Origin of the sequence: Desertihabitans brevis (assembly GCF_003327535.1) — a bacterium.
Classification (GTDB): Bacteria; Actinomycetota; Actinomycetes; order Propionibacteriales; family Propionibacteriaceae; genus Desertihabitans; species Desertihabitans brevis.
On record NZ_QOUI01000010.1, the window covers coordinates 1 to 55,936 of the forward strand.

At 74.1% G+C, this 55,936-nt stretch carries 58 protein-coding genes (1 of these 58 cut by a window edge); 25 read left to right on the top strand and 33 right to left on the bottom strand.

From position 1 onward, the window contains the following. Positions 1 to 86: 86 nt before the first annotated feature. The 5 genes from DT076_RS14810 to ctaE all read right to left on the bottom strand — a co-directional run bounded on the left by DT076_RS14810 (position 87) and on the right by ctaE (position 4,987). Complete coding sequence (locus DT076_RS14810) at positions 87 to 410, bottom strand: tetratricopeptide repeat protein (protein WP_114127485.1); 324 nt, start codon at positions 408 to 410, stop codon at positions 87 to 89. Between the two features lie 182 nt (positions 411 to 592). After that, a complete protein-coding gene (qcrB, locus tag DT076_RS14815) occupies positions 593 to 2,305 on the bottom strand; it encodes a cytochrome bc1 complex cytochrome b subunit (protein WP_114127486.1) in 1,713 nt (570 codons plus the stop codon). Further along, entirely contained in the window at positions 2,305 to 3,384 is a 1,080-nt protein-coding gene (gene qcrA / locus DT076_RS14820) for a cytochrome bc1 complex Rieske iron-sulfur subunit (RefSeq protein WP_114127634.1), read from the bottom strand. The genes qcrB and qcrA overlap by 1 nt, the downstream gene beginning before the upstream one ends. A gap of 20 nt (positions 3,385 to 3,404) precedes the next feature. Further along, positions 3,405 to 4,202, bottom strand: a complete 798-nt coding sequence (gene qcrC, locus DT076_RS14825) for a cytochrome bc1 complex diheme cytochrome c subunit (RefSeq protein ID WP_114127487.1) — start codon at positions 4,200 to 4,202, stop codon at positions 3,405 to 3,407. Between the two features lie 68 nt (positions 4,203 to 4,270). Further along, a complete protein-coding gene (gene ctaE, locus DT076_RS14830) occupies positions 4,271 to 4,987 on the bottom strand; it encodes an aa3-type cytochrome oxidase subunit III (RefSeq protein WP_456073042.1) in 717 nt (238 codons plus the stop codon). Positions 4,988 to 5,176: 189 nt separating this feature from the next. Between ctaE and DT076_RS14835 the strand changes: the two genes are divergently transcribed. Both DT076_RS14835 and trpD read left to right on the top strand, forming a co-directional pair. Next, complete coding sequence (locus tag DT076_RS14835; RefSeq protein ID WP_114127489.1) at positions 5,177 to 5,635, top strand: hypothetical protein; 459 nt, start codon at positions 5,177 to 5,179, stop codon at positions 5,633 to 5,635. Continuing rightward, complete coding sequence (gene trpD, locus DT076_RS14840; RefSeq protein ID WP_114127490.1) at positions 5,632 to 6,696, top strand: anthranilate phosphoribosyltransferase; 1,065 nt, start codon at positions 5,632 to 5,634, stop codon at positions 6,694 to 6,696. Before DT076_RS14835 ends, trpD begins: the two co-directional genes overlap by 4 nt. Before the next feature lies 1 nt (position 6,697). On the opposite strand, the gene DT076_RS14845 is transcribed toward trpD, so the two are convergent. The 3 genes from DT076_RS14845 to DT076_RS14855 form a co-directional block, all read right to left on the bottom strand. Continuing rightward, the gene (locus tag DT076_RS14845; RefSeq protein WP_114127491.1) at positions 6,698 to 7,375 is read right to left on the bottom strand and encodes a hypothetical protein; all 678 of its coding nucleotides are present in this window, start codon (positions 7,373 to 7,375) and stop codon (positions 6,698 to 6,700) included. A gap of 82 nt (positions 7,376 to 7,457) precedes the next feature. Further along, positions 7,458 to 7,916 carry a hypothetical protein gene (locus tag DT076_RS14850; protein ID WP_114127492.1) on the bottom strand — a complete coding sequence of 153 codons (459 nt, stop codon included), beginning with the start codon at positions 7,914 to 7,916 and terminating at the stop codon, positions 7,458 to 7,460. Between the two features lie 144 nt (positions 7,917 to 8,060). After that, positions 8,061 to 8,981, bottom strand: coding sequence for a sunset domain-containing protein (locus DT076_RS14855; RefSeq protein WP_147264157.1), 921 nt, complete (start codon positions 8,979 to 8,981; stop codon positions 8,061 to 8,063). 199 nt (positions 8,982 to 9,180) lie between these two features. Here DT076_RS14855 and DT076_RS14860 point away from each other — a divergent pair, with 199 nt between their 5' ends. Both DT076_RS14860 and DT076_RS14865 read left to right on the top strand, forming a co-directional pair. Then, positions 9,181 to 9,693, top strand: coding sequence for a peptidylprolyl isomerase (locus DT076_RS14860; RefSeq protein WP_114127494.1), 513 nt, complete (start codon positions 9,181 to 9,183; stop codon positions 9,691 to 9,693). Positions 9,694 to 9,817: 124 nt separating this feature from the next. Beyond that, positions 9,818 to 10,582, top strand: a complete 765-nt coding sequence (locus tag DT076_RS14865) for a rhomboid family intramembrane serine protease (protein ID WP_114127495.1) — start codon at positions 9,818 to 9,820, stop codon at positions 10,580 to 10,582. Positions 10,583 to 10,612: 30 nt separating this feature from the next. On the opposite strand, the gene DT076_RS14870 is transcribed toward DT076_RS14865, so the two are convergent. The 3 genes from DT076_RS14870 to DT076_RS14880 are packed head-to-tail and all read right to left on the bottom strand — an operon-like array spanning position 10,613 to position 12,779. After that, positions 10,613 to 10,792 carry a hypothetical protein gene (locus DT076_RS14870; RefSeq protein WP_114127496.1) on the bottom strand — a complete coding sequence of 60 codons (180 nt, stop codon included), beginning with the start codon at positions 10,790 to 10,792 and terminating at the stop codon, positions 10,613 to 10,615. 2 nt (positions 10,793 to 10,794) lie between these two features. Next, positions 10,795 to 11,073: an Lrp/AsnC family transcriptional regulator gene (locus DT076_RS14875; protein ID WP_114127497.1), complete on the bottom strand. Its 279-nt coding sequence runs from the start codon at positions 11,071 to 11,073 to the stop codon at positions 10,795 to 10,797. Then, positions 11,070 to 12,779 (bottom strand): DEDD exonuclease domain-containing protein, encoded by a 1,710-nt coding sequence (locus DT076_RS14880; protein WP_114127498.1) that lies wholly within the window; start codon positions 12,777 to 12,779, stop codon positions 11,070 to 11,072. Before DT076_RS14880 ends, DT076_RS14875 begins: the two co-directional genes overlap by 4 nt. 104 nt (positions 12,780 to 12,883) lie before the next feature. Between DT076_RS14880 and DT076_RS14885 the strand changes: the two genes are divergently transcribed. The 4 genes from DT076_RS14885 (at position 12,884) to DT076_RS14900 (ending at position 15,974) form a co-directional block, all read left to right on the top strand. Next, positions 12,884 to 13,090 (top strand): hypothetical protein, encoded by a 207-nt coding sequence (locus tag DT076_RS14885; protein ID WP_114127499.1) that lies wholly within the window; start codon positions 12,884 to 12,886, stop codon positions 13,088 to 13,090. Between the two features lie 166 nt (positions 13,091 to 13,256). Next, complete coding sequence (locus DT076_RS14890; RefSeq protein ID WP_233493982.1) at positions 13,257 to 14,465, top strand: C40 family peptidase; 1,209 nt, start codon at positions 13,257 to 13,259, stop codon at positions 14,463 to 14,465. Continuing rightward, entirely contained in the window at positions 14,446 to 15,567 is a 1,122-nt protein-coding gene (locus DT076_RS14895; RefSeq protein ID WP_114127500.1) for a glycosyltransferase family 4 protein, read from the top strand. Before DT076_RS14890 ends, DT076_RS14895 begins: the two co-directional genes overlap by 20 nt. Then, the gene (locus DT076_RS14900; protein ID WP_114127501.1) at positions 15,564 to 15,974 is read left to right on the top strand and encodes a hypothetical protein; all 411 of its coding nucleotides are present in this window, start codon (positions 15,564 to 15,566) and stop codon (positions 15,972 to 15,974) included. The genes DT076_RS14895 and DT076_RS14900 overlap by 4 nt, the downstream gene beginning before the upstream one ends. Here DT076_RS14900 and DT076_RS14905 read toward each other — a convergent pair. The 5 genes from DT076_RS14905 to DT076_RS14925 form a co-directional block, all read right to left on the bottom strand. Continuing rightward, positions 15,968 to 18,604: an N-acetylmuramoyl-L-alanine amidase gene (locus tag DT076_RS14905; protein WP_158548157.1), complete on the bottom strand. Its 2,637-nt coding sequence runs from the start codon at positions 18,602 to 18,604 to the stop codon at positions 15,968 to 15,970. The genes DT076_RS14900 and DT076_RS14905 overlap by 7 nt on opposite strands. Positions 18,605 to 18,819: 215 nt before the next feature. After that, entirely contained in the window at positions 18,820 to 19,683 is an 864-nt protein-coding gene (locus tag DT076_RS14910) for a carbohydrate ABC transporter permease (protein ID WP_114127503.1), read from the bottom strand. A gap of 1 nt (position 19,684) precedes the next feature. Further along, the gene (locus DT076_RS14915; RefSeq protein ID WP_114127504.1) at positions 19,685 to 20,638 is read right to left on the bottom strand and encodes a carbohydrate ABC transporter permease; all 954 of its coding nucleotides are present in this window, start codon (positions 20,636 to 20,638) and stop codon (positions 19,685 to 19,687) included. A gap of 13 nt (positions 20,639 to 20,651) precedes the next feature. Beyond that, entirely contained in the window at positions 20,652 to 21,980 is a 1,329-nt protein-coding gene (locus tag DT076_RS14920; RefSeq protein ID WP_114127636.1) for an extracellular solute-binding protein, read from the bottom strand. Then, positions 21,977 to 23,938: a glycoside hydrolase family 127 protein gene (locus DT076_RS14925; RefSeq protein ID WP_114127505.1), complete on the bottom strand. Its 1,962-nt coding sequence runs from the start codon at positions 23,936 to 23,938 to the stop codon at positions 21,977 to 21,979. Before DT076_RS14925 ends, DT076_RS14920 begins: the two co-directional genes overlap by 4 nt. A 175-nt stretch (positions 23,939 to 24,113) precedes the next feature. On the opposite strand from DT076_RS14925, the gene DT076_RS14930 reads away from it, so the two are divergent. Then, positions 24,114 to 25,139, top strand: a complete 1,026-nt coding sequence (locus tag DT076_RS14930) for a LacI family DNA-binding transcriptional regulator (RefSeq protein ID WP_233493983.1) — start codon at positions 24,114 to 24,116, stop codon at positions 25,137 to 25,139. 28 nt (positions 25,140 to 25,167) lie between these two features. Here DT076_RS14930 and DT076_RS14935 read toward each other — a convergent pair whose 3' ends face one another. The 3 genes from DT076_RS14935 to DT076_RS14945 form a co-directional block, all read right to left on the bottom strand. Further along, complete coding sequence (locus DT076_RS14935) at positions 25,168 to 25,686, bottom strand: GNAT family N-acetyltransferase (protein WP_114127638.1); 519 nt, start codon at positions 25,684 to 25,686, stop codon at positions 25,168 to 25,170. An 84-nt stretch (positions 25,687 to 25,770) separates the two neighbouring features. Further along, positions 25,771 to 26,229, bottom strand: a complete 459-nt coding sequence (locus DT076_RS14940; protein WP_147264158.1) for a hypothetical protein — start codon at positions 26,227 to 26,229, stop codon at positions 25,771 to 25,773. After that, entirely contained in the window at positions 26,229 to 27,053 is an 825-nt protein-coding gene (locus tag DT076_RS14945; protein WP_233493984.1) for an alpha/beta hydrolase, read from the bottom strand. The genes DT076_RS14940 and DT076_RS14945 overlap by 1 nt, the downstream gene beginning before the upstream one ends. Before the next feature lie 75 nt (positions 27,054 to 27,128). Between DT076_RS14945 and DT076_RS14950 the strand changes: the two genes are divergently transcribed. Genes DT076_RS14950 through DT076_RS14975 form a run of 6 tightly spaced genes read left to right on the top strand, consistent with a single transcriptional unit; the run spans position 27,129 to position 32,936 of the window. Continuing rightward, the gene (locus tag DT076_RS14950) at positions 27,129 to 27,899 is read left to right on the top strand and encodes a lysophospholipid acyltransferase family protein (protein ID WP_233493985.1); all 771 of its coding nucleotides are present in this window, start codon (positions 27,129 to 27,131) and stop codon (positions 27,897 to 27,899) included. Beyond that, complete coding sequence (locus DT076_RS14955) at positions 27,892 to 28,641, top strand: lysophospholipid acyltransferase family protein (protein ID WP_114127508.1); 750 nt, start codon at positions 27,892 to 27,894, stop codon at positions 28,639 to 28,641. Before DT076_RS14950 ends, DT076_RS14955 begins: the two co-directional genes overlap by 8 nt. Then, positions 28,631 to 29,764: a MacS family sensor histidine kinase gene (gene macS, locus DT076_RS14960; RefSeq protein ID WP_114127509.1), complete on the top strand. Its 1,134-nt coding sequence runs from the start codon at positions 28,631 to 28,633 to the stop codon at positions 29,762 to 29,764. Before DT076_RS14955 ends, macS begins: the two co-directional genes overlap by 11 nt. Beyond that, entirely contained in the window at positions 29,761 to 30,411 is a 651-nt protein-coding gene (locus tag DT076_RS14965) for a response regulator transcription factor (protein ID WP_233493986.1), read from the top strand. The genes macS and DT076_RS14965 overlap by 4 nt, the downstream gene beginning before the upstream one ends. Positions 30,412 to 30,468: 57 nt before the next feature. Next, positions 30,469 to 31,869 carry a class II 3-deoxy-7-phosphoheptulonate synthase gene (locus tag DT076_RS14970; RefSeq protein ID WP_114127510.1) on the top strand — a complete coding sequence of 467 codons (1,401 nt, stop codon included), beginning with the start codon at positions 30,469 to 30,471 and terminating at the stop codon, positions 31,867 to 31,869. A 20-nt stretch (positions 31,870 to 31,889) separates the two neighbouring features. After that, entirely contained in the window at positions 31,890 to 32,936 is a 1,047-nt protein-coding gene (locus tag DT076_RS14975; RefSeq protein WP_233493988.1) for a threonine aldolase family protein, read from the top strand. A 135-nt stretch (positions 32,937 to 33,071) separates the two neighbouring features. Here the strand turns inward: DT076_RS14975 and DT076_RS14980 are convergent, their stop codons facing one another. After that, positions 33,072 to 33,890: a DUF72 domain-containing protein gene (locus tag DT076_RS14980; protein WP_114127511.1), complete on the bottom strand. Its 819-nt coding sequence runs from the start codon at positions 33,888 to 33,890 to the stop codon at positions 33,072 to 33,074. Positions 33,891 to 33,926: 36 nt separating this feature from the next. Between DT076_RS14980 and DT076_RS14985 the strand changes: the two genes are divergently transcribed. Next, a complete protein-coding gene (locus tag DT076_RS14985; RefSeq protein ID WP_114127512.1) occupies positions 33,927 to 34,577 on the top strand; it encodes an MBL fold metallo-hydrolase in 651 nt (216 codons plus the stop codon). A gap of 11 nt (positions 34,578 to 34,588) precedes the next feature. On the opposite strand, the gene DT076_RS14990 is transcribed toward DT076_RS14985, so the two are convergent. From DT076_RS14990 to DT076_RS15035, 10 genes are all read right to left on the bottom strand, one after another. Beyond that, positions 34,589 to 35,830, bottom strand: a complete 1,242-nt coding sequence (locus DT076_RS14990; protein ID WP_147264159.1) for a DUF3137 domain-containing protein — start codon at positions 35,828 to 35,830, stop codon at positions 34,589 to 34,591. After that, the gene (locus DT076_RS14995) at positions 35,827 to 36,732 is read right to left on the bottom strand and encodes a DMT family transporter (RefSeq protein WP_233493989.1); all 906 of its coding nucleotides are present in this window, start codon (positions 36,730 to 36,732) and stop codon (positions 35,827 to 35,829) included. The genes DT076_RS14990 and DT076_RS14995 overlap by 4 nt, the downstream gene beginning before the upstream one ends. Positions 36,733 to 36,778: 46 nt before the next feature. Beyond that, positions 36,779 to 38,944, bottom strand: a complete 2,166-nt coding sequence (locus DT076_RS15000; protein WP_147264160.1) for a Stk1 family PASTA domain-containing Ser/Thr kinase — start codon at positions 38,942 to 38,944, stop codon at positions 36,779 to 36,781. 138 nt (positions 38,945 to 39,082) lie between these two features. Further along, positions 39,083 to 39,679, bottom strand: a complete 597-nt coding sequence (gene thpR / locus DT076_RS15005) for an RNA 2',3'-cyclic phosphodiesterase (RefSeq protein ID WP_114127516.1) — start codon at positions 39,677 to 39,679, stop codon at positions 39,083 to 39,085. A 2-nt stretch (positions 39,680 to 39,681) separates the two neighbouring features. Then, the gene (locus DT076_RS15010) at positions 39,682 to 40,467 is read right to left on the bottom strand and encodes a thiazole synthase (RefSeq protein WP_325048376.1); all 786 of its coding nucleotides are present in this window, start codon (positions 40,465 to 40,467) and stop codon (positions 39,682 to 39,684) included. Continuing rightward, positions 40,460 to 40,651 carry a sulfur carrier protein ThiS gene (thiS, locus tag DT076_RS15015; RefSeq protein WP_114127517.1) on the bottom strand — a complete coding sequence of 64 codons (192 nt, stop codon included), beginning with the start codon at positions 40,649 to 40,651 and terminating at the stop codon, positions 40,460 to 40,462. Before thiS ends, DT076_RS15010 begins: the two co-directional genes overlap by 8 nt. Positions 40,652 to 40,695: 44 nt before the next feature. Next, positions 40,696 to 41,850: a glycine oxidase ThiO gene (thiO, locus tag DT076_RS15020; RefSeq protein ID WP_199539213.1), complete on the bottom strand. Its 1,155-nt coding sequence runs from the start codon at positions 41,848 to 41,850 to the stop codon at positions 40,696 to 40,698. Positions 41,851 to 41,896: 46 nt separating this feature from the next. Then, positions 41,897 to 42,736, bottom strand: a complete 840-nt coding sequence (locus DT076_RS15025) for an SDR family oxidoreductase (RefSeq protein WP_114127518.1) — start codon at positions 42,734 to 42,736, stop codon at positions 41,897 to 41,899. A gap of 118 nt (positions 42,737 to 42,854) precedes the next feature. Continuing rightward, a complete protein-coding gene (locus DT076_RS15030) occupies positions 42,855 to 43,544 on the bottom strand; it encodes a DNA alkylation repair protein (RefSeq protein WP_114127519.1) in 690 nt (229 codons plus the stop codon). 22 nt (positions 43,545 to 43,566) lie between these two features. Continuing rightward, entirely contained in the window at positions 43,567 to 44,373 is an 807-nt protein-coding gene (locus tag DT076_RS15035; RefSeq protein ID WP_114127520.1) for a MerR family transcriptional regulator, read from the bottom strand. A gap of 115 nt (positions 44,374 to 44,488) precedes the next feature. Between DT076_RS15035 and thiE the strand changes: the two genes are divergently transcribed. Genes thiE through DT076_RS15050 form a run of 3 tightly spaced genes read left to right on the top strand, consistent with a single transcriptional unit; the run spans position 44,489 to position 46,079 of the window. Continuing rightward, positions 44,489 to 45,244, top strand: a complete 756-nt coding sequence (gene thiE, locus DT076_RS15040) for a thiamine phosphate synthase (RefSeq protein ID WP_114127521.1) — start codon at positions 44,489 to 44,491, stop codon at positions 45,242 to 45,244. After that, on the top strand, positions 45,241 to 45,756 hold the full coding sequence (locus DT076_RS20090; protein WP_233493990.1) for a ribonuclease domain-containing protein: 516 nt from the start codon (positions 45,241 to 45,243) through the stop codon (positions 45,754 to 45,756). The genes thiE and DT076_RS20090 overlap by 4 nt, the downstream gene beginning before the upstream one ends. Beyond that, positions 45,753 to 46,079, top strand: coding sequence for a barstar family protein (locus tag DT076_RS15050; protein WP_158548158.1), 327 nt, complete (start codon positions 45,753 to 45,755; stop codon positions 46,077 to 46,079). The genes DT076_RS20090 and DT076_RS15050 overlap by 4 nt, the downstream gene beginning before the upstream one ends. Positions 46,080 to 46,151: 72 nt before the next feature. On the opposite strand, the gene DT076_RS15055 is transcribed toward DT076_RS15050, so the two are convergent. Further along, positions 46,152 to 47,219 (bottom strand): polyprenyl synthetase family protein, encoded by a 1,068-nt coding sequence (locus DT076_RS15055; RefSeq protein ID WP_114127645.1) that lies wholly within the window; start codon positions 47,217 to 47,219, stop codon positions 46,152 to 46,154. A 143-nt stretch (positions 47,220 to 47,362) separates the two neighbouring features. Here DT076_RS15055 and metF point away from each other — a divergent pair, with 143 nt between their 5' ends. Continuing rightward, positions 47,363 to 48,316, top strand: a complete 954-nt coding sequence (metF, locus tag DT076_RS15060; RefSeq protein WP_233493992.1) for a methylenetetrahydrofolate reductase [NAD(P)H] — start codon at positions 47,363 to 47,365, stop codon at positions 48,314 to 48,316. Here the strand turns inward: metF and DT076_RS15065 are convergent. Together DT076_RS15065 and DT076_RS15070 are read right to left on the bottom strand one after the other, a co-directional pair. Further along, positions 48,290 to 50,491, bottom strand: coding sequence for a HelD family protein (locus DT076_RS15065; protein ID WP_114127523.1), 2,202 nt, complete (start codon positions 50,489 to 50,491; stop codon positions 48,290 to 48,292). The two genes, metF and DT076_RS15065, sit on opposite strands and share 27 nt — an antisense overlap. A gap of 32 nt (positions 50,492 to 50,523) precedes the next feature. Then, on the bottom strand, positions 50,524 to 51,831 hold the full coding sequence (locus DT076_RS15070) for an FAD-dependent oxidoreductase (RefSeq protein ID WP_114127524.1): 1,308 nt from the start codon (positions 51,829 to 51,831) through the stop codon (positions 50,524 to 50,526). 79 nt (positions 51,832 to 51,910) lie between these two features. Between DT076_RS15070 and DT076_RS15075 the strand changes: the two genes are divergently transcribed. The 5 genes from DT076_RS15075 to DT076_RS15095 form a co-directional block, all read left to right on the top strand. After that, positions 51,911 to 53,143 carry an MFS transporter gene (locus DT076_RS15075; protein ID WP_114127525.1) on the top strand — a complete coding sequence of 411 codons (1,233 nt, stop codon included), beginning with the start codon at positions 51,911 to 51,913 and terminating at the stop codon, positions 53,141 to 53,143. 10 nt (positions 53,144 to 53,153) lie between these two features. Further along, a complete protein-coding gene (locus DT076_RS15080) occupies positions 53,154 to 54,143 on the top strand; it encodes an aldo/keto reductase (RefSeq protein ID WP_114127526.1) in 990 nt (329 codons plus the stop codon). Positions 54,144 to 54,282: 139 nt separating this feature from the next. Further along, positions 54,283 to 54,849: a DUF2087 domain-containing protein gene (locus DT076_RS15085; RefSeq protein WP_114127527.1), complete on the top strand. Its 567-nt coding sequence runs from the start codon at positions 54,283 to 54,285 to the stop codon at positions 54,847 to 54,849. Between the two features lie 83 nt (positions 54,850 to 54,932). Next, on the top strand, positions 54,933 to 55,172 hold the full coding sequence (locus DT076_RS15090; protein WP_114127528.1) for an acyl carrier protein: 240 nt from the start codon (positions 54,933 to 54,935) through the stop codon (positions 55,170 to 55,172). A 248-nt stretch (positions 55,173 to 55,420) separates the two neighbouring features. After that, positions 55,421 to 55,936 carry the 5' portion of a DUF4245 domain-containing protein gene (locus tag DT076_RS15095; protein WP_158548159.1) on the top strand. The gene runs 36 nt beyond the window's last position, so 516 of the gene's 552 nt are visible here — the first part of the coding sequence; its start codon is at positions 55,421 to 55,423; the stop codon falls past the right edge of the window.

Here is a 55,936-nt window from a genome sequence, read left to right on the forward strand (position 1 = left end):
CGTCAGGCGAGCTCCACACCCGTCTCGCCGTCAGGCGAGCTCCACACCCGTCTCGCCGTCAGGCGAGCTCCACACCCGTCTCGCCGTCAGGCGAGCTCCACACCCATCGCCTCGGCCAGCCGGCGGTGGGTGGCGGCCTCGTCGGGGCGTCCCAGCCGCTCGAGCGTGCGCACCATCATCAGCCGGGCGTAGGGCTCGGTCGGGTCCTGGGCGAGGATCGTCTCCAGCTCGCGGCGGGCCGGCTCGAGCAGCGCGGCGTGGAAGTAGGCGCGGGCGCTGAGCAGCCGGGCGCTGAGGTTCTCCGGGTGCTGGTCCAGGACCGGTCCCAGGGCGTCGGCAGCGCCCCGGTAGTCGCGCTCGGCGAACCGCCGCTCGGCCATCGCCACCCGCACCGGGGTCAGGTCGTCCATCTCGCTCTCCTCCCGTCTGGTGCGCGACGTGGCCGCCGCCCGGAGCACCGGCGAGCTGCCCGCTCGGCACCGTGTCGGCCTGCGACAACACCGACCGGTGCGCCGCTGTTCCGCGGGCAGACGGCAGCAGCCCACCCCGGCGGACCGGGGTGGGCTGCGGTGCTCACGCTGCGTGCGGCGGCTCAGTCGCGGCTGCTGCTCAGCTCGCGGGACTCGCGTCCGGCGACCTCGTGGCCGTTGCCGCCGTGACCGTCGCCGTCGTGGCCGTCGCCGTCGTGCCCGTGGGAGGCGGCGGCCTCCAGCTCGGCCCGCGTCGGCTTCGACATGTTGTCGCCGTAGAACCACCGCCGGGCCTGCAGCTGGCGCTTGGAGACGCCCTCCGCGGGCAGCGGCGGGTACTCGTTGTGGTGGGTGAGGGTGTAGGCCTCGCCCTGCGAGATCGGCCGGTGGTCCTCGGAGTAGCCGCCGACGGGGGAGCGCTGGATGACGCCGGACTCGCTGCCGTGCAGCAGCCGCTCCTGGTCGGTGCGTTGCAGGGCGATGCAGATCCGCTTGGTGATGATGAACGCCAGCACCGGGCCGAGGAAGACCGCCCACCGCAGCACCACCGAGATGGTGTTGAGCGAGAGGTTGAACATCACGGCGATGATGTCGTTCCCGCCGCCGATCATGAACAGGCTGAAGCAGGTGATGCCGGCGACGCCGAATGCGGTGCGGGTGGCGTTGGCGCGCGGGCGCTCCAGCACGTGGTGCTCCCGCTTGTCACCGGTCAGCCAGGCCTCCACCCACGGGTAGACGCCGAGCAGCACGAACAGCAGCGTCAGCAGGCCGACACCGGGCAGGAAGATGTTCCAGGACCAGGTGGTGCCGCCGATGTGGGACTCCCAGCCCGGCATGATCCGGATGGCGCCCTCGACCCAGCCCATGTACCAGTCCGGCTGCGAGCCGGCGGTGACCTGGGACGGGTTGTAGGGCCCGTAGGTCCACAGCGGGTTGATCTGCATCGTCGCGCCCATCAGCACGGTGACGCCGAAGACGATGAAGAAGAAGCCGCCGGCCTTGGCCATGTAGATCGGGTACAGGGGGTAGCCGACGACGTTCTTGTCGGTGCGCCCGGGGCCCGGGTACTGGGTGTGCTTGTGGTAGACGAGCAGCGCCATGTGCGCGGCGATGAGACCCAGCAGGATGCCCGGGATGAGCAGGATGTGGGCCATGTAGAGCCGGCTGATGATGAGGTCACCGGGGAACTCGCCGTTGAAGACGAAGAACTCCGCCCAGGTGCCGACCACCGGGATCGAGCGGATCAGCCCGTCCACGAAGCGCAGCCCGGTGCCCGACAGCAGGTCGTCGGGCAGCGAGTACCCGGCGAAGCCCTCGATCAGGCCCAGCGAGAGCAGGGCGACGCCGATGACCCAGTTGATCTCACGCGGCTTGCGGAACGCGCCGGTGAAGAAGACGCGCAGCATGTGGGCGAACATCGCGGCCACGAACAGCATGGCCGACCAGTGGTGGACCTGCCGCATCAGCAGACCGCCGCGGATGTCGAAGGAGATGTCGAGGGTGGAGGCGAAGGCCTCCGAGACGGCCACGCCGCGCAGCAGCTGGTAGCTGCCCTCGTACTCGATCTCGGCCATCGACGGCTTGTACCACAGGGTGAGGAAGACGCCGGTGAGCAGCAGGATGACGAAGCTGTACAGGGCGATCTCGCCCAGCAGGAACGACCAGTGGTCGGGGAAGACCTTGCGCAGGAAGTACTTCCCGAGTCCGGCGGCGCCGGTGCGCTCGTCGGCCCACGCGGTGGGGCCGGCCAGCCTCTTGAGCACCGGGCCGGGGACGCGCTCGGGCTCGGTGGGAGGAACGGTGCGTTCCTCCGACAACGCTGCTGGCTTGGCCATCAGGCGTCTCCGTCCTCGTAGTCGTTGCGGGAGTCGCGCTCGAAGTAGCTCGGCCCGACCGGCACCGTGAAGTCGCTGGTCGCGATCAGGTACCCCTCGGCGTCGGTGCTGATCGGCAGCTGGGGCAGCGAGCGCGCGGCCGGGCCGAAGACGACGACGCCGGAGTTGCCGAGGTCGAAGGTGGACTGGTGGCAGGGGCACAGCAGGTGGTGCGTCTGCTGCTCCCACAGCGAGATCGGGCACCCGACGTGGGTGCAGATCTTGGAGTAGGACAGGATCCCGTTGACGTGCCAGCTGGAGCGTGACTCGGGGATGGTGATGGAGTTCGGGTCCATCCGGACGACGATGATCGCCGCCTTGGCGCGCTCCACCTGCAGGTGGTGGCCGTGGAACTCCTGGAGGTTCTCCGGCTCGGCGTTGACCAGCTGGCCGATCTCCAGGTCGGCGGCCAGGATCGGCTCGTAGGTGACGTCGTTGACCAGCCGGACGCCCTCGCCCCAGATGGTCCGCTCGATGGTCTCCGCGCGCACCCGCGCCGTCGGCCACGGGCCGAGGTCGGCGAGCAGCACGGCCGCCGGGGCCACCAGCACGCCGAGCGCACCGAGCAGGCTGCGCCCGATCAGCTTGCGGCGACCGAGGTTGGTCTCCTGCAGGCCCTGGTAGACGATGTCGATCGCCGCGGTGCGGGTCTCGGCCGAGGAGGCGGCGGTGTGGCGCTCCTCGGTGCGCTCGGTGTCGTCCATGAGCAGCCGGGCCCACTGCACCGCGCCCACGCCGATCAGCAGGATGGCCAGGCCCAGGGTGAGCCCGAGCAGCAGGTGCTGGGCCATGTAGTGGTTGGAGCCGACGTCGATGAAGACGTCCTGGGGGACGGCGAAGTAGATCACCACGAAGGCGATCGCCAGCACCGGAACCAGGGCGAAGCAACCCACCACGAAGGTGTAGGCGGAGCGGCCGGCGTCGGGGTCGGCGTCGGTCCAGCGGGGCGGCTCGTGCTCGACGCCGGGGTTGTCGACGGGGAAGCGCTCGTCGTCCGAACGTGTCGTCCCCGCGGACGTGCGGGTGTCGCGGACCGAGATGTCGGACCCTCCGGTGTGGCTCACTTGCGCGCTCCCTTCGAGGCGATCCAGACGGCGAAGAGGCACAGCCCGCCGATGCCGACGATCCAGGCCCACAGACCTTCCGAGACCGGACCGAGGCCGCCGAGGGTCAGACCGCCGGTGGGCTCCTCCTCCAGCGACTGCAGGTAGGCGATCATCATCCGGACGTTCTCGTCGGTGATGACCTCCTCGGAGAAGACCGGCATCTGCTGGGGACCGGTGCGCAGCGCCTCCCAGATGTGCTTGGGGGTGACGCCCTCCAGCGGCGGGGCGTACTTGCCGTTGGGCAGGGCGCCGCCGCTGCCGGCGAAGTTGTGGCAGGCCGAGCAGTTCGTGCGGAACAGCTCGCCGCCCTCGGCGATCTGCTCCGCGGTCAGGCCCTCGGGGTCGTACTGGGCCTCGGTGGGGATCTCGGGGCCGGGACCGAGGCTGGCGACGTAGGCCGCCATCGCGTCGATGTCCTCGCGGGAGAAGATGTTCTCCTTCTGCGGGGCCTGCTCCACCGGGGCGGCCAGCGGCATCCGGCCGGTCTCGACCTGGAAGTCGACCGAGGCGGCGCCGACGCCCACCAGGCTCGGACCCTCGCTGCTGCCCTCACCGTTGAGCCCGTGGCAGGAGGAGCAGTTGACGGCGAACAGCGCCCGGCCCTCCTCCACCTGGGTGGACGTGCCGGCGTCGGCGGAGGACCGCTCGTCCGGCACGGCGACGGTGTAGAGCGCGCCGGTCAGGAACAGCGCGGCCACCAGCAGCAGCGGACGCACGGCGCGGTGCCGCCTCCGGGAGGAAAGGAACTTCACGGGCCAACCTCTCTGGTCTTGCACACGATTCGGAGCGGGACGCCCAGACGGATGCGCGCGTCTACTACTCATTGTAGGAAGTAGATCACGCCGAAGAGCAGGATCCACACCACGTCGACGAAGTGCCAGTAGTACGACACCGCGACGGCCGCCGTGGCCTGCTCGTGGGTGAACGTGCGGGCCAGGTAGGTGCGGCCCAGCAGGAAGAGGAAGGCGATGAGACCGCCGGTCACGTGCAGGCCGTGGAAGCCGGTGGCGAGGTAGAAGACCGAGCCGTACACGTCGGAGGACAGCGTCACGCCCTCGCTGAAGAGGGTGGCGTACTCGTAGACCTGGCCGCCGATGAAGAAGGCGCCCATGGCGAAGGTGAGGAAGAACCACTCACGCAGACCCCAGGAGGCGACGTTCCACAGCGGCCCGGTCCGCTTGACCCGGGAGTTGCCGTGCTCGACGGCGTTCACGCCGAGCTGGCAGGTGACCGAGGAGAGCACCAGTACGATGGTGTTGGCGAGGGCGAACGGCACGTTCAGCATGCTGGTGCCGTGCTCCCACAGGCTGGTCTCCACACCGGCAGCCGCCGCCTGGGCGTCGGTGACGCTGCGGGTGGTGAAGTAGGCGGCGAAGAGGCCGCCGAAGAAGAGCAGCTCCGAGGCCAGCCAGATGATGGTGCCGACGGCCACGGTGTCCGGACGACCCGGGATCCCCGACATCCGCGAGCGTGCGATCGGGTGCAGGCTCCCGTGCGGGACGCCGGCGGCGGTCGTGGGGTCAGTCGTCGTTGCCACGGGGTCATTATGGTCACATCCGCCCCCCGCTGCCACGCGGGGAAGGGCCCGGCAGGGGGTGGCGACCCGGGCGGTCGGGTGCCCGGGGGGCGGGGTCGACCCGCTCCGGCACGGCGCCGAGGCCGCCAGCGGGCCGGGGCACTAGCATGCCGAGCACCAGCAGGCGCCCCAGCACATGTGAGGAACCTCATGTCCGACGAGCACGTCCACGCGGCCGAGCACGAGGCGGCCACCCCGCTGCGGGTGGTGGTCTACTCCGACGACCGCACCACCCGTGAGCAGGTGCGGCTGGCGCTCGGACGCCGGATCGCCGCCGACCTGCCCCCGGTGCACGTCGTCGAGGTCGCGACCGCGCGGGCGCTGCTCGACGTGATGGACGCCGGCGGCGTCGCGGTCGGCGTGCTCGACGGCGAGGCGAGCCCGGCCGGCGGGATCGGGATGGCCCGCCAGCTCAAGGACGAGGTGCAGCAGTGCCCGCCGCTGCTCGTGCTGGTCGCCCGGCAGCAGGACGCCTGGCTGGCCACCTGGTCGCACGCCGAGGCCGCGCTGGCCTACCCGCTGGACCCGGTGCGGCTGCCCGAGGTGGTTGCCGACCTGGTCCGCTCCGGTCGCACGTCGGCGCCGAGCGCGAGCGCGTCGCGGTCGTGAGCGCCGCACCGGCGCCGGCCCTCACCTGGCCGGACGTCCTCACCTCGCTCACCCGCGGTCACGACCTCGACCCGGAACGGGCCCGGTGGGCGATGACCGAGATCCTCACCGGGCAGGCCACGACGATCCAGATCGCCGGGTTCGCGGTGGCGCTGCGGACGAAGGGCGAGACGGTCGAGGAGCTGTCCGGGCTGGCCGAGGCGATGCTCGAGCAGGCCACCCCGGTGCCGCTGACCGGCCCGCTGGTCGACGTCGTGGGCAGCGGGGGGGACCGGGCCAACACCGTCAACATCTCGACCATGGCCGCGCTGGTGGCCGGGGCCGCCGGTGCGCCGGTGGCCAAGCACGGCAACCGCAGCGCCAGCTCGGCCTGCGGCACCGCCGACGTGCTGGAGGAGCTCGGGGTGGTGCTCACCCTCTCCCCGGAGCAGCAGCTGGAGGTGATGGCCGAGGTCGGCATCGTGTTCCTCTTCGCCCCCCGCTACCACCCGGCGCTGCGGCACGCCTCGGAGGCGCGCAGCGGGCTGGCCGTCCCCACCACCTTCAACTTCCTGGGCCCGCTGGCCCACCCGGCCCGGCCCTCGGCCCAGGCGGTCGGGGTGGCCGACGCGCGGATGGCGGGCCTGACCGCCGGTGTGCTGGCCGGACGCGGCGTCTCCGCGGTGGTGTTCCACGGCTCCGACGGGCTGGACGAGCTGACCACCACCACCGACTCCCTGGTCTGGCTGGTGCGCTCGGGGCAGGTGCACCAGACCCGGCTCGACCCGGCCGAGCTCGGGCTGTCGCGCGCCGAGCTGGGCGACCTGGTCGGTGGGGACGCGAAGGTCAACGCCGCCGTGGTGCGCCGGCTGCTCGAGGGCGCGACCGGTCCGGTGCGCGACATCGTGCTGCTCAACGCCGCGGCCACCCTGCTCGCCGCCGAGGGCCCCGACCTGGAGCGCCCGGTCGCCGAGCAGCTGGCCCCGCGGCTCGCACGGGCGGCCGAGGCGGTCGACAGCGGCCGCGCGGCGACGCTGCTGGAGCGCTGGGTGCAGGCCACCCGGCGGGTCTCCGGCGCCTGAGTCAGCCCAGCACGCCGAGGAGTCCCGCGGCCAGGAACGGCCCGGCCACCAGCGCCGGGCCGTAGGGCATCGCCGCCCCGCGGCCCCGCAGCCGGCCGAGCACGGCCTGCAGCGCACCGCCGGCGGTGCCCAGCAGCAGGGCCAGCCACCACCCGTCCCAGCCCAGCGAGCCCGCTGCCAGGCCGACCAGCGGCACCAGCCGGACGTCGCCGAAGCCGATGCTGCGGCCACCGCCCCAGCGCCATACCGCCCAGAACAGCCCGGTGGTGACGGCGGTGGCGAGCACGGCGACCAGCACGTCCGCGAGGGGCAGCCCCGCCAGCAGCGCCGTCGCGACCCCGACCCCGCCGAGGACCCAGCCGGCCCAGCACAGCTGGCGGGGGATCCAGGTGGTGGCGGCGTCGACCACGGCGCACGCGGTGCCGGCGGACAGCACGGCCCACCACAGCGGCGAGGCCGCCGGCGGCACCGCGAGCAGCACCACCACCGCACCGACCAGGGCCACCACGCCGTGGGCGAGCACGGTGACCGGCCGGACCAGCGCGCGGTAGCCCGGCCCGTCCTCCCCGGGCGGCGCCACCGGCTCCGGCAGCCGGAGCAGGACCAGCGGCAGCGCGACCACCGCGGCCGCCGCGAGCAGCACCGAGCTGGCCCGGAGGCTGGCGGTGAGCAGGTCCACGGAGGCTCCCCTGGGTCGGCGCTGGCGTGCAGGTCGGACGGTGCCGCGGTCGGGGGGCGTCCCTGGCGAGCGGCGTGGCGGGTCAGGCGGCGTCGCGGACGGTGGCGCGCGCGTCCTCGACGGCCGCCGCCAACAATGCCGTGCGGGCGGTGCAGAACAGCGCCGACCCGTCGAGCAGCGGCACGACCTCGGCCGGGCGGAGCTGCAGGCAGCGGGCGAGCTCGCCCGGATCCAGGCCCTGGGCGTGCAGCCGGCGCAGCCGTCGGGACGTGGTGGTGGCCTCGACGTGGCGGCTGGCCAGCGCGGTCAGCCGGGCCGGTGTGAGGGCCAGCAGCCGGGCCGCCGACTCGGCCGGCAGCCGTCGCAGGGCGCGTCCGGGCTCGCCGGGACGTCCGTGCAGCAGGGCCCGCACCAGCGCCGGCTCGACGCCGGCGTGCAGGGCCAGCGCGCGCCACGGCACCCTGGCGACGGTGAGCAGGTGCTTGACGTGGGCGCGGAAGGGTGCGGCCAGCACCCACCGGTGGTCGGTCGTCAGGATCATGTCGTCCTCCTCGGGTCTTCACGGGAGAAGGCCTCGCCAGGAGGGCGGACATGAGCCTGGAGCGGGTGATCTACCTCACACGACGGAGGTGACCGGGGACGACGACGCCCCCGCGACCGGGTCGCGGGGGCGTCGGGAGGTGCGTCAGCGCTGGGCCTTGGTGAAACCGGCCGCCTCGGCGGCGGTCTCGTCGGTGAACCAGACGTCGGCGATGGTGCGGTCGTACCCGCCGGTGCCCGGGGTGTGGTACTTCATCGACCGCTCGTTGCCCTTGATGGTGAAGCCCTCCGGCGGCTCGCTGCCGATGTAGGCGTTCGCGCCGTACTTGGTGGCGCTGGCGCCCTGGTCGGGGTCGACCCGGTCGACCTTCTCGGCCACGGTGTCGGGCTCGGCGGGCTCGGTGCTCGCCTCCGCCACGGCCTCCTGGGCGGTGCCGGCGGGGCTGGTCGGGGCGTCGGAGGACGTGGTGGTGCTGCCGGCCGGGCTCGCGGTGGTGGTCGTCGAGCCGGCGTAGGGGGCGCTGGGCTGGTAGGTCTCCCAGCCGGAGTCCTTCGGGCCGAAGACCTTCTTGAACAGCACGAAGGCCACCCCACCGACGGCGGCGATGATCGCCAGGCGACGGAACCAGCGGCCCTTGCTCTTCTTCTTCGGCTTCGGCAGCTCCAGCTCACCCTTGAGGGCGGCCACGGTGGCGGCCCCGCGGGAGGTGGCGGTCTGGGCCAGGTCGGTCTCGGCAGCGCGCTCGAGGAGCTCGCTCAGCCGGGGCAGCAGGTCGTCCTGCATCTTCTCCCGGGCGGTCTCCACCGCCGGGGAGACCTTCTCCAGGGCGTCGTTCAGCTTCGGGCCGAGGGTCTCGACGGCCTGGTGGGCCGCGACGGCGGAGGCGACCTTGGCCTGGTGGGCCAGCGGACCCACCTTCTCGCCCGCCTTCTCGACGTAGGGAGCCAGCTGCTCCACGTAGTCGGCGACAGCCTTCTGCGCCTTCTCGGCGACGTCGGCTCCACGTTCTGCGGCCGTGTGAGATGTCTCTGCGGCGGCGCGCAAGACCTTGTTCTTGCGGGACACGTTTCCTCCGAGGGGGTTGTCGTTCACTCCACGCTGGAGTCCCGCCAGCCTAGCGGCGCGGTCGGGCCACCGGCCGGGGGCGGCCGGCGGGACGGCCGGGGCCCTGCGGCGTCCGACGCCGGCTACGGGCGCGCCGTGACAGGATGGACCGCGTCCGAGCCGGCCGCGTGCCGGCGCAGCGAGTGAGAAAGGCAGCCGCGTGGGTCAGACCGCAACCCTGCACACCAACCACGGCGACATCGTCATCGACCTCTTCGACGACCACGCCCCGAAGACGGTGAAGAACTTCGTCGGGCTGGCGACGGGGACCCAGGAGTACCTGGACCCCGAGACCGAGCAGAAGACCACCGGCCGCTTCTACGACGGGCTCACCTTCCACCGGGTGATCGACGGCTTCATGATCCAGGGCGGGTGCCCGCTGGGCACCGGGACCGGCGGCCCGGGCTACACCTTCGCCGACGAGTTCCACCCCGACCTGAGCTTCTCCAAGCCCTACCTGCTGGCGATGGCCAACGCCGGGCCGGGCACCAACGGCTCGCAGTTCTTCATCACGGTCGGCCCGACCCCGCACCTCAACCGTCGCCACACCATCTTCGGCGAGGTCACCGACCCGGCCAGCCAGCAGGTGGTCGACGCGATCGCCACGGTGCCGACCGGCCGGATGGACCGCCCGGTGGAGCCGGTGGTCATCGAGTCGGTCGAGATCGCCTGAGCCGGGGTTGAGCCAGCCCGTCGGCGCGCGGCCGGAACCCGGTCCCGCGCCCTGCTACCGACACCCCGACCGGCTGACCCGGATCTCCTGCCAGCGCTGCTCCCGCCCGATCTGCGGAGAGTGCATGGTGGAGGCCTCGGTCGGGTTCCAGTGCCCCGACGACGCCCGCCGCAGCGGCGGTGTGCGCCAGCCGAGGACCCGCACCGGTGCGCCGCTGCAGGTGGGTGGCCGGCCGCTGTCGCAGTACTCGGCCGCGGTGATCCTGGTGGGGATCAAGGTGGTGGTCGGGCTGGCCGACCTGGTCACCGGTGGGGCCGTGCAGGCCATGCTGGCCTCGGTCAACTTCCTGGTCGGGGCCGGTGAGGTGTGGCGGCTGGTCACCCACGCCTTCACCTCAGGCAGCCTGCTGACGCTGGCGATCAACGCCCTCTTCCTGTTCTTCATCTGCCGCTCGATCGAGGCCGAGATCGGGCGCTGGCGGATCATCGCGGTCTACCTGCTGTCGGCGCTGGGCTCGGGCGCGGTGCTGTTCGCCCTCGGCAGCCCGACCGGGGTGCTGGCCGGCGGGCTGACCGCGGTGCTCGGCCTGCTGGCGATGAACACCGCGCTCAAGTTGCGGCGTTCGGAGGACATCAAGCCCGACCTGGTCTTCCTCGCCATCCTGGTGGTGTTCAACCTGGTGATCGGCGGGTTCTCACGCGACGTCCTGGGTGTGGTCAACCAGCTGCTCGGCATCCTCGGCGGGGTGGGCTTCGGCTTCGCCGCCGGCTGGGTGCTGGGTCACGGTCCGCGCGAGGGCCGGACCCGGCGCCAGGTGCTCGGGCTGAGCGGGCTGGCGGTGCTGGCCCTGGTGCTGGTGGGCGCCCGGCTCGCGCTCCAGCTGGCCTGACGACCGTCCCACTCGGACCGGATGGGACGGTCAGCCGATCGGACGGTGCGGCACCGGCACCGCGGGGACCTCCGGCGGCTGGGTGAGCACCACGACCAGCACGCAGGCCACCACGGTGAGCACGACCAGCGCGCCGAGCAGCAGCACGGTGCGCGGGCGCAGCGGTGCCCGGGTCTCGGGGACGACCGCCGGGGCCGGGAGGTCGTCCACGCTCACTCCGCGCCGAGGGAGAAGGCGGCCTCGAGGTCGTGGCTGGAGTAGGCCCGGAAGGCGATGTGGGTCTCGGTGCCGACGACACCGGCCACCTTGTTGAGCCGGTCGGCCACCACGGCGGCGATCTCGTCGTGGCTGCGGACCCGGACCAGGGCGATGAGGTCGATCGAGCCGGTGACCGAGTACACCTCGGAGACGCCCGGCAGGGAGGCGATCTCCTCGGCCACCTCGGGGATCCGGCCGACGTCGGCCTGCACGAACACGATCGCGGTGATCATGGGGCGATCCTAGGGGAGAGGTCGGTCGGCGCCATGTGCAGCGGCCAGCTCCAGTCGCCGTCCATCTCGATCAGCCGCACCCCGGGCTGCTCCATCCAGTCCGCCAGCCGCTCCACCTCCTCGGTCAGCGAGGCGGGCTGGGCCGCGGTGGGGGTGCGCACCGTCTCGGCGACGGCCACCGCCGAGCGGGCCACCGCCTGCGGCACCTCGCCCGGGACGGCCAGGGCCGCGGCCGCCAGCCGTCCCCAGCGCAGCACGTTGATCTCCCAGCCGGCCTCGGTGCGGCGGGCGGCCACCACCTGGCGGCAGCGGCGCAGGCTCTCCACCCGCTGCTGGCGGCGGACCGCGCGCTGCAGCGCCTCAGCCCGCGAGCGGACCACCGCGGCCTCCTCGAAGCGCTGCTGCTCGGCCAGCCGGGCGAGCCGCCGGGCGGTGCCGGAGAGCACGGCGCGCAGGTCGGTGCCCATGCTCGCGCGCACGTCGTCGACCACCTCGGCGTAGGCCTCCCGGTCGACGCTGCCGTCGCAGGGGGAGCAGCAGCGGCCCATCCCGGCCAGCGCGCAGGCCGACCCGTCCTGACGCAGCCGGATCCGCCCGGTGCAGCGGCGCAGTGGGTGCACGTCCTGCAGGCAGAGCAGCGCGAGCTCGGCCTCGGCCCGCCCGCGGAACGGACCCAGGTAGGTGGCCTCGTCGTCCTGGCGCTGGCGCACCACCGACAGCCGGGGGAAGGCCTCGACCGTCACCTTCAGCCAGAGCTGGCGCTCGGGGTGCTTGGAGCGCCGGTTGTAGCGGGGGCGGTGGGCGGCGATCAGCCGCAGCTCGAGCATCTCGGCCTGCAGCGCGGTGCTGCAGGAGATCGTCTCCACCCCGGTGGCGACCCGGATCATCTCCTCCATCCGCGGTCGCCGCTCGGCCGCGGTGAAGTAGCTGCGCACCCGCGAGCGCAGGTTGACCGAGGTGCCGACGTAGAGGACCTCGCGCCCGTCGCGGGCGGGACGCCCGTCGCCCGGGGCGCCGTCGGTGTGGAAGAGGTACACCCCCGGCCCGCGGGGGACGTCGGTGGCCCAGACCCGCTTGGCCCGGCGCTGCGGCGAGACCCGCCGGGTCAGCTCGACCAGGTCCTCCACGGTGTGCACCCCGAGGTTGCCGACCCGCTCGAGCAGGCCGTGCAGCACGTCGACGGTGGCGCGCGCGTCGGTCAGCGCCCGGTGGTTGGGGGTGGTGGGGCTGGCGAAGTGGCGGGCCAGCGTCTGCAGCTTGTGGTTGGCCACCTCGTCGCGGAGCAGGATCGAGCGGCTCAGCGCCACCGTGTCGAAGACCCGCGGGGCCGGCCAGGGGTGGTCCAGCCGCTCGCAGGCCCGGCGCAGGAACCCGACGTCGAAGGACGCGTTGTGGGCCACCCAGGTCGCCCCGGCGGCGAACTGCAGGAAGCTCGGCAGCACCGCCGCCAGCGGGGGAGCGGTGGCCACCATCCGGTTGGTGATGCCGGTGAGCACGGCCACCAGCGCCGGGATGGGCTGGTCGGGGCGGACCAGCGTCTGGAACTCACCCAGCACCTCCCCGCCGCGCACCCGCACCGCGCCCACCTCGGTGATCGAGCAGTCCTCGGTGCTGCCGGTGGTCTCCAGGTCGACGACCACGAAGTCGACCTCCGACAGCGGGGTGCCGAGGTCGGCGAAGGACGGCTGCAGGACGGGCGCGGACATGGGGCGGACGCTAGGTCGGGGCTCTGACAGTCCCGTGCCCGCGCCCCGACCCCGCAGAGCCCCGTCCCGCAGAACTGTCAGTGGCGCCGGTCAGGGTGGGGGCCATGGACTCGCTGAGGATCGACTGCGACAGCTGCGCGGTGCGCGGCACCGGGTGCGACGGGTGCGTCATCTCCGTGCTGATGGGCTCCCGCCCCGACGAGGAGCCGGTGGTGCTCGACGGTGACGAGCGTCGCGCGCTGACGGCCCTGGCCGGGCACGGCCTGCTGCCGCCGCTGCGGATGGCGCCACGCCGGGAGTCGACCGGCTGAGTGTGATCCAGATCACTCCGCCCATTTCCTGAGAAGCGCTCAGCGTGCGTTTGGTGTCCGCCCCGGGGTGGCTTAAGGTGAGCGCGGTGTGACGGGCCGACGACGGCCCGAACCGTCAGCGCCGGCCCCGTGCCGGCCTGTGGGTGTCGATGAAGGGAAGATCTGCGTGACCGCTCGTCCTCGTCCGGCTCTCCGGGCTCGTTGGGCCGTCCGGGCCGCGGCCATCGGCTGCGCTGCCGCCCTCGTCGTCCCGCTGCAGGGGCTCTCGGCCACCGCCGACCCGCTGGAGGACGCGCGTGAGCGGGTCGAGGCGCTGCAGATGGAGGCCGCCGCCCTCGACCAGGACTACGCCGCCGCCCAGGAGCGCCTCGAGCAGGCGAAGCAGCGGCTCGCCTCCAAGGAGGACGACCTCTCGCGCCAGCAGGACGAGGTCGAGGAGATGCGCGACGACATCAGCCGGATCGCGCTCGCCCAGTACCAGGGACGCCACGTCGTCGACCCGACCACCCGGCTGCTGCTCTCGCCCGAGTCCGACACCTTCCTCAGCCGCTTCGCCACCGTCGAGAAGGTCAACGAGAACCAGAACGCGGCGCTGCAGGCCTTCCAGACCGAGCAGGCCAACCTCGAGGACCTGCGCCGGGCCACCGAGGCCGAGGTCGCCGAGATCCGCACCAGCGAGTCCGACATGTCCGCGGCCCGCGAGGCCTCGCAGCAGAAGGTCGCCGAGGCCGAGGCCGAGCTGCAGCGGCTGACCGAGGAGGAGCGCCGGCGGATCGCCGAGCAGGAGCGGGCCGAGGCCGAGGCGGCGCGGGAGGCCGCCGAGGCGGCTGCCGCCGAGGCCGAGGACGACACCGACGGCTCGGACGACGACGGCGCTGACGACGCGGACGCTGACGACACCTCCACGCGCAGCGAGCGCGCCTCGCGGGACGGGTCGCGCGACGACTCCGACGACAGCGGCCGCTCCTCGTCCGGCAGCTCCTCCAGCGGGTCCAGCAGCTCGGGCGGGTCCAGCAGCTCCGGCTCGGGCAAGGCCGCCGACGCGGTGGCCTTCGCCAAGGCCCAGATCGGCAAGCCCTACAGCTACGGCGCGACCGGCCCCGGTTCCTACGACTGCTCCGGGCTGACCGGCGCGGCCTGGCGCTCGGCCGGGGTGAGCCTGCCCCGCACGTCGCAGGGCCAGTACGGCGTCGGCCGGTCGGTCTCGAAGTCGGAGCTGCAGCCCGGTGACCTCGTCTTCTACTACGGCGGGATCAGCCACGTGGGCATCTACGTCGGTGGCGGTCAGATCGTGCACGCGTCGCGGCCGGGCAAGCCGGTCGGCTACGCCTCGCTGAACTCGATGCCGTTCGCCGGTGCCAAGCGCGTCGGCTGAGACCACCCTCCTCGTCACCAACGACTACCCGCCCCGCCTCGGCGGGATCGAGACCTTCGTGTCGGCGGTGACCGAGATGCTCGACCACGACGTGGTGGTGCTCACCTCCAGCCACCCCGGGGCGCAGCAGGTGCGGGTGCCGCACGCCGTGCACCGCGCCCCGACCCCGGTGCTGCTGCCCACGCCCGCCACCGCCCGGTACGCGGTCGAGGTGCTGCGGCGCACCGGTGCCACCCGGGTGCTGTTCGGTGCGGCTGCCCCGCTGGGGCTGATGGCCGGCCGGCTGCGCCGCGCCGGCGCCGAGCGGGTCGTCGCGCTCACCCACGGCCACGAGGCGTCCTGGGCCCGGGTGCCGCCCGGGCGGCAGGCGCTGCGCCGGATCGGGGCGCAGGTCGACCACCTCTGCTACATCTCCGAGCACACCCGGCGCGCCATCGCCCCGGCCCTCGACCCGGCTGCGACCGGTGCCCTGGTGCGGCTGCCGCCGCCGGTGCGCACCGACCGGTTCCACCCCGCACCCCGCCCGACCGACCGCCCGCCCCGGGTGCTGGCGGTCTGCCGGATGGTGCGACGGAAGGGGATCGACACCCTGCTGCGGGCCTGGCGGCTGGTGCTGGGTGAGCGCCCGGGCGGCGTCCCGCCGGAGCTGCTGCTGGTCGGCGACGGACCGCGCCGGGCGGCCTGGCAGCAGCAGGCCGAGCGCGAGCTCGGTGCCGGTAGCGGGGTGCGCTGGCTCGGGGGAGTGGAGCACCAGCAGGTGCCGGCGCTGATGCGCACCGCCGACGTGTTCGCGTTGCCGGTCCGCTCCGAGCTGGGCGGGCTCTCGGCCGAGGGGCTCGGGGTGGTGCAGGTGGAGGCGGCCGCGAGCGGGCTGCCCGTGCTGGTGGGTCGCTCCGGCGGTGCACCCGAGACGGTCCTCGACGGCGTCAGCGGGTACGTCCTCGACCCCGAGGACCCGCGGGTGTGGGCCGACCGGCTGCTCGAGCTGCTCGCGGACCCGGGCCGGCGCGCCGCGATGGGCGCGCGCGGCCGTGAGCACGCCGAGCGACGCTTCTCCTTCGACCACGACCGGCGCGTCCTGCGCGGTCTGCTGGGCCGGTGAGCGACCTCGGGCTGGCCACCGTCGAGGCGCACGCCTTCCTGCGCGTCCCGGCGGCCGTCCTCGCCGAGCGGCTGGCGCGGCCGTCCGCGATCGCCCGCTGGGCCCCGCGGCTGAGGGTGGAGGCGTTCGACGACCGCGGCCCGGACGGGCTGCGGGCGGTGGTCAGCGGCGAGCTGGTCGGCCACCTCGAGTGGTGGCTGGAGAGCCACCGGCACCCGCCGGGCACCTACGTCCACTTCTGGCTGCACGGCACCGCCACCGCCGGCGGGCCGCGCCGCCCGGCCGGTCGCCGCTGGTGGCGACGCCGGCGCGAGCGGCTGCTGCTGGAGGCGACCCTGCGGCGCTGGCGGGCGGCCCTGCGCGACCTCGGCGACGAGCTCGCCGACCGCGGGGCCGCGCCTCAGTAGTAGCGGACCGTCGCCCGGCCGTTCGCCCAGGTGATGGCGCCGTGCTCGAAGGCGCTGACCCGCGAGCCGTTCGGCCCGGCCTTCTCCGACGACAGTGGCAGCCCGAGCCGGGAGGCCTCCGCCCCCAGCTCGCGGTACTTGTCGTTGATCCGGCCGTAGACCTCGCGGGTGCGGCCGTCCACCCAGTAGAAGGTGGACTTGGTCAACCGCTGGACCGGGACCCGCTTGGTGCGGCTGGTCTGCTCGGGTCCGGTGGGCACGCCGCGCCCGTACTGGGCTTCCTGGTCGAGGCGGCGGTAGTGGTTGGCGAATCCGCCGGTGAGGGCGGTGGTGCGCCCGGTCCAGAAGGTGCGGCCCTTCTCGAAGTCCTGCACCGGGATGCCCAGCCGGCGGTGCGGTGCCTCGTCCGTGGTCGGTGCGCCGAGGGAGTCCCGCAGCCGGCTGTCGCTGCGGTAGGCGTCCCAGAACCCGCCGCGGACGACCCGCGCGCCGTGCTGCTTCGTCCACAGGATCGCGCCGCCCTCGAACTCGCTCATTCGCGAGCCGTTCGGACCGGCCTTCTCCGTCGACAGCGGCAGCCCGAGCACCGAGGCCTCGGCGCCCAGCTGGCGGTACTTGTCGTTGATCCCGCCGTAGACCTCGCGGGTGCCGCCGTCCACCCAGAAGAAGGTCGCCTTGCTCAGCCGCTGGGTCGGCACCCGCTTGGTGCGGCTGGTCTCCTCCGGACCGAGGGGGATGCCGCGCTCGGCCTGCTGGGCGTCGGTCAGCCGGCGGTAGTGGTTGGCGAAGCCGCCCCCGAGAGCGGTCGTCCCGCCGTCCCAGAAGGCGATCCCGGTCTCGAAGTCCTGCACCGCGACGCCGAGCCGCGGGTGGCGGTGCTCCGCCGCGCGCGGCGCCCCGAGCAGCTGGCGCATCCGGCTGTCGCTGCGGTAGCTGTTCCAGAAGGCGCCGCGGATCTCGTGCGACCCGCGGGGCTTGCTCCACACGATCGCGCCGTGCTCGAAGGTGTTGGAGCGGGTGGCCGAGGTCGGCCAGGCGCGCTCGTCGGTGGTCGGGAACCCGAGCACCGAGCGCGCGGTGCCCAGCGCCCGGTAGCGGGTGCGGATGCTGCCGGTGGTCCAGTGCACACCGGTGCGGGAGGAGGCGAAGAGGTCGTGGTTGCGGAACTCGCGCCAGGTGCCGCCGGCGATGGCCTGCTCGGGGGCGACCGGCCACCCCAGCACCCCGTCCGGGCCGCCCATCGCCTGCCAGCGCTCGCCGATCGGGGTGGTCGGTGCGGGGGTCGGCGTCGGCGTCGGCTCGTCCTCGACCGACCCGTCGATGATGGCCTCGACCCGGTCGCGCAGCCAGCCCATCTTGGCACGGACGTAGCGGCCCGGGCAGGCGGTCGACATCACGTCGCCGTGGCCGGCGATCCGGTTGATGTACTTGCCGACCAGGGTGACCTTGCCCTGGGGGTCGCGGCCGTGCAGGGACAGCTTCCAGGCCAGCACCTGCGCGCCCGCCTCCAGCATCGCCGCCGGGGCGGCGGCGGTCTCGTAGTTGCCCATGAAGGAGATGCCGACGGTGTCGGTGTTCCAGGAGGTGGCGTGGGCGCCCATGATCGGACGGTCGACGCCGCCGGCCCGGCCCTCGAAGACCTGGCCGTACTTGTCGATGAGGAAGTTGTAGCCGATGTCGCACCAGCCCAGCGTCCGCGTGTGGTAGGCGTAGATGCCGCGCACGACGCCCGCCGACTGCTCCCGCGTGTAGGAGTTCGAGCCCGCGGTGTGGTGCACGATCGCGGCCTGGATGGTGGAGTTCACCCGGTTCGCGCCGCAGCGCCAGCTCTCGTCGGCTCCCCAGCCGGCCCGGCTGATGTAGGCCGGACGGGGGACCACGCTGCCGGCGGCGCGGGCGGTGCCCGGAGCGGCCTGGCGGGTGAGGACGGCCGGGGCCTCGAAGCTGCCCGGGTCGATCAGGGCCACCTGCGGGTCCTCGACCTCGGCACCGCTGACCCGGACCTGGACGCCGTCGGACTCACCGACGTAGACCGGGTCGGTGCCCGTGCGCTCCTGCCCGGAGACGGCGTCGGAGACCGGTGCGGTCTGCCAGCTCGACCAGCTGCCGTCGCTGCGGGTGCGGAACTCCACCTCGGGCTCGACCTCGACGTCCGAGCCGTCCCAGGTGACCCCGAGGGTGGAGAAGGACGGGGTGCTCTCGTCGGTGAGCTCGGCGACCACGGTGTCCTCCTCGACCTCCACCGACTGCTCGCGGGTCTGCCGCGACCGGGCCTGGGCACCGGCCGAGGGGCTGGGCTCCGGTGATGCGCTGGGCTCCGGTGATGCGCTGGGCTCGGGGGAGGCGCTCGCGTCGGGCGATGCGTTGGCCTCGGGGGAGGCGCTCGGCTCCGGTGACGCGCTGGCCTCAGGTGACGCGCTGGCCTCGGGGGAGGCGCTGGCCTCGGGCGTCGGCGCGGCGTCGGGTTCGGTCACCTCCAGGGCCAGCTCGGTGATCTCCACCTCGGCCGCCTCCGGTTCGGCGACAGCGGGGGTGGCCGGCAGCACCGCGACGCAGAGCGCGGCGGCGGTGAGCAGGCTCGCCAGCGCCGGTAGCGGACGGACGGACAGGGTGCGACGGGGGAAGAGCACGACAGGCCTTTCGGGACGGACGCGGCGGTGCGAGACGACAGCGACCACGGTGCCGGTCCGAGCGGACCGCGACGACATCCCCCGAACGTGTGCCCGTCCACCGTGTCGCGGGCACCTGTCGGGCGGGACGGTAGTACGGTTCGGGCCGCTCGTCTGCACCGGCGGCCCGCACCCTCAAGGACGGGTTGACCCCCGCGAGGGCGCGCGGTGCGGGCTCAGCCCTTGACCGCCCCGCTGGCCAGACCGGAGACGTAGAACCGCTGCAGCGCGATGTAGAGCACCACGCAGGGGATCATCGCCACCACCGCACCGGCGACCAGGAAGCCGAAGTTGACCTCCCCGTAGGCGCCCTGCTGCACGTTCACCAGGGCCACCGGCAGGGTGTAGAGCTCCTGGCGGGTGAGGAAGGTCAGCGCGCCCAGGAACTCCGTCCACGAGGCCAGGAACGCGTACAGCGCCGCCGTCGCGGCCCCGGGCACGATCAGCGGCCGCAGCACCGAGACGATGATCCGGACGGTGCCCGCGCCGTCGACGTGGGCGGAGTCCTCCAGCTCCCGGGGCACGGAGGCGAACGCGTTGCGCATGACGAACACGCCGAAAGGCAGGTTGACCGTGGTGTAGAAGAGCACCAGCCCGAGCAGGCTGTCGGTCAGCCGCATCGCGTTCAGCTGCAGGTACAGCGGGGTGAGGATCGCCTGGAACGGCACCATCATCGTCACCACCACCAGCCCGAAGAGCACGAGCACCCCGCGGAAGCGGAAGCGGGCGAACCCGTAGCCGGCCATCGTCGCCACCACCGCGGTCAGCACGGCGCTGGCGACCGAGACCACCAGGCTGTTGCCGACCGCGCGCACCAGGTCGGCCGAGACCAGCCCGGCGAAGTTCTCCCCGGTGAGCTGCCAGAAGCTCCCCGCCTGCTCACCGATGATGGCGGCGTTGGGCTGCACGGAGCGGAAGACCGACCACAGCAGCGGGGTGAGGAACACCACCAGCGCGAGCAGGCCGCCCACGAGGTAGAGCGTGCGCTTGACGGCGCTCTCGGAGGAGGCGGTCGACAGCGGTGCGGTCAGTGCGGTCATGTCAGTCCCTCTCGCGCAGCAGCCAGAACTGGGCGGCGGTGACCAGACCGACCACCACCACGAGGACGATGGACAGGGCGGTCGCCGAGCCGAGCTGCAGCTGGACGAAGGCGCGGTTGTAGATGTAGTGCACGACGGTGGTGGTCTCGCTGCCCGGACCGCCCTTGGTGAGCACGTAGAACTGGGTGAAGGCGAGGAACGAGCCGATCACCGAGATGATCAGGCTCATCGCGATGGTGCGGCGCAGCATCGGCACGGTGATCAGCAGCTCCTGCGACCACCAGCCCGCCCCGTCGAGGGCGGCCGACTCGTAGACCTCCGACGGGATCGACTGCATCCCCGACATCAGCAGCATCATGGTCAGCCCGGGCACGGCCCAGACCACGAGCACGCTGATCAGCACGGTCGCCAGGGTGCCGTCGACCAGCCAGGCGGTCTGCCCGTCGGTGATCCCGAGCGCGCCGAGCACCAGGTTGATCGCGCCGCTGCCCGGCTGGGCCTCCAGCACCACCATGAAGCTGAGGGTGGACAGCCCGACCACGTAGGGCAGGAAGAGCACCGTGCGCAGCAGCGTGGTGCCGCGGCGCCGGCTGCGCACCAGCACCGCCATCAGGTAGCCCAGCACCAGGATCGGACCGGTGACCAGGGCGGTGTACAGCAAGGTGTAGCCGATGGCCCGGCCGTAGCCGGCGTCGGTGAGGAGGCGGACGTAGTTCTCCGCCCCGATCCAGCGCACCTCACCGATCAGCGGCCAGCTGGTCAGGGAGATGACCAGGGCGAAGGCGAGCGGCACCAGCACGAACACGCTGACGAAGGCGACCGCGGGGGCGACGAGCACCAGACCCGTCCGCGGCGGGTGGGTGAGGGAGTCCGCCTCGCGCACCGCGCGCCGGCCGCGCCGGACGGCGGGCTCGGCGGTGGCGGCGGAGACGGCGCTGGCTCCGGCACTGCTCATCGGGGGTCCTCTCTCACACCTGGGCCTGGCTGAGGATGGCGTCCCAGCCCTGCTGGCCCTCGGCCAGCGCCCCCTCGAGGTCGCCGTCGAAGACGGCGCGGCGGAACATCTTCAGCCAGGGCCCGTCGGGCTGGTTGTAGATCAGGTTGTAGGCGAGCGTGGTCGGGGCGTAGCCCGCCTCGAGGTTGTCCAGCGGGACGGTGGCCAGCGGGTAGGTCTGGCGGAAGCGGTCGTCGGCGACGTCGGAGCGCACCGGGGTGTAGCCACCGGCCGGCAGGTCGAACTGCTGGGGCAGGTCCACCGCGTAGCGGATGAACTCCCAGGCACCGGAGGCGTTGGCCGCCCCGCGCGGGATGCACATGTTGTCGCCGCCGTCGAAGAAGGCGCCGCCGCCGTCGGGGCCGGGCAGCAGCCGGGAGGTGATCCGCTCAGTGAAGGCCGGGTCGTCGGCGGAGGTGACGCACACGGAGTAGTTGGAGGGGAACATGCCCACCGTGCCGGCGCGGAAGTCGCTGCCCCAGCGGCTGGCGTCGTCGGAGAAGCAGGCCGGCGGCGCGAGCTGCTCGGTCCAGATCGTGCGGTAGAGCTCGAGCATCGCCCGCACCGCGGGGTTGTCGGCGATGTCGCCGCGCTGGGCGCCCACCTCGCCGGCGATGAAGTCGCGGTCGGCAGCCCACACCATCGGCTGGACGACGAAGCCCAGCGCGCCGGAGCTGTTGCCGGGGAAGCTCCAGGCCCAGGTGTCGGGGCCGAGCGCGCGCAGCGCCCGGGCGGCGTCGAGCAGCTGGTCGAAGCCGGAGACGGCGGTGTCGGGGTCGACACCGGCGGCCTCGCACAGGTCGAGGTTGAACCAGAGCAGGGAGTTGTCGGCCAGGTAGGGCACCCCGTAGGTGCGCCCGTCCCGCGTCGCCAGCGCGAGGTGGCCGGGGCTGAGCGCCTCGGCGAAGGGCAGCGCGGCGATGAGGTCGGTGAGGTCGACGAAGGCGTCGCGGTAGATGAACAGCATCGAGTTGATGTCGTCGATGTCGACCACGTCGGGCACCTGGCGACCCCGGATGGCGGTGGCCAGCTTGGTGACGTACTGGCCGTCCAGCACCGGGGTCAGCTCCACCGTGAGCCGGTCCTGGCTGGCGTTGAACCCCTCGACCAGGGCGGTCAGGCCCTCCTGCGTGGCGGCCCGGCACCACACCCGGACGGTGCCGGTGGCGTTCTCGCCGAAGCCGGGGGCGCTGGTGTCGGGTGCGGGCAGCACCGAGCTGCAGCCGGTCAGTCCGAGCAGCCCGGCGGCTCCGGCGCCCGCACCCGCCCCCAGCAGCCGGCGGCGGGAGAGCCGCTGGTTCATGACGGCGTCCCGCCGGGAGAGCCGAGCGGCACCCACACCCGCATGGCGTCGATCTCGCGGTTGGCCCAGGCGTAGTACGGGATGGCCACCAGGTCGACCTCGTCGCCGGGCACCGGCGCACCGCCGTCGACCGGCCACGGCCAGGGCCGGTACTCCTCCGGGGCCCGGGCGGGACGTCCCCGCAGGGTGAGGGTGGTGACGCCCTCCAGCAGCCCGGGCTCGTGCTGCACCCGGGCGTCGGGGCCGGGGACGAGGGTGATGTCGTCCAGCTCGACGCCGGGCTGCTGGTCGACGTGCTCGAAGGCGTAGACCAGCGGCCCGCGTTCGAGGGCGACGCAGCCGCGGACGGCGTCCACCCGGGGGTGGGCGGTGACCGTGCGGACCGTCAGCGGCAGGTCGAGCAGCACCACCTGCCCGGGCTGCCAGTCCCGCTCGAGCTCGACGTAGCCGCCGGGGGTCGCCGGCCCGGCTTCGGCGCCGTCGACGGTGACGGTGGCGCCGGCGGCCCAGCCCGGGACGCGGAGCCGCAGCGTGCTGCGACCACTGGACCGGGTCACCTCCAGCCGGACCTGGCCCGACCAGGGGTAGTCGGTGGTGAGCTCCAGCCCCAGCTCGTCGCCGTCCAGCGTCGCGGTGGCGTACTGGTGGACGCTCAGCACGCCGGGAGCGGTGCTGGCCAGCAGGCCGGCCAGCCCCGACATCGTCCGCATCACGTTCGGCGGGCAGCAGGCGCACGCGAACCAGCCGCGCCGCCCGTGCGCGGGGCTGCGGTTCTCGTCGGGTTGCGAGCTGCCGCGTAGCTGCAGCGGGTTGACGTAGAAGTACTCCGTGCCGTGCAGCGACACCCCGGCCAGGAAGCCGTTGAACAGCATCCGCTCGAGCGCGTCGCCGTAGCGGGCCTCGCCGGTGGCCAGCAGCATCCGCCAGGCCCACTGGATGCCCCCGATGGCGGCGCAGGTCTCGGCGTAGGCCCGGTCCGGCGGCAGCTCGTACGGCTCGCCGAAGGCCTCCCAGTCCCAGCGGGAGCCGAGCCCTCCGGTGAGGTAGGTCTTGGTGGCCCACATGGTGCTGAACTGCGCGTCCAGGGTGGCCAGCAGGGCGGTGTCGCCGGTCTCGGTGGCGAGGTCGGTCGCCCCCGCGGTCAGGTACACCGCGCGGACGGCGTGGCCCTCGACCGTGGTGGCCTCGCGCACCGGCACCCGGTCGGAGAAGTAGGTCGGCTCCTTGCCGTAGGAGGCCATCAACCCGTGCCCGCGGGCGTCGACGAAGTAGCGGGCCAGCTCGAGGTAGGCCGGCGTACCGGTCTCGCGGTAGAGCTCGACCAGGGCCATCTCGATCACCGGGTGGCCGTCGACGTCGTGGCGGCGGTCCTCGCCGAAGGTCTCGACCAGGTGGTCGGCCAGCCGCACGGCCACCTCCAGCAGCGCCCGGTCGCCGGTGCAGCGGACCTGGGCGACCGCGGCCTGGATGAGGTGCCCGGCGCAGTAGTGCTCGTGGCTCCAGGGCAGGTCGGCGTAGCGCCCGGCCTCGCCGCTGCGCAGCTGGACGACCGAGTTGAGGTAGCCGTCGGGCTGCTGAGCCGCCGCGACCAGGGCGGTGACCTCGCGCTGGCGCTCCAGCAGGTCCTCGGCGGGTTCGCGGGCGTACTCCCACGCGACCGCCTCCAGCCACTTGTAGACGTCGGAGTCGGCGAACACGGGGCCGACCGCCTCACCGGTGCCGTCACCGCCGCCGGTGCGGCCGCCGGCCAGGCGGAGGTTGTGCAGGTTGCCGGCCCGCTCCAGCTGCTCGTGCCCCACCCGGACGGCCTCGGCCCCGGCGCGCTGCCGGTCGGCCCAGAAGCCGCCGGTGATCCGGGCCCGGTCCAGGCCGAGGGGGTGGGAGGTGACGGTCGCCGCGTCGGTGGGGCGGGCGGGGCTCTGGCCGGTGCGGACCACCGGAGGAGCGTCGCTGCTCATCTGCATCCTTCAGAGAGGGGTAGGAAATGCCGGAACACGTTTTCCTCGCTCAGGCTAGGAACGTGCCGGCGTCGGCGTCAACCCCCTCGGCGCGTGTATCTGCGGCGCGGAGGCGCCGCGAGCCGACGGGACCGGCGGTGTAAGATGAAGCACCCCGGAACGCCGGGAACGGTCCGTGCCGGGAGGAGGCCCTGTCATCCGCACGTCAGCCACCGGGGCGCGCGCACCGCGGATCACCGACGTCGCCGCCCTGGCCGGGGTCTCGCCCGGCACCGCGTCCAAGGCGCTGAACGGGACCGGGTCGCTGCGCGCGGAGACCCGGGACCGGGTCCGCGAGGCGGCCCGCCAGCTCGGCTTCACCCCGGACTCGCGGGGTCGCTCGCTCTCCTCGGGGCGCAGCTACGCCGTCGGGCTGATCACCACCGACAGCTCCGGGCGCTTCAGCATCCCGGTGATGACCGGGGCCGAGGACGCCCTGAGCGCCGGTGAGCTGATGCTGCTGCTCTGCGACACCCGCGACGACCCGCTCCGCGAGCGGCACTACCTGCGCACGCTGGCCGCCCGGCGGGTGGACGGGCTGATCGTCACCGGACGCCGGACCGAGCCGCGCGAGCCGGTGCAGGTGGGCGTCCCGGTGGTCTACGCCTTCAACCCCTCCACCGACCCCGAGGACATGTCGGTGGTCGTGGACGACCGCGACGGCGCGGTGCAGGCGGTGCAGCACCTGCTGGGTCTGGGCCGGCGCCGGATCGTCCACCTCACCGGTCCGCAGCGGCACCGCAGCGCCGGCGACCGCGCCGCCGGTGTGGTGGAGGCCGCCGGGTCGGCCCTGGCTGCGGAGCCGTGGTTCGGTGAGTGGAGCGAGCGGTTGGGGCGGCAGGGTCTGGACCTGGCGCTGCGCCGGGTGCCCGACCTCGACGCCGTCGTCTGCGGCAGCGACCAGATCGCCCGCGGGGTCTGCGACCGGCTGCGCGAGCTCGGACGGTCGGTGCCCGGCGAGGTGGCCGTGACCGGCTTCGACAACTGGCCGGTGATGGCCGAGGCGAGCCGGCCGCCGCTGACCACCGTCGACCTCGAGCTGACCGAGCTCGGCCGGAGGGCCGCGCAGCTGCTCATCGACGCCATCGACGGGCGGCCGCACCGGGGCCTGCTCCGGCTGCCGACCCGGCTGGTCGCCCGCGCCTCGACGCTGGGGGAGTGAACGGGGTCTGGTGGGGTGCGAGCAGGTCCTACCGCGTGGTTGCTCGAGTCGAGCCGAGCTGCTTGGTGAAGTAGACGAGGGTCCAGCTCCACTCCGGACGGGTCTCGCGACCCACCTCCCGGTAGCCGAGCGCTTGGTAGAAGGCCATCGCTGCCGGCTGGTGGGTGGACGTGTCGAGGAACGCCTCGGTGAACCCGAGCTCGAGCGCCCGTCGTTCCACCGCTCCCATCAGTCGGGCTCCGACGCGCTGTCGCCTCACGGCCGGGTGCACCCTCACCCGCAGCACCTGAGCCTGGCCACGCTCGTTGGCCCGGAACCCGGCCATCCCGACGAGGTCCCCGGCCAGCTCGGCGACGAGGAAGTCCCCACCAGCGGCGATGAAGGTGGCATGGATGTCGGCGAGGTCGGGGAAGGCGGGCGGAGGGCAGAACAGCGGCTGAAGGCGCAGCGGCACCGAGGGGTCCTCGGTGTCGCCCTGGTGCGGGATGTCGTTGAGGGCCCAGACCGTGGGGGCGTCTGCAGCGCGATACCTGCGGATCGTCAGCACCGGCTCAGCCTCGCAGCCGCCCGGCGCACAGGTCATCGCCTCGTGGGCACAGACGGTGCGCTGTCGCCCGGGCGGTCCTGACCGCTACAGCTGGGCGCCGCTGCCGCGGTCGTCGTGACCGCGGTGCAACCGGGTCATCAGCAGCCCGAAGCCGAGCACGAAGGCGGCCACCGCGGCGTAGCCCACCGGGGTCGGGAAGCGCAGCCCGAGCAGCACCAGCAGCAGCACCACCACGGTGAAGGTCATCAGCGCCGCACCGACCAGGGCCGGCAGCGACAGCGAGCCCCAGGGCACCGGGGTGAGCGGCGGCTTCTCGAAGTGGCCCTCGTCCTCCTCCTCGTCCGGCTCCGGTTCGGCCTCCTCGTGGCGGAACAGCGGGTGGTCCTCGGCCCAGGCAGACGGGTCGCGCCGGGGGAGGGACGGCTCCGGCTCGGGTGGGGTCTCGGGCTCGGGGGCGTCCGGCACCTCGACCGTCCAGCCGGCGGTCATCTCGGCGAAGACGCGGTCGAACTCGGCCGGCTCGCGCTGGTCGCGCTCGGGCATCACACCGCCTCCTGCCGCTCCGGACGCCGGTGCGCGGCGATGAACTCCTCGGTGCGGGCGAACACCAGCGGGGCGTCGTGGTCGAGGGTCGCCACGTGGTAGCTGTGCTCGAGCACCACCTCCTCGACGTCGCTCGAGGCGACGCCGGCGAGGATGATCCGGGCCGAGCTCGGGTCGACCACCCGGTCGGTGCGGGAACGGAGCAGCAGCAGCGGCTGGTGCACGCGGCCCAGCTGACCGCGCACGTCGGCCCACAGCTCCAGCACCGAGCCCAGCGCCCGCAGCGGCGTCCGGGGGTAGCCGCACTCGTCCACCCCGGGCTTGCTGATGTCGTTGCCGATCGCCCCGACGGTGCTGGTCACCCGACGCAGCAGCGGCAGCGCCGCCAGCCGCCGGTCGGTGCTGTTCACCGCGGGGTTCACCAGCACCAGCCCGCTGACGTCGGCGCCGTAGCGGGCCGCGACCCGCAGCGCGAGCGCGCCGCCCATGCTCAGCCCGACCAGGAACACCTGGCCGCAGGAGCGGCGCAGCACGTTGAACTCCTGCTCCACCGCGGCGTACCAGTCGGTCCACGTGGTCTCGGCCAGGTCGCGCCAGTGGGTGCCGTGACCGGGCAGCCGGGGCAGCGCCACCGTGCGCCCCGCCCGGGCCAGGTGCTCGGCGAAGGGACGCATCGAGGCCGGCGAGCCGGTGAAGCCGTGGCAGAGCAGCACCCCGACCCGGTCGCCGTCGGCGTGGAACGGCGCGGCCTCGGGACGGACGGGGTAGGGCTCCACCACCGCGGGGGTGGCTCGGGAGAGCCGGCGCTGCCTGCTCGGACGCACACCGCGATGGTAGTCGTCGCGGCGGCCCGCCCTCGCCCGGCCGCCGACCACTAGGATCGCCGTCCGGGAGGTCTCGTGCTCAGCTACACCCTGTTCAGGTCCCTGCTCTTCCGTCCGGTCGCCCGGCTGCTGTGGCGACCCTGGATGGAGGGGGTGGAGCACCTGCCGGCCTCGGGCCCGGTGATCGCGGTCAGCAACCACATCTCCTGGGGCGACACCATCGTCACCCCGGTGATGCTGCCGCGGCAGATGACGTTCCCGGCGAAGTCGGAGATCTTCGAGACCAAGGGCAAGGGGCTGGGCGCGCGGGTGGTGGCCTGGTTCCTCCGCTTCGTCGGGATCCAGCCGATGGACCGCTCCGGCGGCCGGGCCAGCGTGGACAGCCTGCGCGCCGTCCAGGACCACCTGGCCGAGACCGGGCTGGTGCTGGGCATCTACCCCGAGGGCACCCGCTCCCCGGACGGCCGGCTCTACAAGGGCAAGACCGGCGCGGCCCGGCTGGTGCTCAGCGGCGACGCCGTGGTGCTGCCGGTCGGGGTGGTGGGCACGCAGGTGCACCGCGGCCCGTTCGGCATCCCGATGATGCGCAGGCCCGGGGTCCGGATCGGCGCCCCGCTCGACTTCTCCGAGCTGCGCTCCATCACCCCCAGCCGGGAGGTGCTGCGCTGGGTCACCGACGAGATGATGGCCGCCATCCAGGAGCTCACCGGCCAGACCTACGTCGACGTCTACGCCAGCTCGGCCAAGAACGGCTCGCTGAGCGCGGCCGAGCTGGACGCCAAGGTGCTGCCCCGGCCTGGCGCCGGCACGCCGCGGCCCGAGCTGCCGGAGCCCTCCGGTGGCTGAGCCGCCTCCCGACCCCGACGGGTCCGAGGAGGACCAGCCCACCCGGGCCACCGGGCGCGGGCTGTACGCGCTGCTGCGCCACGTCGTGCTCGGCCCGGTCGTCAACCGGGTCTTCCGCCCGGTGGTGGAGGGCGAGCACCACGTGCCACGGCACGGGCCGGCGATCCTGGCCGCCAACCACCTGTCCTTCTCCGACTGGGTGTTCCTGCCGATGGCGACCGAGCGGCGGATCACCTTCGTCGCCAAGTCGGACTACTTCACCGGCGGCGGGGTCAAGGGCTGGGCCCAGCGGCGGTTCTTCGCCGGCACCGGGCAGGTGCCGATCGACCGGTCCGGAGGAGCGGCCTCCCAGACCGCGCTGCTGGCCGGGCTCAGGGTGCTGCGCCGCGGCGAGCTGTTCGGCATCTTCCCCGAGGGCACCCGCTCCCCGGACGGCCGGCTCTACCGCGGCCGCACCGGCGTGGCGCGGCTGGCGCTGCGGGCGCGGGCGCCGGTGGTGCCGGTCGGCCTGGTCAACACCGACGTCATCGCCCCACCCGGGCGGGTGCTCAGCCGCGTGGTCTCGCCGGTCATCCGCTTCGGCGCCCCGCTCGACTTCAGCCGCTACCAGGGGATGGACGACGACCGGTTCGTGCTCCGCTCGATCACCGACGAGGTGATGTACGCGGTGATGGAGCTGACCGGCCAGGAGTACGTCGACGAGTACGTCACCCGCGGCGGGCAGGGCCCCCATGGCCGCTGAGGTCGTCGAGGTCCGCGAGGTCTTCCGCGGCTACGCCGCCGTCCGGCTGGCGGCGGTGCTCTACGTCGTGGTGGTGGACGCCGCCCGGCTGCCGAGCGCGGCCCACCCGCTGCTGCTGGGCATCGTCATGATGGTCGTCGTGGTGTGGACGGTGCTGGCGCTGTGGTGCTACGCCGTGCCGGCCCGGCGGCGTCCCTGGGTGTTCGCCACCGACCTGGGGCTCACCCTGGTGCTGGTGCTGGCCGGACCGGCGGTGCTCGGCCCCGCACACGCCGGCACCCACCTGTCGGTGGTGGCGCTCTGGCTGGCCAGCGCGGCGATGGCGCTGACGCTGTGGGTCAGCTGGGTGTGGGGCACGCTGGCGGCGCTGCTGACGGCCGCGCTCGACGTGGTCGCCTCGGCCAACACCGACGTGACCACCTGGGACGGCGAGATCGGGTTCGTGCTGCTCACCGGTGCGGTCGGCTTCCTGGTCAGCACGCTGCGCCGCTCGGTCCGCGAGCGGGACACCGTGATCGCCGAGGCGGCGGCCGTCCAGGAGCGGGAACGGCTGGCGCGGGTGGTGCACGACGGCGTGCTGCAGGTGCTGGCCCTGGTCGAGCGGCAGGCCCCAGCCTTCGGGGTGCGCGGAGAGCGGCTGGCCGCCGCGGCCCAGGAGCAGGAGATCGCGCTGCGCCGGCTGCTGCTGGACAGCGACCGCCCGCCCGGCGGGCGGATCGACACCACCCACACCGACCTCGCCGCGATGCTGGACCGGCACTCCTCACCGACGGTGACGATCTCGACCCCCGGCGGGCAGGTGGTGGTGGACGCCGAGCGCGCGGCCGAGGTCGACCAGGCCGTCTCGGAGGTGCTGACCAACGTCCGCCGGCACGCCGGCCCCACCGCCCGGGCCTGGGTGCTGCTCGAGCGCGACGGCGACGAGCTGGTGGTCAGCATCCGCGACAACGGCGTGGGTGGTGAGCGTGACGACTTCGAGGACGCCGCCGAACGCGGCCGGTTCGGCGTCCGGCACTCGATCCTCGGTCGGCTGCGCGACCTGGGTGGCACGGCGATCCTGCGGACCGCGCCCGGTCGCGGGGTGGAGTGGGAGCTGCGGCTCCCCGAGGAGGTGCGACGGTGACCCGGGTGATGCTGGTGGACGACCACCCGATGTGGCTGGAGGCCTTGGGCAGCGACCTGGAGGAGGCCGGGTTCGAGGTCGTCGCCACCGCCACCAACGGGGCGGAGGTGCTGCGGCGGGCCCGGGCCACCCGGCCCGACGTGGTGGTGATGGACCTGCAGATCCCCGGCCCGGACGGCGCCTCCTGCACCGAGGAGCTGCTGCGGGTGCTGCCCGAGACCCGGGTGCTGGTGATCTCAGCCAGCGGGGAGCGTGCGGACGTGCTGCGCGCGGTCAAGGCCGGGGCCCGCGGCTACCTGGTGAAGTCCGCCTCGCCGGAGGAGCTGATGGACGGCGTCCGGCGCACCGCCGAGGGCGACGCGGTGTTCACCCCCGGGCTCGCCGGTCTGGTGCTGGGGGAGTTCCGCCGGATGGTCAGCCGCGCGGAGGAGCACGACGACCAGGGCCCGGCGCTGACCGCCCGCGAGGTGGAGGTGCTGCGGCTGGTGGCCAAGGGGATGGCCTACCGCGAGATCGCCGACACCCTCTACGTCTCCCACCGCACCGTGCAGAACCACGTGCAGAACGTGCTGCGCAAGCTGCAGCTGCACAACCGGGTCGAGCTGGCCCTGTACGCCATCGAGCGCGGCATCTCCGCCCGGGACTGACCCGGCGGGACGGGTCCACCCCGTGGCCGCGGGTGGGCCGGGCTGGGGTTCGGTCGTATGTTGTGCTGCGTGTCCGATCGCATCCCGTCGCTGGAGGAGCTGCACGCGCTGAACCCGGCGCAGCAGCCGACGTACCCGGACCCGGCGGCGGTCAAGTCGGTGGTGGAGGAGCTGCGGCTGCGGCCGCCGCTGGTCTTCGCCGGTGAGTGCGACGACCTGCGCGAGCACCTGGCCTCGGTGGCCGCCGGGGAGGCCTTCGTGCTGCAGGGTGGGGACTGCGCCGAGACCTTCGACGGCGTCACCGCCGCCAACATCCAGGGCAAGCTGCGCACGCTGCTGAGCATGGCGGTGGTGATGACCTACGCCGCCCAGGTGCCGGTGGTGAAGATCGGCCGGATCGCCGGGCAGTACGCCAAGCCGCGCTCCAAGGACACCGAGACCCGCGGGGACGTCACCCTGCCGGCCTTCCGTGGCGACGCCGTCAACGGCTTCGACTTCACCCCCGAGGCCCGCACCCCCGACCCGCGCCGGCTGCTGGACGTCTACAACGCCTCCGCCGCCACCCTCAACCTGTCCCGGGCGCTGCTCGGCGGCGGGTTCGCCCACCTGCGCAGCGCGCACAGCTGGAACGCCGACTTCGTCCGCACCGCCGGGGTGAACGAGCGCTACGAGCACCTGGTGGCCGAGATCGAGCGGGCGCTGGCGTTCATGGTGGCCTGCGGGATCGACGACGACGTCTTCGGCACCGTCGACTTCTACGCCTCCCACGAGGCGCTGCTGCTGGAGTACGAGCAGGCGCTGACCCGGATCGACTCGCGCACCGACCGGCCCTACGACGTGTCGGGCCACATGCTGTGGATCGGCGAGCGCACCCGGCAGCTGGGCGGGGCCCACGTCGAGCTGCTGCGCCACGTCCGCAACCCGATCGGGGTCAAGCTCGGGCCGACCACCACCGGGGAGGACGCGTTGGCGCTGGCCGACGCCCTCGACCCGCACCGTGAGCCCGGGCGGCTGACCTTCATCACCCGCTTCGGTGCGCGGAAGATCCGCGAGGGGCTGCCGCCGGTGATCGAGGCCGTGCAGGCGTCCGGTCGCACCGTCACCTGGATCTGCGACCCGATGCACGGCAACACCTTCGAGGCCGCCGGCGGCTACAAGACCCGCGCCTTCGCCGACGTGGTCGAGGAGGTGGACGGCTTCTTCGACGTCCACGACCGGCTCGGCACCTGGCCGGGCGGGCTGCACGTCGAGCTGACCGGCGACGACGTCACCGAGTGCGTGGGTGGTGCGGAGCTGCTGGCCGAGGCCGACCTCGGCACCCGCTACGAGACCGCCTGCGACCCCCGCCTCAACCGCAACCAGTCGCTGGAGCTGGCCTTCAAGGTCTCCGAGCGGCTCACCGACGGGCGGATCAAGCGGGTCAACCCGGTGCAGGACTACACCCCGATCAACTTCTGACCCTCCACCCCAGGAGCACCGTGGCCGAGCCGCACCCCGTCGACCTGCGCAGCGACACCGTCACCCGTCCGACGCCGGCGATGCGGGAGGCGATGCTCGCCGCGCCGGTGGGCGACGACGTCTACGACGAGGACCCGACGGTGCACGAGCTGGAGCGCCGGACCGCGGCCCTGCTGGGGCACGAGGCCGGCCTGTACTGCGCGACCGGCTCGCTGACCAACGTGCTGGGGGTGCGCTCGCTGGTCGAGCCCGGGCAGGAGGTGCTCTGCGACGCCGAGGCCCACATCGCCCGGGCCGAGATGGGCGCGCACGCCGCGGTGTCGGGGCTGACCATGCGCACCTGGCCGAGCGAGGGCGGGGTGACCACGGTGGCGCAGGTCGAGCGGCTGCTCTCACCCGCCGCCGGACCCTACCTGGTGAGCACCGGCGCGATCGCGCTGGAGAACACCCACAACTTCGCCGGCGGCACCGTGCAGCCGCTGGAGCACCTGCAGGAGCTGAGCGCGCTGGCCGCCGCGGCCGGGGTGGGCCGGCACCTGGACGGCGCCCGGCTCTGGAACGCCCATGTCGCCACCGGCGTCCCGTTGGAGACCTACGGCCGGCTCTTCGACACCGTCAGCGTCTGCTTCTCCAAGGGCATGGGCGCCCCGGTCGGCTCGGTGCTGGTCGGCTCGGCCGAGACCGTCCGCCGCGCCCGGGTGTGGCGCAAGCGGCTCGGAGCGGGCTGGCGGCAGGCGGGGATGCTCGCGGCGGCCTGCCTGCACGCCCTCGACTCCCACCTCGACGACCTGGCCGCCGACCACGCCGCGGCCCGCGCCTTCGCCGACGCGGTCGCCGAGCGGGCGCCCGGAGCGACCGAGCCCGAGCGGGTGCAGACCAACATCGTCCTGCTCCGCAGCACCGGGTCGGCGGCCGCGGTGGTGGCCGGGGCCCGGGAGCGCGGCGTGCTGCTCTCGGCGGTCGGGCCGAAGCTGGTCCGCGCGGTCACCCACCGCGACGTCTCCGGCGAGGACTGCGCCCGCGCGGGTGAGGTCGTGGGCGAGCTGCTCACCGCCGACGCCGCCTGACAGCTGCCGCGGACGCCAGCCGTCGGCGGCCGGGGTGGCCGGCCCTGGGATCGTGTCCGGGGAACGGTGCAGGCCGCGCGACACGCCGCGACACGCCGGCCGTGACCGCGATGACCTACACGTGTCCAGGGTCGGTTAGGTGAGGCGGGCGGCCAGTCGCTCGGCGTCGAAGGGGGCGTGGCCCTTGGCGTCGTTGTCGAAGTAGACGACGACGTCGGCCGTCTCCGCCCAGCCGCGCACCTTCTCCGCCCACCGGTCCAACGCCTCGTCGGTGTAGCCGCTGGCGTACAGCTCGGTGTCGCCGTGCAGGCGGACGTAGCAGAGGTCGGTGGTGACCTCCTCCCACACCGGCCAGTGCCCGGCACCGTCGCTGACCACGATGGCGACCTGGTGCTCGCGGGCCAGGTCGCAGAAGGCGGGGCTGCGGAAGCTCTCGTGACGCACTTCCAGCGCGTGCCGGAGCGGCTGCTCGGGACGCTCGGCGACCAGCGCCACCCGGTCGGCGGCCAACCGGTCGTCGTGGCCCGCCGCGAGCTCGGCCGCGGCGCCGGTGGTGCGGGGGAGCCGCCGCAGGAAGGCCTCCAGCTGCTCGGGCTCGAAGGACTGGCGGGCGGGCAGCTGCCACAGCACCGGTCCCAGCGTCGGACCCAGCTCGAGCACACCCTGGGCGAAGAAGTTGGCCAGCGGGGTGGCGATGTCGGTGAGCCGCTTGAGGTGGGTGATGAACCGGCTGCCCTTGACCGCGAAGACGAAGCCGTCGCCCACCTCGGCACGCCAGCGGCGGAAGCTGCTCGGACGCTGCAGGGAGTAGAAGGTGCCGTTGACCTCGATCGTGCCCAGCCGGGACGCGGCGTGCTCGAGCTCGCGGCGCTGCGGCAGCCCCGCGGGGTAGAAGCTGCCGCGCCAGCCCGCGTAGCGCCAGCCGGAGATGCCGATGCGGATCACGGACCCCATCCTCCCCGGTGACCCGGCCGGGGCTACGTTGACCCCATGCGGATCAGCCACCTCGGACACTCCGCCGTCCTCGTCGAGGGCGGCGGTCAGCGGCTCCTGATCGACCCCGGCGCCTTCTCCAGCTCCTGGCACGGGCTGCACGACCTGGACGCGGTCCTCATCACCCACCTGCACCCCGACCACGTCGACCCCCAGCACGTGCCGGCGCTGCTCGCGGCCAACCCCGACGCCCGGGTGGTGGTCGAGCCCGGCGTGCCGGACACGGTCGACCTCGGCGTGGACGAGGGACGGCTCATCCGGCTGGCGGCCGGGCAGGAGCTCTCCCTCGGCCCCTGGCAGCTGGAGGCGGTCGGCGGCGACCACGCGGTGATCCACCGCGACCTGCCGATGATCGGCAACGTCGGGCTGGTGCTGCGCGCCGAGGGCGAGCCCACCTTCTTCCACCCCGGCGACTCGCTGGCGGCGGTGCCGTCGGGGATCGACCTGCTCGCGGTGCCCGCCTACGCGCCGTGGGCGGCGATGAAGGAGCACATCGACTTCATCCGGGCGGTCGGGGCGGGTCGGCTGTTCCCCATCCACGACGGCCTGCTCAACGACCGCGGCCGTGCCATGGTCGTCGGCCGGTTCGCCGAGATGACCAGCACCGAGGTGCTCGACCTCGCCTCCCAGCGTCCCCAGGAGCTCTGAGCCGGACGTCCTCAGCCGAGCTCGGGGCGGGTGAAGGACGGCTCGGGGACGCCGAGGTTCTTCCACACCCAGCCCGGTACCCGGGCCAGGAAGCCGGTGAGGACGTCCAGGGTGTGCCCGATCCACTCGGTGTCGTGGGAGGAGCTGACCCGCAGCACCGTGCCGGAGAGGGTGAAGGTCGGCGGCCGGCTCTGCATCAGGTACTCCATCTGGCGCGGGTGCAGCACGTCGTAGGCCAGCTTGGGGGAGTCGCTGCGGACGTCGAACAGCTCGTTGAACCGGGCCGACTCCAGCTCGACCTTCTCCCCGCCGGCGAACCAGCCGGCGTCGCCCACCAGCAGGAAGGGCCACGCCGCGGGCAGGGTGATCTCGAGCAGGTCCTCGGAGTGGTGGTTGGTCTGGGTGCGGGTGGTGGTGCCGCCGCGGCCGTCGCTGGTGGTGACGGTGGTCTGGGTCTTCCAGTGGTGGCGCAGGGCGATGAAGGGAAGCTGCCCGCTGTCGCCGGTGAGGACGTGCTCGGCGCGGTGGCCGAAGCCGCCGGTCTGGTGCCGCACCGTCCGCAGCAGGTCGTCACGACGGCCGTGGTAGACCCAGTCCGGACGCCGGTAGAACGGGAACGGCGGACGGGCCGGCTCGGGCACCCGGTGCCGCTCCAGGGTGGCCAGCCCGTGCGCCACCCCGGCCAGGGCCTGCAGGAACGGGTCGAGGTGCTCGGCCTCCCGCGGTGCCGACAGCGCGACGAGGTTGGAGCCGTCGATGCCGAGGTCGACCTTGTGGCCGGTGGCGGCCAGGGCTTCCAGCGCCGGGCCGCAGGCGCCCAGCACGGCGTCCGCGGCGGCGTGGTCGGTGGTCAGCACGGTCCAGCGCGGGTGCGGGTGCACCTCACCGACGCAGCCGACCCGGGCGGTGCTGCCGTCGCAGACGTAGAGCTCGGGCAGCGCGAAGGGCAGCTTGAGCACCGCCAGCTCGTCGTCGAAGGAGCGGGCGTGGTACTCCACCATCTGGAACGGCACGGGGGGCGAGCCGACCTGCCCCAGCACCTGGTCGTCCACCTTCCGGACGAAGCCCTGGCCGAAGGGCGGGCAGCCGAGGTCGGCGGTGATCGCGAGGTGCGGGCTGTCGACGAACTCCCAGCCCTTCTCCCGCATGCCCTTGATCCAGCGGTGCCGGCGGACCGCCAGCACGATGCCGAGGACGATGCCGCCCAGCACCAGCACCCCGATCAGGATGGCCACCACATCGCCCGTGCTCATGCGGGCAAGCCTGCCCGATCACGGGGTCCGGCCCGGCGTCGACGCAGCAGCGGACCGAGCTCGACCAGGTACATCGCGGCCAGGATCGACAGCCCGCCGACGGTGATCCGCCAGGTGAACGACTCCCCGCCGAGCGCCACGGCGAACAGCGCGCCGAAGACCGGCTCCAGGCTCATCACCACCGCTGCCCGGGTGGCCGGCACCTGCGACTGGGCCCAGGTCTGCAGCAGCATGGTGAACGAGCCGGCGATCAGGGCCAGGTACAGCACCGCGCCCCAGTCGAAGCCGGTGGCGGGCAGGGTCAGCCCGTCGGCCAGCGCCGGCGGCAGGCAGACCACGGTGACCACGGCCAGCTGGACGACGGTCAGCGACAGTGCGGTGCCGGGTTCGCTCCACCGTCCCAGCCCGACGATGTGCAGGGCGTAGCAGGCGGCGCTGGCCAGGGTGAGCAGGGCGCCGGGGGAGACCTGCAGACCCTGCAGCGACAGCACCCCGAGCCCGACGGTGGCCAGCGCCACGGCGAGCCAGGTGAGCAGCCCGACCCGGTGCCGCAGCAGCACCCAGGTGAGCAGCGGGGTGATGACCACGTAGAGCCCGGTGACGAAGCCCGAGATCGAGGCCGACGTCAGCTCCAAGCCGTAGGTCTGCAGCACCTGCGCCGCGCCGAACACCAGCCCGAGCAGGCTCCCGCGGACCAGCACCGGCCGCGACAGCACCAGCTGGCGGCGCGGGGCCAGCACCACGACCAGCGCGACCGTGGCGATCGCGAACCGGACGACCAGCATGTCGGTCACCGGGACGCGGCTGACGACGTCCTTGATGAGGAAGAAGGTGGAGCCCCAGATGGCGGCCATCGTGACGAGGGCGGCCATGGCCAGGGCGCCCAGGCGGGGGCGTGGCACCGGGACACTCTACGGTCCGGGCGCGGGCGGCCGGCGCGCTCGGCAGCTAGATGAGGAACAGGGTGATGGTGGAGCCCTCGGGCGCCTCGGTCCCGAAGCCGGGGTCGGCGCTGGCGACGTAGCCGAGACCGAGGTCGTTGGTCTCGGCCCGCGCCGTCTCCACCTCGAAACCGGCCTGCTCCAGCGTCCGGGTGGCGGCCTCGACCCCCATCGCCCGGACGTTCGGCACGGTGACCAGCTCGGGACCCTCCGAGACCGTCAGGGTGACGGTGTCGCCGCGGTGGGCGGTGCCGGAGGCGGGGGACTGCGCGACCACGTCGCCCGCCTCGACCGTGTCGGAGTGCACGCGGGTGGTCTCGACCTCGAAGCCGGCGTCGGTGAGGTCGGCGCCGACGTCGGCGGCGTCGCGGCCGGTGCCGTCCTCGATCTCGATCGGCTGCCGGCCCCGGGAGACGGTGAGCCCCACCTCGGTGGCCCGCCTGACCTCCGTGCCGGCCTCGACGTCGGCGTCCAGCACGGTGCCGGCGGCGGCCTCCTCGTGCCAGACCTCCTCGACCTCGCCGACCGCCAGGGTCGCCTCGACCAGCGCCCGCTCGGCCGCGTCGACGTCCTTCCCGACCACGTCGGGGACGGCGTACCGCTCGGGCCCGCGGGAGAGCACCACCTCGACGTCGCTCTCCAGCAGCACCCGGGTGTCGGCGACCGGCGAGGAGGAGATCACCTGCCCGGCGGGGACGGTCTCGCTGTGGGCCTCGGCGAAGGTGACGTCGAGGTCGGCGGCGGTGCCGGCCGAGACCACCTCGCCGCGCTCCAGCCCGGTCAGCGGCGGCACCGCGGTCCAGCGGCCCGAGGCCATCCACCAGGTGCCGGCCGCCACCGCGGCGGTGAGCAGCAGCACCAGCAGCAGCACCAGCAGGCCGCGTCCGCGGGCCCGCCGGGTGCGCCGGCGGGCGTGCTCCAGCAACGGCCGGGAGACCTCGTCGCCGACCGGCTCGACCGGCGGTGCGGGTCGGCGCCGGACCCGGGCGTCGGGCCGGCGCTCGGCGGGACGTCGGTCGGTGGGACGTCGGTCGGCCGGACGGCGCTCGGCCGGGCGGGGGAGCCGGGGCAGGTCGTCCTCGGTGAAGGTGGTGCGGATCCGGCCCGAGGCGGTGGTCGGCGGCTCGGGCAGCGCGGCCTCGACCGGCTCGGCCAACCCGTGCCGGACCGGCGCCGCCGGGTGGTCCGGGCTGCTCGGCGAGGTGGGCGTCGTCAGGGTCGGCACGTGCGGGGCGGTGGCGTCGGCGAAGCCGAGCGGCTGGGTCATCCGCACCGTCAGCTCGGGGTCGTCCATCACCCCGGCCAGCAGGGCGGAGCGGGCCTCGCGCAGCATCGCCTGCAGCACCCGGGCGTCACGGGGGCGGCGCTCGGGGTCACGGGCGCAGGCGGTCTGCACCAGCACGTCGAGGTAGGGCGGGATGGCGTCGCGGGAGATCCGCCACGACGTGCCTCTCACCGACGACGGCGGCGGGACGTCCTTGTTGACGTGGGCGAAGACCACCTCGTACTGCGAGTCGCCCACGTGCGGCTTGCGCCCGGTGAGCAGCTCGAACAGCACGATGCCGAAGCTGTAGACGTCGGCGCGGGTGTCGGCCTGGCCGTGCACCACCAGCTCCGGCGGCACGTAGGAGACGGTGCCGATGAGCACCCCGGCGGTGGCGGTGCTGGTCTGGTTGCTGATCGCCTTGGCCAGCCCGAAGTCGGCCACCTTGACCTGGCCGCGCTCGGAGATCAGCACGTTCTCCGGCTTGACGTCGCGGTGCACCAGGTGGGCCTCGTGGGCGGTGGCGAGCGCCGAGAGCACCGGGTCGAGCAGGTCGAGCGCGCGCAGCGGCGTCATCGGGGCCTCGCGGCCGATGACGTTGCGCAGGGTGGTGCCCTCGACGAACTCCATGACGATGTAGGGACGCCCGCCGCCGTGGCCCTGGTCGAAGACCGAGACGACGTTGGGGTGGGAGAGCCTGGCCGCGGCCCTGGCCTCGCGGTCGAACTTGCGCGCGAAGTCGCCGTCCTCGCCGAGTCCCTCGTGCATCACCTTGACCGCGACCACCCGCTGCAGCCGGGTGTCGAGGGCGCGGTAGACGGTGGCCATCCCGCCGCGGGCGAAGCGTTCGAGGATCTCGTAGCGACCGTCCAGGGCATGGCCGACCAGGGGGTCGCGCATGCTGGTCATGGTCACAGTTCAGCTCCGTACACGGTCGGGGAAGGAGGCCGTGTCAGCCTGATGGCGAGCATAGGTGGCCCTACCACAGAAGACCGACAGAACGCGCCGGTGATGTTGCGGCCGTGCTGACGCAGGCCGACGCCGCGCTCACCCGGTGAGCGGGAAGGAGCCCACCACCACGTGGCGGGGACGCCCACCCGCGCCGCGTCCGAGCTCGGAGCGCACCAGCTCGACCGCGCCGGCCCGCCAGGACGGCCCGCGGTAGCCGGCGAGGGCGTCCACCCAGCCGGTGAGGTCGGCGGGGACGGTGCGGCGGGCCAGGGTCAGGTGGGCCCGGAAGCGTCCGTGGTCGGGTGCGGCACCGGCCCGCTCGGCCGCCGCCCGGACGCCGGTGGCCAGCCGGCCGAGCCCGGTCACCGCCTCACCCGGTTCCAGACCGGCCCACAGCACCCGGGCCGCGCTCGGCCGCGGGAAGCAGCCGCCCCCGGCCAGTGCCAGCTCGAGCGGTGCCCGGCGAGCGGCCGCCCGCTCGAGCCGCCGCAGCAGGTCCTCGGTCCGACGCGCGGGCACGGCGGCGAGGAAGGCCAGCGTCAGGTGCCACTGCTCCGCCGGCGTCCAGCGGAGCCCGTCGATGGCGCGGTGCGGCAGGGCCGCCGTGGCCGCCTCGACGGCCGCGGCCAGGTGCGCCCGCGCCGCGGCCGGCGGCACCAGGGCGACGAACATCCGCGCGGTGCCCTCGGCCATGGTCAGTCGATCCGGCCCACCATGGTCGAGGACGCCTCGGCGTAGCGGCGCACCGGGATCCGGCCCGCGTGGGCGGCCAGGTAGCCGGCGCTGACGGCGTGCCGCATCGCCTGCGCCATCGCCACCGGGTCGTGACAGCGGGTGACGGCCGAGGCCAGCAGCACCGCGTCGCAGCCGAGCTCCATCGCCAGCGCGGCCTCCGAGGCGGTGCCGATGCCGGCGTCCAGCACCACCGGCACCCCGGCCTGCTCGACGATCATCTCGATGGCGTGCGGGTTGCGGATGCCGAGCCCGGAGCCGATCGGCGCGCCCAGCGGCATCACCGCCGCGCAGCCGGCGTCCTCCAGGCGGCGGGCCAGCACCGGGTCGTCGTTGGTGTAGGGCAGCACGGTGAACCCGTCGGCGACCAGGCGCTCGGCGGCGTCCAGGGTCTCGATCGGGTCGGGCAGCAGGGTGACCTCGTCGGCGATCACCTCCAGCTTCACCCAGTCGGTGCCGAGGGCCTCGCGGCCCAGCTGGGCGGTGAGCACCGCCTCGGCGCTGGTGAAGCAGCCGGCGGTGTTGGGCAGCACGGCGATGCCGAGCCGGTCGAGCACCTCCAGCACGGTGCCGCGGGCCGACGGGTCGACCCGGCGCAGCGCGACGGTGGTGAGCTCGGTGCCGGAGGCCTGCAGCGCGGCCTCGAGGACCTCCAGGCTGGGGGCGCCGCCGGTGCCCATGATGAGCCGGGAGCCGAACGTGCGCCCGGCGATCGTCAGGTTCGCGGCCGACCCGGTCAGCTCAACCACCCTGCACCGCCGTGACCACCTCGACGGCCGCGCCCTCGGTCAGCGGCTCGTCGTGCCGGCTGCGGGGCACCACCGCACCGTCCACCGCCACCGCCACCCCGCGGTGGGGGAGGTCGGCGACGAGGTCGGCGACGGTGCTGCCGTCGGGCAGCTCGTGCGGTCGGCCGTTCAGCGTGATGTGCACGCTCCTCCTTCTGCTCGCCCCACTGGTCGTGCGCGTCGGCCAGTCTAGGAGGGCCGGTCGGCCGGGAAGCGGTCGAGCCGGAACGGCTCGGCCCGCTCGTCCCAGACGCCCTCGGCGACCCAGCCGGCCAGCACGTCGGCCACCAGCGGGGTGAGCAGGACGCCGTTGCGGTACAGCCCGACGCCGAGGGTGAGCCCGTCCAGCGGCGAGGGCCCGAGCACCGGGGCGTTGTCAGGGGTGGCCGGCCGCCACCCGGCCCGGCACTCGGCCAGCTCGTACTCCGCGCTGACCGGCACCACCCGGCGGGCGTCGCGGAGCAGCTCGTACACCCCGCCGGCGGTGACCCGGTCGTCGAAGCCGCGGTCCTCGACGGTGGCGCCCACCACCAGCTCGCCGTCGGCGCGCGGAACGAGATACACCTCGAAGCCCTGGCTGAAGGCCCGGACGGTGTGCTGCAGCTGGGGCTCCGCGCCGGCGCGCAGCCGCAGCACCTGACCCTTGACCGGACGCACCGGCAGCGCGAAGGGCAGGTCGTGGCCACCGGCGTCGGCGCCGGTGGCGAGCACCACCCGCCCGGCGCGCCAGCCGCTGCCGTCGGCGAGCCGGACCCCGGTGACGCGCCCGTCGTCGTGCTCGACCCGCTCGACCGTGCCGGGCACGGTGCGCACACCGGCCGCCTCCGCGGCCAGCCGCAGCGCCCGCCACAGCCGCCGGTTGTCACAGCTCCAGTCCCGCTCGACCAGCAGCGCGCTGCGCACCGTCGGCGCGACCAGCGGTTCGCGGGAGCGCAGCTCGCGGCTGGTGAGGGTCTGGCAGGGCTGGCCCTGGGCGCCCAGCCAGCGGCCGAGGTCGCGCAGCCGGGCGGCGTCGTCGGGGGTGGCGGCCACCGACAGGGTGGGGTGGCGGCGCAGCCCGGGATCGGTGCCGGCCGCCCGGGCGAGCTCGCCGGCGAAGCCGTCCCAGCGGTCCAGCGCGGCGAGGTTGAGGTGCAGCAGCGGGGTCTCGGTGAAGGCCGCCTCGGTGACCGGGGCGAGCATCCCGGCGGCCACCCCGGAGGCCGCCCGGCCGAGGTCGCCGGTGACCACGGTGACGTCCAGCCCGCGCTGGGCCAGCCGCCAGGCCGTGGCTGTCCCGACCAGCCCGCCGCCCACGACCAGGACGTCGGTGGTCAGGTCGTCGGCGGTCGGGGGTGGGAGCACCGGGTCATGGTAGGACCGCGACCCCGGTGCCGCAGGTGGAACGTGCTCAGAGGATGGGACGTCCGCCGGTGACGGCGATCCGCGCCCCGGACATGTAGCTGCCCTCGTCGCTGGCGAGCAGCACGTAGGCCCCGGCCAGCTCGACCGGCTGCCCGGCCCGTCCCAGCGGGGTGTCGCTGCCGAACTGCTCCACCTTCTCCGGCGGCATGGTGGAGGGGATCAGCGGCGTCCAGATCGGCCCGGGCGCGACGCTGTTGACCCGGATCCCGCGCGGGCCGAGGAGCTGGGCCAGGCTGGCGCAGAAGTTGGCGATCCCGGCCTTGGTGACGGCATAGGGCGCCAGCGTCGGGCTCGGGCTGTCGGAGTTCACCGAGGAGCTGCCGATGATGCTCGAGCCCTCACCGAGGTGGGGCAGCGCGGCCTTCACCAGGTGGAACATCGAGGAGAGGTTGGTGGCGAGGGTGTGGTCCCACTCCTCGTCGCTGATCTCCTCCAGGGTGTCGTGCGACATCTGGTAGGCGGCGTTGCTGACCAGCACGTCGATCCCGCCGAGCTCGTCGACGGTGCGCTGGACGAGGTCGCGGCAGTGCTGCGGGTCGGACAGGTCGCCCTTGACGAGGACGGCCTTGCGCCCGGCGTCGCGCACGTACTGGGCGGTGGACTCGGCGTCGTCGTCCTCGCTGAGGTAGGAGATGACGATGTCGGCGCCCTCCCGGGCATAGGCGATCGCGACGGCGCGACCGATACCGGAGTCGGCGCCGGTGATGAGGGCGCGCTTGCCGGTGAGCCGGTCGTGGCCGACGTAGCTCTGCTCCCCGCAGTCGGGGACCGGGTCCATCGCGGCCTGGTGACCGGGGGGCTGCTGCTGCTGGCTGGGCTGGTTCACGAAGTGCCTCCAGGGTCGTGGCGTCGGTGGTTCGCGGAGCGTCGTGCCGGGTCCGCCCGCACTCCGTCGTGAGGACGCTACCCGTGGCCGTCGGCGGCGAAACGAGGGTCGCGACCGCTCACAGGTGCTTGAGCGCCTCGCGTCGCGACAGCGGTGGGAGCCGCTCGCCCCACCGGGCGACGGCTGCGCGGACCCAGTCGGGGTCGGTGCGGGCGTGCTGGCGCAGCGCCCACCCGATCGCCTTGCGCAGCCAGAAGGACGGGTCGTCGAGGTTGGCCTCGACGGCGGCCGTCAGCAGCGCGGTGTCGGTGTGCTCGCGGTGGCGCAGCTGGGCCAGCACCGCCGTCCGGCGCAGCCACAGGTCGTCGGCGGTGGCCCAGCCGCGGACCACCGGAGTGGCCCCGGCCCGGTGGCGCAGCAGCACCTCACCGACCAGGTGGGACGCGGTCTCGTCGACCACGTCCCACCAGGCGCCGGTGGTGACCAGGTGGGCGAGCAGGGGCAGCGCGTCGACGTCGCGCCAGGCCCGGGCCCGCGGGTGCCGGGCCAGCGCCAGCGCGGCGTAGCGGTGCTCTCGGTGGGTGGCGGCGTCCCACAGCACCCGCACCGTGCTCTCCCACTGCTCCCGGTCGGCGGGCGACCAGTCCCGGAGCCGGGGGCGCAGCAGGGCGCGGGTGCCGGGGGCGCCGACCCCGTGGAACGGCAGCGCCGACTTCATGTAGGCCTGCTGCTGGGCGGCCCGGACCGGGTCGGCGGCGGCCGCCAGGTCGGCGCGGATGCCGGCCAGCAGCGTCTCGTCGGCGCTCACCGTGCCATCGTGCCCGCCCGGCTCAGGGTCGCGACACCGGCTGCTGGAGCTCGGTCACCCACTGGCTCTGGTCCTCGTCCGGGGAGGCGCGCAGGTAGACCTCGCGCGCCGGGCCGTCGGGGACGGCGCCGCGCTCGCCGATCGCCTCGTGCAGGGCCTGCCAGGTGGCGCCGATGGTCTCCATCGCGCCCAGGTGGACGGTGCACAGCGCCTCACCGGCCGCCGGCACCTCGACCAGCTCGAACCCGTCGCCGGGTCCGCCGGCGTGCTCGTAGCCGGCGGTCACCCGCAGCTGGTCGTCGACGCTGCGGTAGACCGCCACCGGGGTGCGCAGGCTGCCGCCGGCCGCGGCGACGGCGCCCGCGACGGAGCCGAAGAGCGGGCCGACGACGGTGCCGATCGCCTCCTCGGGTGGGAGGTCGGCGGTGGCGGCGGCCAGCCGGAGGGCGGGCAGCGGCTTGCTGACGTACTCGTGCTCGGACATGTGGTGCTCCTTCTCGATGATCCGGAGACGCAGCTCGACGTCGGCGAGCCGGGCGGTGGCGGCGGCGTGCTCGGCGGCCAGCTGGGAGCGGCGCAGGCGCAGCATGCCGCGCAGCTGCTCTCCCGTCAGCTCCTCGTCCAGCAGGACGCCGACCTCGGCCAGCGAGAACCCCAGCTCCTTGAGCGCGATCACGCGGTGGAGCCGGGCCAGCTGGCTGGGGTCGTAGGACCGGTAGCCCGAGCACGGGTCGACCCGCGCGGGCACCAGCACCCCGATCGCGTCGTAGTGCCGCAGCATCCGCACCGACACCTGACCGAGCCGGGCGAAGTCTCCGATGGACAACATGGCTCTGTTCTCCCGTCTGACACGGTGTGAGGGTCAAGTGGCCCGGGCCCCGACGTCCGTGCCGGGTGCGATTCTGACCGGTCGCCGGCCCGCGCCGCGCACTAGCCTGGGCCCCATGACGGCGTTGAGAGGTGTGGCCGAGCGGCTGCGGACGGCCAAGCTCTACCTGTGCACCGACGGTCGGGTGGAGCAGGGTGACTTCGCCGACTTCGTGCAGGAGGCCTTCGCCGGCGGCGTGGACATCCTGCAGGTGCGGCACAAGGGTCTGGACCCCGAGCAGGAGCTGGAGCTGCTGCAGGTCGCCCGGCGGGCGGCCCGGCCGCACCACGGGCTGGTCAGCGTCAACGACAGCCCCGCCCTGGCCGGCCGGTTCGGCACCGACGTGCTGCACCTGGGCCAGACCGACGGGCCGGCCGCCGAGGCCCGGCGGCACCTGCACCGCTGGGCGGTGGTCGGGCGCTCGACCCACTCGGTCGAGCAGCTGGCCGAGGCCGACGCCGACCCCGACACCGACTACTTCTGCGTCGGGCCGGTGCACGCCACCCCCACCAAGCCGACCTACCGGCCGGTCGGGCTGGAGCTGGTGCGCCACGCCGCGCAGCAGGTGCCGCCCCACGAGCCGGGCCGCAAGCCCTGGTTCGCGATCGGCGGGATCAACCGCGAGACCCTGGACGACGTGCTGCTGGCCGGGGCGCGTCGGGTGGTGGTGGTCCGCGCGATCACCGAGGCCGACGACCCCCGTGCCGCGGCCGCCGAGCTCAAGGCCCGGCTCACCCAGGCGTGGCGGGACGACCCGTCGATGGTCGAGGGCGGGTTCGCGCTCGAGGGCGACCCCGGCGTGCTGCGCCGGGCCTTCGGCCGCGACTCGTGAACCCTCCCCGGCGCGGACGGACGCTGGCCGGGGCCGGCGGCGGGGTGGTCGCGGTCGTCCTCGTCCTGGTGGCGCTGCTGTGGTCCGACCCGGGTGGGGAGGCCGTCCCGCCGCCCGTGACCACCCCGTCCGCGGCGCCGTCGCAAACCCCGACGGGAGGTGACCCGTCCGGCGGCGGGGTGCAGGGCCGCGACCAGGAGCAGGTCGGCACCGACGTCGACCCGCAGACCGGGTTGCCCTGGGTGCGGCTGGAGCAGCTGCCGCCGGAGGCCGCGGAGACGGTCGAGCTGATCGAGGACGGCGGGCCCTTCCCGTACCGCCAGGACGGGGCGGTGTTCAACAACTTCGAGGGGCTGCTGCCCGAGGAGCCGCGCGGGCACTACCGCGAGTACACGGTGCCGACGCCCGGCGAGGACGACCGGGGTGCCCGCCGGATCGTCACGGGCGAGGACGACACCGTGTTCTTCTGGACCGCCGACCACTACGGGTCGTTCGAGCGGATCGCCCGGTGACCGGTGGTGTGCGGCGGGTGGTCGCCACCGCGGAGGAGGCCCGGCGGGCACTCCAGGACGAGGGCTGGCGGGTGGCCGTGCTGGACGCCGGCAGCCGGGCCGAGCTGTTCGCGCAGCTGCAGCGGGCGCTGGGGCGGTCCGGTGGGGCGAACCTGGACGCGCTGTGGGACCTGCTGCGGGAGGTCGAGACCCCGCTGGCGCTGATCTGGGAGAGCTGGGCCGAAGTGGCTGCGGCCGATCCCGGATGGTTCCGGCGGGTGCTGGCGGTGTTCGAGGCGCGGGGCGGCGAGCCGGGGGAGCCGGTGGTTCTGGTTCTGCTCTGAGGTGGGTGTGATCGCCCCCTTCGACGGGCGACAGGCTCAGGACGTTGTGGACGCTGGGGCGTTGGTGGTGGGTCAGTGGTCGCGGCGGAGGGCGGCGTCGGCCAGGGCGGAGAGGGCGGTGCGGCCGTCGGGGGTGAGGTCGGCGCGCTCCAGGGCGGCCAGGCCGTGCTCGCCGTGCTCGGCGATCAGCTCGTCCAGGCGCCGGCGGGCGCCGCTGGACTCGATCAGCGCACGGGCCTCGGCCAGGCCGTCCTCGTCCAGCGCCGGGTCGCCGACCAGGACGTCCAGCCGGGCCAGCGCGGCGCCGTCCAGCCGGGCCCGGGCCTCGGCCAGCAGCAGCGTCCGCTTGCCCTCACGCAGGTCGTCCCCGGCGGGTTTGCCGGTGACCTGCTCGTCGCCGAACACCCCGAGCACGTCGTCACGGAACTGGAAGGCGCGGCCGACGTGCGAGCCGTAGGTGGCCAGTGCGTCGTGCACCCCCTCGCCGGCCCCGGCCAGCGCGGCGCCGATCTGCAGCGGGCGCATCACGGTGTAGCGGGCCGCCTTGTACTCCACCACCCGGTGGGCGCGGTCGACCGCGGTCTGGGGATCGTCCACCGCCGGGCTGGCCTGGGCCACCACGTCCAGGTACTGCCCGCAGGTCACCTCGGTGCGCATCCGCTCGGCCAGCCGCCGCGAGGTGCGGATCCGCTCGTCCCCGGGCGGGCCCAGGCGGGCGGTGGCACCGGCCAGCATCTCGGTCGACCACATCAGCAGCACGTCGCCCAGCAGCACCGACCCGGCCAGCCCGAAGCCCTCGGCCGAGCCGCACCAGTCCTGCTCGCCGTGCAGCGCCTCGAACTGGCGGTGCGCGGAGGGGACGCCGCGACGGGTGGCGGAGCCGTCCATCAGGTCGTCGTGGACGAGTGCGCTGACGTGCAGCAGGTCCAGGCTGGCCGCCGCCTCGAGGACGCCGTCGCCGCCCGCCTCCCCGCCGCCGGCGACGTGGCCCCACAGGCAGAACGCCGGACGCAGCCGCTTGCCCCCGCCGAGGAACGTCCTGGCCATCGACAGCACCGGATCGAGCTCGCCGCCGATGTCGCTCAGCAGCCCACGCTGGCCGGCGAGGAACCCGTCGATCGCGGCCTGCACCGCCTGCATGAAGTCGAGCGCGAGCGGGCGGGCCGGGTCGGGACGCCACCGGACGGCGAGGTGGTCCACCACGTCGGAGGACCGTTCGATGCTGCTGACCACAACGTGAGCCTACGCAGGACGCGTCTCCTCCCGCTGCCTAGGGTTCGCCCGTGCCCGTCCGCCGCATCCCCGCCACGCCCCGACCCGCTGCCCGCACCCCGCGGCAGCAGCCGGTCGCCGACCTGCTGGCCACCGCGGACTGTCCGCTGACCTCCTTCGAGCTGTTCCCGTGGCGCAGCCCGGAGGAGGAGCGGGTGTTCTGGCAGACCACCCGCGAGCTGGAGGCGCTCGGCCCGGACTTCGTCTCGGTCACCTACGGGGCCAGCGGCTCCACCCGCGACCGCACGGTCGGGGCGACCGAGGCGATCGCCTCCCACACCACGCTCAACACCATGGCCCACCTCACCTGCGCCTCGCAGAGCCGGGACGAGCTGCGGCGCACCATCGGCGCCTACGCCGGGGTGGGGATCCGCAACGTGCTGGCCATCCGCGGCGACATGCCCGGCGGGCCGACGGTGCCGTTCGAGCAGCACCCTGACGGCCTGGCCAACGCCACCGAGCTGGTGCGGATGGTCCGCGAGCTGGGCGACTTCTGCGTCGGCGTGGCCGCCTTCCCCGACCTGCACCCGCAGGCGCACGACGCCGACCTGGACGCGCGGGTTCTCGTGCAGAAGGCCGAGGCCGGGGCGTCGTTCGCGATCACCCAGCTGTTCTTCACCTTCGAGCGCTACGTCGACCTGGTGCAGCGGGTGCGGGCGCTGGGCTGCGACCTGCCGATCATCCCCGGCATCATGCCGGTCACCCGGCTGACCCAGATCAGCCGGATGGCCGAGCTCTCCGGGGCCGACCTGCCCGACTGGGTGGTGCGCCGGCTGAGCGAGGACGAGTCCCCGGCGACGGTGCGCCAGGTCGGCATCGACATCGCCACCGAGCTGTGCGAGCGGCTGCTCGAGCACGGGGTCCCCGGGCTGCACTTCATCACCATGAACCGCTCCACGGCCACCCGCGAGATCTTCGGCCGCGTGCTCGGGACCGGCTCAGCCGCGCGGACGCCAGCGTCCTGAGCCCGGGCCCACGTCCACGGTGACCAGCCGCTGGGTGGGCCGGGTCAGCGCCACGTAGAGCACCCGCGTCCCGCCGGAGTGCTCGGCGACGATCTCGTCGGGGGAGAGCACCACCGCCGCGTCGTACTCCAGGCCCTTGGCCTGCAGCGCGGTCACCAGGGCGACCCGCGGCGACAACCCGTTCAGCCCGGCCTCCAGCGCGGCGCCCACCTCGGCCAGCCGCGACGGCGGGCAGATCACCCCGATGGTGCCCTCCACCTGGTCGCCGAGACGGTGCACCAGGCCGGTGACCTCCTCGTGCAGCGCCTCGGGGGCGACGGTGCGCAGCTCCGGCGCGATCCCGGTGGAGCGGACGGCGCGGGGCAGGTCGGCGGCCGGGTACTCCGCCTGCACGACCGCCTTGGCCAGGTCGAACACCTCGGCCGGGCTGCGGTAGTTGGTGCTCATCCGGAATCGGCGCACCGGCGCCCGCCCGATCAGCTCGGTGAGCGCCTTGTCGTACTCCTCGGGCTCGGGCCACGACGACTGGGCGGTGTCGCCGACGATGGTCCAGGACGCCTGGGAGCCGCGGCGGCGCAGCATCCGCCACTGCATCGGCGTGATGTCCTGCGCCTCGTCGACCAGCACGTGGGCGTAGCGCTGGTGCGGCTCGGCCTGCGGGTCGACCTCCACCGGGCGGCGCAGCCGGTCGGCGGTGGTGACCAGCTCGGCGACCTCGGTGCCGTCGGCGAGGAACAGCGTCGGGTCCTCCTCGGCCTCCTGCGGCACGGGCCCGATCACGGCCACCAGCTCGTCCAGCAGCGCGGCGTCGGCCACGCTCCAGCGCGGGCGGCCGCCGTCGGGGTCGGCGTCCAGCTCGCGGTAGCTGCGCACCAGGGCCCGCTGCTCCTCGGCGTCGAGCAACCCGTCGGCGAGCCGGGCCACCAGGTCGGCATCGGCCAGCCGGCGCAGCACCAGGCTGGCGTCCAGCGGCGGCCACCAGGCGTGCAGGAACATCGTCCACGACGCCTGCGAGGTGACCAGGTCGTCGAAGGCGTCGCGCTCGACGTCGACGCGGCCCTGGGCCTGGCGCCACAGCGCGTCCAGCAGCGCCTTCTCGGCCAGCGGACGGGAGGTGTTGATCTTGTGCTGGCGCAGCACGTCGGCGCGGATGGTGCTGAGCTGGAACGGCCGCAGCACCAGCACCTCGCCCTTGACGCTGACCCGCAGGTCGAGCGGGCCGGCGGCCAGCGGCTCGTCGACCAGCCGGCGCAGCAGGGTCAGCATCCGCAGCGAGCCCTTCACCACCGCGGCGGCCGCGTCGTCGGTGCGCTCGGCCCCCAGCGGCACCACGTCGGAGGCGACCGCGCCGATCGAGCGCAGCGTCACCGACTCCTCACCGAGGGAGGGCAGCACCCGCTCGATGTAGTTCATGAACACCCGGCTCGGGCCGACCACCAGCACGCCGCCGCGCTCGAAGCGCTTGCGGTGGGAGTAGAGCAGGAAGGCCGCCCGGTGCAGCGCGACCACGGTCTTGCCGGTGCCGGGACCGCCGCTGATGATGGTGACGCCCTGGTAGGGGGCGCGGATCGCCTCGTCCTGCTCGCCCTGGATGGTGGCGACGATGTCGCGCATCTGCGGGCCGCGGGCGCGCGAGAGCGCCGCCATCAGCGCGCCCTCGCCGACCACCACCAGGTCGTCGCCGGCGCGCTCGCCGTCCAGCAGGTCGTCCTCGATGCCGATGACCTTCGTGCCGCGGCTGCGCAGCACCCGGCGGCGGACGACGTCCATGGGTTCGGCCGGGGTGGCCCGGTAGAACGGCTCGGCCGCCCGTGCCCGCCAGTCGATGACCAGCGGCTCGTAGTCCTCGTCGCGGACGCCGATCCGGCCGATGTAGCGGACCTCGGAGTCGGCCCGGTCGAGCCGGCCGAAGACCAGGCCCTCGTGCTCGGCGTCCAGCGTGGCCAGCCGCTTGGCGGCCTGGAAGGCGAAGACGTCGCGCTCGAACAGCCCGGTGCCGTCCTCCTCGCGGACGAAGCTGGTGCGGTCGCTCTGGTAGAGGGACCGGCCCTGCCGGGCGACCTGCTCCGCGGTGCGGGTCGCCTCGTCCAGGCGGGCGTAGACCTGGTCCACGTGGGCCTGCTCGATCGCGATCTCACGCTCGACCGTGCGGGACTCCGACTCCGGTGACGTCAACGAAACTGCCTCTCAGCCAGACGGCGGACGCATCACCTTACCCGGCGCACGGGGGCAGCCGGTACACCTGAGAGCGCGTCGTGGCAGGCGTAGGACGCCAGCGCGCCGGACAGCAGCACCTGGCTGAGCGAGCTGCCGCCGCGGCTGTGCGGTCCGGCCGTCCAGAGCAGCGGCCGCCCGGTGCTCACCGGCGGCATCCGCCACCAGCTCGCCGGTCCGTCCCAGGCGATCCCGTAGGACGGGTCGGGCGAGGCCGCCGTGGAGTCGTGGGTGGACACGAGCGTCCGCTCCCCGAGCGCGCGCCGGTAGCGGACCACCGGACCGTCCAGGCGGTGCTCGACCAGCTCGGCGACGCCACCGGGGACGGGGTCGTCCTCGACCACGGCATGGCTGACGGCCGGGGCCAGCGCCGGCCGGGCGCGGGCCAGCCGGCGGCGGTCGGCCCAGCGCAGCCCCCGCGGGTCGAGCCGCAGGTGGGTCCAGGGGTCGACGGCGGAGACGACGGCGGCCGCGTCCACCGGCTCGCCGTCCACCTCCACCCGCGGGCGGGGCCGGGTGGTCAGCGCGGTGACGGTGCGGCCGAGGTCGAGGGCGACCTTGCGCAGCCGGAGCCGGTCGGCGACCAGCTCGACCAGCCGGTGCACCGGTTGCGGGGCGCCGTCGCGGTCGTGCAGCACCCAGCGCCCGAAGGTGCGGGTGGCGACCAGCTCGGCCGCCCGGAACGCCGGCGTCCGCTCCGGGTCGGACCCGGCCCGCTGCACCACGGCGCGCACCACCGCGCCCAGGTGCGGTTCGGCGAGGTCGTCGGCCAGGTCGGCCACGGTGCGGTCCAGCAGCAGGGTGCGTCGGACGTCGGGGGTGAGCTGGCGCTGCGAGAGCAGCTCCAGCTCCATCCCGAGCGGGCGCAGCTGCTGCCAGACGCCGAGCAGCCGGTCGAGCAGATCGCGCCAGCGCTCGGCCGCCGGACGTCCCAGGGCGGCGGTGAGCGCGGCGTGCTGGGCGGCCCGCTCGGCCGGCAGCTGCAGCTCGAGCCCGTCGGGGAAGCGGTGGGTGGCCGGCGGCCCCGGCACCAGCTCGAGCCCGGCCCGGGCGAGCTCGGCGTCGAAGGCACGTCCGGACTTCTTGAACAGGTCGCGCCAGGGCGCGGGGAAGGTGAGCACCCCCGGCATCGCGTCGACCCGCACCCCCGGGTGGCCCGCGAGGTCGGCGCCGGCCCAGCGTCCGCCCAGCCGGTCGGTGCGCTCCACCAGCCGCACCCGGTGACCGGCCTTGGCCAGCCGCGCGGCCGCCGCCATCCCGGCCAGCGACCCGCCCACCACGACCACCGGCAGCGCTTCCACGGGGCCGAGGGTAGTGAGCCGGGCGGGGGGCGTGGTCGTGACCGACCGTCGAGCTCGGTCGGTGCGGCAGGATGACCGCGTGCAGACGACGGCGGGGGTGCGGCGGTGGCTCCGGGGACGCAGCGAGCTGCCGCGCAGCGTGCTGGTGCTGGGGCTGATCTCGTTCAGCGTGGCCGTCGGGTTCGGGGTGATGGTCCCGGTGCTGCCGGTCTACGCCCAGTCGTTCGGGGTGGGCACCTTCGAGGCGTCGGCGGTGATCTCGGCCTTCGCGCTGGTGCGGCTGGTGACCGCGCCGGTGGTCGGCCCGCTGATCGACCGGCTGGGGGAGCGGCCGGTGCTGGTCACCGGCGTGCTGGTGGTGGCCGGGTCGACGGCGCTGGCCGCGCTGGCGACGTCGTACTGGCCGTTCCTGGTGCTGCGCGGCATCGGCGGCCTCGGGTCGGCGATGTTCACCGTCTCCTCGATGACGCTGCTGCTCAACACCGTCGAGCCGAGGCTCCGCGGACGGGCCGCCGGGTTCTTCCAGGGCGGGTTCCTGCTGGGCGGGATGGCCGGTCCGGCGATCGGCGGCGCGCTGGCCGGGATCTCGCTCACCGCCCCGTTCTGGTTCTACGCCGCCACCCTGGCCGTGGCCGGGCTGATCGGGCTGGTGGTGCTGCGCTCCTCCGAACGCGGCCGGGACGCCGCCGGCACGGAGGAGGTGCGGCCGATGTCGGCGGTGCTGGCCGACCCGCGCTACCAGGCGGCGCTGGTGGCCGGGCTGGGTCAGGGCTGGACGTCCTTCGGGGTGCGCAGCGCGCTGGTGCCGCTGCTGGTGGTGGGCGCGCTGGGCGCCGAGCCGGCCTGGACCGGGATCGCCTTCGCGGTCTCGGCGGTCGTGCAGACCATCGCGCTGGCCCCGGTCGGCCGGTTCGTCGACACGGTGGGACGCCGACCGGCGATGGTCGCCGGCGGGCTGGTCTGCGCCGCCGCCACCACCGGCGTCTCCTTCTCCACGGATCTGGTGGTGCTGGTGGTGTCGTTGGCCGTCTACGGGTTGGGTGCGGCGCTGCTGGGGACGGCCCCGGCCGCCGCGGTGGGCGACGCCGCCGGAGGGCGCAGCGGCACCCCGGTGGCGGTCTTCTCGATGGTCGGCGACCTCGGCGCCATCGTCGGGCCGCTGCTGGCCGGTTGGATCGCCGACCAGGGTTCCTACCCGCTCGCCTTCGGGGTCGGCTCGGCCATCTTCGTGCTGGGCTCGCTGCTGGCGCTGCGGATGCCCCGCGGGGTGCCGGCCGCACCCGCCGGGAGCGGGACGGCGACGGCTCCGTAGGCTCCCCGGCATGGAGGAGCGCACACTGGGCAGGACCGGCCGTCAGGTCTCGGTCATCGGTATGGGTTGCTGGCAGATCGGCGGCAGCTGGGGCGACGCCGTCGAGGAGGAGCAGGCGCTGCGGACGCTGCACACCGCGCTCGAGTCCGGCGTCACCTTCTTCGACACCGCCGACGTCTACGGCGACGGCCGGAGCGAGCGGCTGCTCGGCCGGCTGCTGGCCGAGATCGGCCGTGACCGCGTGACGGTGGCGACGAAGATGGGCCGTCGCGCGAACCCGCACGTGCCCGAGGCCTACACCCTGGACGCCTTCCGCGCCTGGAACGACCGGTCGCGGGAGAACCTCGGCGTGGACACCCTCGACCTGGTGCAGCTGCACTGCCCGCCCAGCCCGGTCTACGAGCGTGAGGAGGTCTACGACGCGCTCGACACGCTCGTCCAGGAGGGCCGGACCCGCGCCTACGGCGTGTCGGTGGAGACGGTCGACGAGGCGCTGACCGCACTGCGCCGGCCCGGCGTGGCGACCATCCAGATCATCCTCAACGTGTTCCGGCGCAAGCCGCTGGAGGAGGTGCTCCCGGCCGCCGCCGAGGCGGGCGTGGGGATCATCGCCCGGGTGCCGCTGGCCAGTGGGCTGCTCTCGGGCCAGTACGACCACGACACCCGCTTCGACGCCGAGGACCACCGCAGCTTCAACCGCAACGGCGAGCAGTTCGACCAGGGCGAGACCTTCTCCGGGGTGCCCTACGACGTCGGCGTGGACGCCGCCCGCGAGGTGGCCGCGCACACGCCGGAGGGGCTGACGACGGCCCAGCTGGCGCTGCGCTGGGTCGTCGACCAGCCGGGCGTCAGCGTGGTCATCCCCGGCGCCCGGACGCCGGAGCACGCCCGCGCCAACGCCGCCGCCGGCGACGCCGCCCCGCTGACCGACGAGCAGCAGCACGCCCTGGCCCAGGTCTACGACGACCGGATCCGCGAGCACGTGCACACCCGCTGGTGAGCCCGCGCCGGAGCGCTTGACCCGTGGACCGCGTCGCTGGCGCAGTTCACCCGTGGACCGCGCCTCCGGCGCAGTTGACCCGTGGACCGCGCCTCCGGCGCGGTTAACCCGTGGACCGCGCCTCCGGCGCGGAGCGAGGATGGCGGCCGTGACGTCCGCCGCCCCGCCCGCAGCCGGTCTCCGTGACGCGCTCGCCGTGCTGCTGGCCCTCGACCACCCCGACCGGCTCCAGCTGCTGATGGCGGCTGAGGGGCTGCTGCCGGGCTGCCCGGCCCCGTGCACCCTCGACGACGTCGCCCGGGCGACCGGCCGCAGCGTACGGCAGGTCGCGGAGACCGCCACCCGGATGCACGAGTCGGGTCTGGTCCGGGTGAGCGGACGGGTGGTGCACGCCGACACCACGGTCTTCGCCCGGGCCGCGGCCGCGGTCGAGGAGGCGATGCCGGTCACCGCGCTGCTGCGCCGCCGGCCCGGGCTGGCGCGCTGGTTCCGCCGGGGCCGCCTGCTGCGGGTGCCGGAGCGGAATGAGCAGCAGGCCGAGGTCGCCGCGCTGCTCGTCGAGCTGCTGCCGGCGGGGGTCGAGCTGTCCGAGGACGAGGTCGGCGCGGTGCTGGGCACGGTCGGCGACCCCGCCGAGCTGCGGCGGCTGCTGGTCGACCACCGGCTGGTCGAGCGGCACGCCTCCCGCGGCTACCGCCGCACCTGACCTGCGTGCGGGGGCGTCGAGGGGGTAGGGAGCGGTCCCGTCGCACCCGTCCGGAGGGTGCGACACCCACCCAGGAGGACACCATGGCCACCGGAGAGACCGGCTTCGACGACGTCACCTTCGACCTCATCTCGGTGCAGTACCACGCCCTGAAGGCGGGGCACGACTACGGCCAGTACGTCCGCGACGCGGAGAACGCCGGCCAGGACGAGATCGCCGCCTTCTTCCGCCAGGTGATGGAGGAGGACTCCGCACGCGCCCGGAGGTGCCACGAGTTCCTCGCCTCCCTCGGCGGGATCGACAACACCGCACCGCAGAGCTGATCCGGCGGGCGCCGACACGCCTCCGCCGCGGTGCTTGACGGAGGTGCCGGCGCCCGGCCTATAGTGGAACCGTTCGAACACGGATTCGATTCGGCGCTTGGGGAAGAGCCGGGTCGAAGCCCGCGAACCGACAGGTCGCGCGGCGCGGGTGGACCTCGACCCCCACCCGCGCCCGCTCCTCCCCGGCGCCTGTGATCCGCAGCACGGAGATTTCGGGTTGCTGACCGCGCTGGGGGAGGATGGCGGGCGTGGCACGTGATCGCAACCGGACCCGGGCGGGGGACATGTTCCGCTCGCTGGCGGTGATCCTGCTGCCGATCCTCGTCATCGGCGCGCTGCTCACCCGCACCCTGGACGACTACCCGGTGCAGGCGGTCGAGGTGGCCCCCCACCTGGAGCGGGCCCGTGCCGAGGCGCCCTTCCCGGTGCTGGCGCCCGTCCAGCTGCCGGAGGGCTGGGTGCCGACCCGGGCCACCTGGGTGGCGCAGGGGGAGCGGGCCCTCAACGACGAGCCCTCGCCGCGCAACCAGTGGACGCTGGGCTACCTCGACCCGTCCGAGACCTACCTGTCGGTGGAGCAGGGGGACGGCCCGGTCGAGACCTACCTCGTCGAGGCCACCCGGGAGGGACGTCCGGAGGCCACCAGCCAGGTCGGTGAGCAGACCTGGCAGCAGTACCTGTCGGCCGACGGCCGCACCCGCTCGCTGGTGCTCACCGAGCCCGCCGTCACCACCGTGGTCTCCGGGGACGTGCCGTACGAGGAG

Coding starts and splice junctions, on each gene's coding strand:
- DT076_RS14940 (WP_147264158.1), bottom strand. CDS start 26,229: ATGCCCGAGCGCGACCAGCGCGAGCCGGCCGAGTTCGACCGCGTCTTC.
- DT076_RS14880 (WP_114127498.1), bottom strand. CDS start 12,779: ATGTCCGCGCCCGTCCTGCAGCCGTCCTTCGCCGACCTCGGCACCCCG.
- DT076_RS14990 (WP_147264159.1), bottom strand. CDS start 35,830: ATGAGCACGGGCGATGTGGTGGCCATCCTGATCGGGGTGCTGGTGCTG.
- DT076_RS15080 (WP_114127526.1), top strand. CDS start 53,154: ATGGAGGAGCGCACACTGGGCAGGACCGGCCGTCAGGTCTCGGTCATC.
- DT076_RS15000 (WP_147264160.1), bottom strand. CDS start 38,944: ATGACCAGCATGCGCGACCCCCTGGTCGGCCATGCCCTGGACGGTCGC.
- DT076_RS15090 (WP_114127528.1), top strand. CDS start 54,933: ATGGCCACCGGAGAGACCGGCTTCGACGACGTCACCTTCGACCTCATC.
- DT076_RS14980 (WP_114127511.1), bottom strand. CDS start 33,890: ATGGGGTCCGTGATCCGCATCGGCATCTCCGGCTGGCGCTACGCGGGC.
- DT076_RS14850 (WP_114127492.1), bottom strand. CDS start 7,916: ATGATCCTGACGACCGACCACCGGTGGGTGCTGGCCGCACCCTTCCGC.
- DT076_RS14985 (WP_114127512.1), top strand. CDS start 33,927: ATGCGGATCAGCCACCTCGGACACTCCGCCGTCCTCGTCGAGGGCGGC.
- DT076_RS14885 (WP_114127499.1), top strand. CDS start 12,884: ATGGACTCGCTGAGGATCGACTGCGACAGCTGCGCGGTGCGCGGCACC.
- DT076_RS15085 (WP_114127527.1), top strand. CDS start 54,283: ATGGCGGCCGTGACGTCCGCCGCCCCGCCCGCAGCCGGTCTCCGTGAC.
- DT076_RS15035 (WP_114127520.1), bottom strand. CDS start 44,373: ATGTTGTCCATCGGAGACTTCGCCCGGCTCGGTCAGGTGTCGGTGCGG.
- DT076_RS14875 (WP_114127497.1), bottom strand. CDS start 11,073: ATGATCACCGCGATCGTGTTCGTGCAGGCCGACGTCGGCCGGATCCCC.
- DT076_RS14810 (WP_114127485.1), bottom strand. CDS start 410: ATGGACGACCTGACCCCGGTGCGGGTGGCGATGGCCGAGCGGCGGTTC.
- DT076_RS15055 (WP_114127645.1), bottom strand. CDS start 47,219: ATGCAGGCGGTGCAGGCCGCGATCGACGGGTTCCTCGCCGGCCAGCGT.
- DT076_RS14915 (WP_114127504.1), bottom strand. CDS start 20,638: ATGAGCAGTGCCGGAGCCAGCGCCGTCTCCGCCGCCACCGCCGAGCCC.
- thpR (WP_114127516.1), bottom strand. CDS start 39,679: ATGGCCGAGGGCACCGCGCGGATGTTCGTCGCCCTGGTGCCGCCGGCC.
- DT076_RS14920 (WP_114127636.1), bottom strand. CDS start 21,980: ATGAACCAGCGGCTCTCCCGCCGCCGGCTGCTGGGGGCGGGTGCGGGC.
- DT076_RS14835 (WP_114127489.1), top strand. CDS start 5,177: ATGTCCGACGAGCACGTCCACGCGGCCGAGCACGAGGCGGCCACCCCG.
- DT076_RS14970 (WP_114127510.1), top strand. CDS start 30,469: ATGTTGTGCTGCGTGTCCGATCGCATCCCGTCGCTGGAGGAGCTGCAC.
- DT076_RS14910 (WP_114127503.1), bottom strand. CDS start 19,683: ATGACCGCACTGACCGCACCGCTGTCGACCGCCTCCTCCGAGAGCGCC.
- DT076_RS14925 (WP_114127505.1), bottom strand. CDS start 23,938: ATGAGCAGCGACGCTCCTCCGGTGGTCCGCACCGGCCAGAGCCCCGCC.
- DT076_RS14865 (WP_114127495.1), top strand. CDS start 9,818: ATGGTGGAGGCCTCGGTCGGGTTCCAGTGCCCCGACGACGCCCGCCGC.
- qcrB (WP_114127486.1), bottom strand. CDS start 2,305: ATGGCCAAGCCAGCAGCGTTGTCGGAGGAACGCACCGTTCCTCCCACC.
- macS (WP_114127509.1), top strand. CDS start 28,631: ATGGCCGCTGAGGTCGTCGAGGTCCGCGAGGTCTTCCGCGGCTACGCC.
- thiE (WP_114127521.1), top strand. CDS start 44,489: ATGACGGCGTTGAGAGGTGTGGCCGAGCGGCTGCGGACGGCCAAGCTC.